This window comes from Paraburkholderia sp. C35 (assembly GCF_003121405.1).
In the GTDB taxonomy this organism is placed as follows: Bacteria; Pseudomonadota; Gammaproteobacteria; order Burkholderiales; family Burkholderiaceae; genus Paraburkholderia.
In genome coordinates this window covers 57672-101582 of the sequence record NZ_QBUY01000021.1, presented here as the reverse complement: position 1 = coordinate 101582, position 43911 = coordinate 57672, and the positions used below count along the sequence as shown (strand labels likewise).

The 43911-nt window shown below is 64.4% G+C and carries 28 protein-coding genes (1 of these 28 cut by a window edge); 15 read left to right on the top strand and 13 right to left on the bottom strand.

Features of this window, described 5'->3' with window-relative positions; translation table 11 throughout:
* The 3 genes from DK391_RS44875 to DK391_RS15755 all read right to left on the bottom strand — a co-directional run.
* A partial coding sequence (locus tag DK391_RS44875) for a hypothetical protein (RefSeq protein WP_204117371.1) occupies positions 1–192 on the bottom strand: 192 nt, incomplete at its 3' end.
* Entirely contained in the window at positions 167–5467 is a 5301-nt protein-coding gene (locus tag DK391_RS15760) for an AIDA repeat-containing protein (protein ID WP_109478895.1), read from the bottom strand. The genes DK391_RS15760 and DK391_RS44875, both read right to left, overlap by 26 nt.
* 158 nt (positions 5468–5625) lie before the next feature.
* The gene (locus DK391_RS15755; RefSeq protein ID WP_109478894.1) at positions 5626–6918 is read right to left on the bottom strand and encodes an autotransporter strand-loop-strand O-heptosyltransferase; all 1293 of its coding nucleotides are present in this window, start codon (positions 6916–6918) and stop codon (positions 5626–5628) included.
* A 552-nt stretch (positions 6919–7470) separates the two neighbouring features.
* Here DK391_RS15755 and atzF point away from each other — a divergent pair.
* Genes atzF through DK391_RS15710 form a run of 9 tightly spaced genes read left to right on the top strand, consistent with a single transcriptional unit; the run spans position 7471 to position 16801 of the window.
* Positions 7471–9321, top strand: a complete 1851-nt coding sequence (gene atzF / locus DK391_RS15750; RefSeq protein ID WP_239482841.1) for an allophanate hydrolase — start codon at positions 7471–7473, stop codon at positions 9319–9321.
* A 25-nt stretch (positions 9322–9346) separates the two neighbouring features.
* On the top strand, positions 9347–10447 hold the full coding sequence (locus DK391_RS15745; protein WP_109478908.1) for a BMP family ABC transporter substrate-binding protein: 1101 nt from the start codon (positions 9347–9349) through the stop codon (positions 10445–10447).
* A 55-nt stretch (positions 10448–10502) separates the two neighbouring features.
* Complete coding sequence (locus tag DK391_RS15740; RefSeq protein ID WP_109478907.1) at positions 10503–11642, top strand: ABC transporter permease; 1140 nt, start codon at positions 10503–10505, stop codon at positions 11640–11642.
* Positions 11635–12561, top strand: coding sequence for an ABC transporter permease (locus DK391_RS15735; RefSeq protein WP_109478892.1), 927 nt, complete (start codon positions 11635–11637; stop codon positions 12559–12561). Before DK391_RS15740 ends, DK391_RS15735 begins: the two co-directional genes overlap by 8 nt.
* 43 nt (positions 12562–12604) lie before the next feature.
* On the top strand, positions 12605–13297 hold the full coding sequence (locus tag DK391_RS15730; protein ID WP_109478891.1) for an isochorismatase family cysteine hydrolase: 693 nt from the start codon (positions 12605–12607) through the stop codon (positions 13295–13297).
* A 2-nt stretch (positions 13298–13299) separates the two neighbouring features.
* The gene (locus DK391_RS15725; protein ID WP_109478890.1) at positions 13300–14916 is read left to right on the top strand and encodes an ABC transporter ATP-binding protein; all 1617 of its coding nucleotides are present in this window, start codon (positions 13300–13302) and stop codon (positions 14914–14916) included.
* 3 nt (positions 14917–14919) lie between these two features.
* The gene (locus tag DK391_RS15720; protein ID WP_109478889.1) at positions 14920–15603 is read left to right on the top strand and encodes a cysteine hydrolase; all 684 of its coding nucleotides are present in this window, start codon (positions 14920–14922) and stop codon (positions 15601–15603) included.
* Complete coding sequence (gene hpxZ / locus DK391_RS15715; RefSeq protein WP_109478888.1) at positions 15600–16004, top strand: oxalurate catabolism protein HpxZ; 405 nt, start codon at positions 15600–15602, stop codon at positions 16002–16004. The genes DK391_RS15720 and hpxZ overlap by 4 nt, the downstream gene beginning before the upstream one ends.
* A 56-nt stretch (positions 16005–16060) precedes the next feature.
* Complete coding sequence (locus DK391_RS15710) at positions 16061–16801, top strand: GntR family transcriptional regulator (protein WP_239482840.1); 741 nt, start codon at positions 16061–16063, stop codon at positions 16799–16801.
* 33 nt (positions 16802–16834) lie between these two features.
* On the opposite strand, the gene DK391_RS15705 is transcribed toward DK391_RS15710, so the two are convergent.
* Together DK391_RS15705 and DK391_RS15700 are read right to left on the bottom strand one after the other, a co-directional pair.
* The gene (locus tag DK391_RS15705) at positions 16835–17296 is read right to left on the bottom strand and encodes a RidA family protein (RefSeq protein ID WP_109478887.1); all 462 of its coding nucleotides are present in this window, start codon (positions 17294–17296) and stop codon (positions 16835–16837) included.
* A 64-nt stretch (positions 17297–17360) separates the two neighbouring features.
* Positions 17361–18203 (bottom strand): IclR family transcriptional regulator, encoded by an 843-nt coding sequence (locus DK391_RS15700; protein WP_109478886.1) that lies wholly within the window; start codon positions 18201–18203, stop codon positions 17361–17363.
* 119 nt (positions 18204–18322) lie between these two features.
* Here DK391_RS15700 and DK391_RS15695 point away from each other — a divergent pair, with 119 nt between their 5' ends.
* From DK391_RS15695 to DK391_RS15680, 4 genes are all read left to right on the top strand, one after another.
* Positions 18323–19522, top strand: a complete 1200-nt coding sequence (locus DK391_RS15695) for an aminotransferase class V-fold PLP-dependent enzyme (RefSeq protein WP_109478885.1) — start codon at positions 18323–18325, stop codon at positions 19520–19522.
* A gap of 181 nt (positions 19523–19703) precedes the next feature.
* Positions 19704–20819 (top strand): porin, encoded by a 1116-nt coding sequence (locus tag DK391_RS15690; RefSeq protein WP_109478884.1) that lies wholly within the window; start codon positions 19704–19706, stop codon positions 20817–20819.
* 91 nt (positions 20820–20910) lie between these two features.
* Positions 20911–22281 (top strand): gluconate:H+ symporter, encoded by a 1371-nt coding sequence (locus DK391_RS15685; protein WP_109478883.1) that lies wholly within the window; start codon positions 20911–20913, stop codon positions 22279–22281.
* A 614-nt stretch (positions 22282–22895) separates the two neighbouring features.
* A complete protein-coding gene (locus DK391_RS15680; protein WP_239482839.1) occupies positions 22896–32921 on the top strand; it encodes an autotransporter-associated beta strand repeat-containing protein in 10026 nt (3341 codons plus the stop codon).
* Between the two features lie 16 nt (positions 32922–32937).
* Here DK391_RS15680 and DK391_RS15675 read toward each other — a convergent pair whose 3' ends face one another.
* The 5 genes from DK391_RS15675 to DK391_RS15655 form a co-directional block, all read right to left on the bottom strand.
* A complete protein-coding gene (locus DK391_RS15675) occupies positions 32938–33756 on the bottom strand; it encodes an ATP-binding cassette domain-containing protein (protein WP_109478882.1) in 819 nt (272 codons plus the stop codon).
* 19 nt (positions 33757–33775) lie between these two features.
* Positions 33776–35794 (bottom strand): Fe(3+)-hydroxamate ABC transporter permease FhuB, encoded by a 2019-nt coding sequence (gene fhuB / locus DK391_RS15670; RefSeq protein WP_239482838.1) that lies wholly within the window; start codon positions 35792–35794, stop codon positions 33776–33778.
* Complete coding sequence (locus DK391_RS15665) at positions 35787–36716, bottom strand: ABC transporter substrate-binding protein (RefSeq protein ID WP_162600813.1); 930 nt, start codon at positions 36714–36716, stop codon at positions 35787–35789. Before DK391_RS15665 ends, fhuB begins: the two co-directional genes overlap by 8 nt.
* Positions 36709–38343 carry a cyclic peptide export ABC transporter gene (locus DK391_RS15660; protein WP_109478880.1) on the bottom strand — a complete coding sequence of 545 codons (1635 nt, stop codon included), beginning with the start codon at positions 38341–38343 and terminating at the stop codon, positions 36709–36711. Before DK391_RS15660 ends, DK391_RS15665 begins: the two co-directional genes overlap by 8 nt.
* 87 nt (positions 38344–38430) lie before the next feature.
* Positions 38431–40671: a TonB-dependent siderophore receptor gene (locus DK391_RS15655; protein ID WP_109478879.1), complete on the bottom strand. Its 2241-nt coding sequence runs from the start codon at positions 40669–40671 to the stop codon at positions 38431–38433.
* Positions 40672–40894: 223 nt separating this feature from the next.
* Between DK391_RS15655 and DK391_RS15650 the strand changes: the two genes are divergently transcribed.
* The gene (locus DK391_RS15650; RefSeq protein ID WP_109478878.1) at positions 40895–41713 is read left to right on the top strand and encodes a helix-turn-helix transcriptional regulator; all 819 of its coding nucleotides are present in this window, start codon (positions 40895–40897) and stop codon (positions 41711–41713) included.
* A gap of 16 nt (positions 41714–41729) precedes the next feature.
* Here the strand turns inward: DK391_RS15650 and DK391_RS15645 are convergent, their stop codons facing one another.
* From DK391_RS15645 to DK391_RS15635, 3 genes are all read right to left on the bottom strand, one after another.
* Entirely contained in the window at positions 41730–42419 is a 690-nt protein-coding gene (locus DK391_RS15645) for a MotA/TolQ/ExbB proton channel family protein (RefSeq protein WP_109478877.1), read from the bottom strand.
* A 119-nt stretch (positions 42420–42538) separates the two neighbouring features.
* Positions 42539–43021, bottom strand: coding sequence for a hypothetical protein (locus DK391_RS15640; RefSeq protein ID WP_109478876.1), 483 nt, complete (start codon positions 43019–43021; stop codon positions 42539–42541).
* A gap of 31 nt (positions 43022–43052) precedes the next feature.
* Positions 43053–43697, bottom strand: coding sequence for a nitroreductase (locus DK391_RS15635; RefSeq protein ID WP_109478875.1), 645 nt, complete (start codon positions 43695–43697; stop codon positions 43053–43055).
* A 196-nt stretch (positions 43698–43893) separates the two neighbouring features.
* On the opposite strand from DK391_RS15635, the gene DK391_RS15630 reads away from it, so the two are divergent.
* Positions 43894–43911: the 5' end (the start) of a hypothetical protein gene (locus tag DK391_RS15630; protein WP_109478874.1), read on the top strand. 414 nt of this gene lie beyond the right edge of the window; the window shows 18 of its 432 coding nt (coding positions 1–18); the start codon lies at positions 43894–43896; the stop codon falls past the right edge of the window.

Sequence of the window (43911 nt, the reverse complement as noted above, 5' to 3'; positions counted from 1 at the left end):
GTTCAGCGGCTTTCTTTTGCCTACTTTTCTTTGCCGCGGCAAAGAAAAGTAGGTGCTGCCCCGCACAGGGGCGACGCATGAAGCACCACTAACAAACCGCGGATGCCAGCAAAAGTACAAAAACCAAAAACCAAAAAGCAAAAACCAAAAAACCAAAACAAAAAAATCAAAACCGATACCGAATCTCCACATGCCCCGCCTGCGCCGAAGCATGCCCAGTCGCCAACACGGCATCATACTCAACCGCCACACTCAGCGATTTCACTGGCTGCACACCAACACTCACCCCCGCGGTCAACTGATCCCGCGGCAGCGTCACACCCGACGCCGCAAACACGGTGCCATCCTGCGCACCGACCGTCACAGTTCGCCCGCTACCGAGCAACTCACGCGCATACCCCACCCGCACCTCGACATTCATCGGCCGGAGCGCATTACCAAAATCCTTCCCAAACGACACCTGCGCATAGGGCTGCAGACTGCGCACATTATCGGCATCGACGGTCAGATCCTGCCCATTCGCGCCGCTTTCGCCAAACCCGTTCGCATGCAGATACGAAAAGCGCAAGCCGATGCGCGGCGTCACCTTGACGCCGCCGAGCGCGAGCGGCAGCGCTGCCTGCGCGGCAGCCGACATCTCCTGTCCAACGTGATCGCCCTGGGCCGTCCCGACGGCGCCAAAAGGCCGCTTCTGCGACAGAAAATCGACGCCTGCACCGAGCGCCGCCGATACGTCGACGGGTCCGTATGTTCTCGCGCCATATACTGCGGCGCGCAGGGCGTCCGTCGTGCCCGAATCGCCCGTGCCGTCTTCGCTGATGTCATTATGGTTGTAGCTGCCCGCAACACCCACCGTGTACGCGCCGAGCCGGCTGTCCAGACCCGCGATGAAGCCATAGTTGCGCGCTTCGAAACCCGGTGCGCTGCCGGTGCCATGCAGCTTCGTCTGCGATCCCGTCGCGTTCGCCCACACCGACTTGCCCGTCCACGTGTAGTCCGATAGCGCAATGCGTTCGAGCAGCGCTGCGTTCGTCGTCTGCGCGGAAAGGGCCAGCGTCGTGCCGAGCGCGGTGTAGATACTGGTATCGGCAGGCGCGACGATCATCACGCCGACGGGCGTACCGGCAGGGCCGCCGACGGGCGTGCTGTCGCCGGTCGGCTGCTGGCCGAGCCCGCTCAACACCAGATCGACTTCGTTCGCAGCGTACTCGACCGATTGCTGCAACGCGCCGAGATTCGCACCGCTCGCGAGTGTCCCCGATACATTCGTAAAGCGTCCGCTCACGCCCGTGCCCGCCGTCACGATCGCATAGCGCGTGGCCTGATACGTGCCGGGGTCATACACGATCCGCAATCCGCCGTTCAGCGTCGCCGCGCCGCCTACCCGCAACTGCGAACCGGACGTCGGGTTGACTTCGATCGCGAGCGTCGCCGTGCCCGCCTGCGCATAGTTGCCGGCGACGGTCAGCGAGCCGATCGAACCGCCCGGCCTCACCACGCCGTTGTTGGTCACGCTGCCCACGATCGAGCCATGTCCGCGCAACGTGCCCGGCGCATCGACGATCACATCGCCGCCAAGCTGCGCGCCCGGATTGTCGATATCGCCGACGGCGAGCGTGCCTTTCATCACCTCGGTGGCGCCTGTGAACAGGTGGCTGTCGCCGTTCAGTGCAACGGTGCCGGTGCCTTGCTGCTCGATGCGGCCCGCACCCGTGACGTTGCCCGCGTAAGTGATTGCATCGGGGCGGTTGAACACCAGCAGGCCATCGTTGGCCGTGTTGCCGACGAGATCGCCCGCCGCCGTGCCCGGGCCGATAGTCAGCGTGCCGCCCGACGAGACCACGGGATTGGTTAGCGACCCGAACAGATGTGGTGTGCCGCCGCTCAACACCTGCGTGCCGCTCACGCTTGCCCCGCTCGATACCGTCTGCACGCCGCCGCTCGCGACGATAGAGCCGTTCGCCGTGCCGCCCGACAGGACATCCTGCGTGCCACCCGACGACACCATCGTGCCCGACGTCACGCCGCCCGCACCGACGGTCTGCAAGCCGCCCGACGCGACGGTCGTGCCCGACGTCACGCCGCCCGCACCGACGGTCTGCAAGCCGCCCGACGCGACCGCCGGGCCCGACGGGACGCCGCCGGACCCAACCGACTGCGAGCCCCCGGAAGCCACCGACGTCCCGTTCGTGACGCCGCCCGCGCCAACCGGCTGCGAGCCACCCGACGCCACCGCGGTGCCCGACGTGACGCCACCGGAGCCGACATTTTGCGAGCCGCCCGAAGCGACGGTCGTGCCGCTGGTCTTGCCGCCGTCCGTCACCGTCTGCTGCCCGCCGCTGCCGACGGACGTGCCGACCGTGGTGCCGCCCGACACGACTTCGCTGCCGCCGTTGTTCACCACCGTTCCGCTCGCCGTACCGCCGGAATTCACAAGCGATGCACCGCCGCTGTTCACCACGGTCGCGCTTGCCGTGCCACCCGACATCACGATGCTCGATCCGCCGCTGCCAACCGACGTTGCCGCTGCCGTGCCACCTGAAGAAACGAATTGAGTGCCGCCGCTGCGCAGCGTGCCGCTCGTCGCACCTCCCGACAGCACGGTCTGGGTTCCGCCGCTGCTGACCTGCGTGCCGCGCGTGATGCCGCCCGACGACACGAGCTGCTGGCCGCCGCTGCTCACCTGCGTGTTGCTGGTGGTGCCGCCCGCGACCTGCTGCGTGCCGCCCGACACGACCTGCGTGCCTTGCGCCGTCGCACCCGACGACACGATTTCCTGCCCGCCGCTGCTGACGACGGTACGGCTCGGCGTGCCGCCCGCGCTGACGATCACGCTGCCGCCCGCCATCGCCGTCGTGCCCGATGCCGTGCCGAACACGGTCTGCGAACCGTTGGATGTCACGGTCGTGCCGAGCGCGGTGCCACCCGCCGACACGACTTCGGAGCCGCCCGAGGTCACGAACGAACCGCTCGCCGTGCCGCCCGCCAGCACGGATTCGAGGCCGCCGCTGCCCACCGAGGTGTTGTAGGCGGTATCGCCCGCGAGCACGGTTAGCGCGCCGCCATTCTCGACGATCACATCCTGTGCAATGCCGGAGACGATCGAAAACGAGCCGTTCGCGTTGACGCCGGACACGGTCGCGGACGTGTTGGTGACGAGTGCCGCCCCTGCCTGTTGCGAGACGGCCGTCGCCGTGCCGCCCGACGACACCGTGAGCTTGCCGCCGCTCGACACGGTGGTCGAGGTGGCCGATCCGTTCGTCAGCACGGTGTGCGCGCCGCCGCTGCCGACGGAGGTATCGAGCGTCGTGCCGCCCGCCGATACCGTCACGAGACCGCCGCTGCCCGCCGTGGTGTGCGTGGCGGTGTCGCCGGCCAGCACGGATAGCTGGCCGCCGTTCTCGACGATCACGTTCTGCGCGTTGCCCGAAACGATCGAAAACGATCCGCTGACGTTATTCCCGCTTACCGTCGCCGACGTGTTGGTGATCAGCGCAGCGCCTGCGCTTTGCGTCACATTGAGCGCCTTGCCGCCGCCGGACACGATAAGCTGGCCGCCGCTGTTGACGGTCGCGCCGCTCGCCGTGCCGCCCGAGGAAACCAGCAGTTGACCGCCGTTGCTGACCGTCGTGGTGCTGGCGGTGCCGCCGTTCTGCACGATCGCGCTGCCGCGATTGCCGACTTGTGTGCCCGTTGCCGTCGTGCCGCTCAGCACGGTGAGCGAGCCGCCCGCTTCGACGAACACGCCCTGCGCAACGCCATTCGAAATCGAGAATGCGTTGGTGGCGCCGTTTGCCGAGTTGGTGCCGGCGACGGTCGCCGATGTATTCGTGATCAGCGCAGCGCCGGCCTGTTGCGTGACGTTGGTCGCCGTGCCGCCCGACGAGACGGTCAGCGTGCCGCCGTTGCCGACGGTGGTCGAATTCGCGGACGCGCCTGCGAGCACGACTGCCGAGCCCTGATTGACGATGTGTGTACTGGTCGCCGAGTTGCCCGCCAGCACCGTCAGCGTGCCGCCGTTTTCGAGCAGGACGTTGTTCGCCGTGCCACCCGACACCGAGAAGGCGCCGCCGCTATTGGTGCCGCTCACGGTCGCGGACGTGTTCGTGATCAGCGCCGCGCCGCTCGACTGCACGATGCCCGTTGCGCTCGCGCCGCTCGACACGGCGATCGTGCCGCCGGAGAGCACCTTCGTACCGCTTGCCGTGCCACCCGACGAAACCGTCTGCCGTCCGCCGTTGCTGACGGTCGCGCTCGTTGCAGCGCCGCCGCTCAGCACGTTCTGCATGCCGCCGCTGCGCACGCTCGCGGAGGTGTCGGTGCCCTGGACGTTCTCGGTGCCGCCAGCGGACAGGATGGTGGAGGTGGCTGAACCGCCTGCGGAGACCGTCAGCGTGCCACCGCTCACGACGGCGCCGATGATCGAGCCGCCACTGCCGACGCTCGCCTGGCCGTTGCTGTTGACGGCCGTTGCGCTCGCCACGCCACCCGACGATACGATCAGGCGGCCGCTTGCAGCGACTGTCGCCGATGTGTCGATGCCCGCGACATTGTCGATACCGCCTGCGTTGATGGTCGTGCGCGTGGCATGGCCGCCTGCCGATACCGTCAGCGTGCCGCTATTGAGAATCGTGCCGGACGTCGAGCCGCCGCTGCTGACGATGCTCTGGCCGCCGCTGGCTACTGTCGTCGCGCTTGCCGTTGCGCCCGCGTAGACGTTCTGCGTGCCGCCGTTGCTGATGGTGGCTGACGTATCGGTGCCATAGACCGAATCGACGCCACCTGACGACACGATGGTGCGCGAGCCGCTTCCACCTGCAGAGATGACGATGCTGGCACCGGAACTGACCGTCGTGCCGCGCGCCAGTCCACCCGACGATACGACCACCGATCCCGCGTTGCGCACCACCGTGCCGCTCGCGACGCCGCCACCCATCACCGTCTGCATCGATCCGCTGCTGACCGTCGTGCCGCTTGCGAGACCGCCCGATGAAACGACTTCGGATGCACTCGCCAGCAGGGTCGTGGCGCTCACCGTGCCGCCTGCTTCGACGACATCCATGCCGCCGTTGACAGTCGTGCTGCGCGCCACGCCGCCCGACGATACCTGCAGCACACCGCCTGAGCCGACACTCGTGGTCTGTGCGAGGCCACCTGAAGAGACCGCCTGCGTGCCACCAGCACTGACGCGCGTGCCGCTGGTGACACCGCCCGACAGCACGGTCTGTACGCCGCCCGACGTCACGATATTGTTGACCGTCTTGCCGAGCACGTCTTCCGTGCCACCGATCGTCGCGCCCGTTTCGGTATCGCCGGCGGCGACGGTGGTCTGCGCGAGCGCGCCCTGTGCGAACCACGGCTGCAGGGTCAGCGCCGCGAGCAGCATGCCGAGCAGCCGCGAACACCGGCGATAGCGACGGCCGAACGCACGCACGGCATCCACGCGACGCCACGTCATTCTTTTCATTGTGTTCCCCGAATTTCCCTGTATCTACTGCTGCACTTCTTTTGTTGTTTGTCGTGCTACGGGTACTGCCTTGCTATTCCAGTTCTGAGTGTTCGACGGTTCGACTGGTTGTTCTGGTTCTTCTGGTTCTTCATCTCAACGCGATAGCGCGGCGCGTTTCAGGCAACTGCCATTGCCTGTGTGCTGAACGCCGGTATGCGGCTGATCGTGTGCCTGACCTGTTCGGCCGTGATGAGCCGCGTGCATTCGAATTGCCGTGGCGTGCCCGCATGACGTGGACACCACATGAAATCCTGATGGTCGAACTGCACGCGCACGTCGTTCCAGCAACTGTTGCAGGTGTGATAGTTGATGACGCGGTAGGGCGTGTCGAATTCGTTGGTCGGATGCGTGAAGCCACTGATCAACACCACGGGCGTATTCATCGCCCACGCGAGCCACGACAGGCCGCTGCTCAGGCCCACGAAAAATTCCGCATGCCTGAGCCAGCGCGCGCGTTCGGCGAGTGGCTGATCGCCGGTGAAATCCTCGCAACCATGCGGCAGGTGATTCCACACGATGCCATTGCCATGCGTCGCTTTCTGATCGATACAGATCACGCGATAGCCGTGCTGCTTGAGGAACTGCACGATCTCGCGCCAGCCGGTCGGGTTGTTCCAGTACTTGCACTGCGTCGTGCTTTGCGTCGCGATGCAGACGTATTTCTCCGCGATGGGACGGCTATCGTCGGGCAGGGCGATGTTGGGGCGCGCTTCCTGCGGATCGACGCCGAGTATGTAGGCGGCTGTGCGATGCAGGCCGACCAGCCTGAAATCGCAGGGTTGATGCACGTTGGCATCGTCGGTGAAGAACAGGCCGATGTTGTAGGTCGCGTAGTAGTCGGCGGGATTGACAGCGTCGGGGGTGACGAAACGGATCGACGGATAGGTGTCCCTGAACAACGCGATGAGCGCTTCGCCCATCACACAGGTCAGGCGGCAACCATGCTGCCGCTCGAACTTCGCGACATACGGAAACCAGCCCAGCGTGTCGCCCAATGTGCCCACGGGCAGATGCACGAGCACGTCGCGGCCGGCGAGTTCGAGCCGATGCCGGAAGACTTCCTTGCCTTGCGACCACACTTCGATTTCGAATGGCACGAAGTACTTCTTGCTGCTGGCGACGGAACCCGCTGCGAGCTGCGTTTCGAACAAAGGGTTCGCCGTCGCTGTATCGCGCAACAGCACGCGCCATTCACCGTCGCCTGCGGGCAGCGTGACGCGGCAGCCGTCGTTGAAGTCGAAGCGGATACCGTGCGGCCCCTGCTGCGTCGGTTTGTCCGCTGGCCGTTGAACGGGTTGGCCGCTCTTTGGCGTGGCGTGAAGGTCGCGCGTGCCGTTGTGCGTCTCGGGCTGCGTCGGGATGTTGTGTGCGCTATCGGTGTTCTGCGTCACCGTGTCTGTTTGCGTCACTGCTGTCGACCTGTTCGAATTGAAAGTTAAACAACGCGGATTCGCCGGCCAGTATTTTTCATGGGCTTAAACGAAGTCGGCCCGCTAACGTTTGCCCAGATACTGGAAAAGCGTCGTTTCATGTCCGATGCGGGGCGTGAAGCATGCGCGACTTCACGATCCTTTTATTGATCGCGGTGATAACGGCAGATGCGTTTCGAAACTTTAATTGCGGTTTGTCATCGCGCAGTGGATGCAAGTCGCGTAGGTGGAGTTGTCGTTTTGTGCAAGCGTGTATCGCATGAGACACATTAAGTGCCCGTTGCTCGATAGCGTGTCCTATACGGAACATTAAAGTCCGTCGCTGAACATTCGCTCCCTGCGATGCACGCCAACTGGGAAAACTGCACCGCTACGACACGGCGCTGAACCGGCGTGGGGCATCGCGACCACGTGGTCAGATCCTTCCCGGTCTGCCAAAAATCCTTTCCCGACAAGGGTTTAAGCGACCAAAGATGCGCCTGGCATAGTCCCTGCAATGCGTTCTCTCAACTTGTATTCAAGATTGAACGCATGAAAACACAACCCCACATGACGGGGCGCGGACTGCTTGGCCAATACGCGCGTGGTGAACTGACGCCCGCCCAGACCGTCGAGCAAGTCGTACGCAGCCTCGCCGGGACGCATCGCCCGGAAGCATGGCTGCTGCGCGTCCCCGAAGACAAACTCCGCGCGCGTGCTGCTGAACTGCAGCGCCGCAAGGACGCACGCGGCGAAGCGTGGCTGCAAGACATGCCGCTCTATGGTGTGCCGTTCGCCGTCAAGGACAACATCGACATTGCTGGCCTCGCGACCACCGCGGCCTGCGCGCCTTTCGCCTACACGCCCGACGAAAGCGCGTTCGCCGTCCAGCGTCTGCTCGATGCAGGCGCGATCCTGATCGGCAAGACCAATCTCGATCAGTTCGCGACGGGTCTGGTCGGCACGCGTTCGCCGTTCGGGGCGGTCCGGCAGGTCGAGTTCGATGCGTATGTGTCGGGCGGCTCGTCGTCGGGATCGGCAGTTGCGGTGGCCTCGGGCGTCGTCGCGTTTTCGCTCGGCACGGATACGGCAGGCTCGGGACGCGTGCCGGCCGGATTCAACGCACTGGTCGGCCTCAAGCCATCGCTTGGACTGGTCAGCAAACGCGGTGTGGTGCCTGCGTGCCGCAGCCTGGATTGCCTGTCGATCTTCGCGCACGACGTCGCGGACGCGTGGCGTGTGCTCGAGCAGATGGCCGCATTCGATACGCTCGACGGTTACTCGAAGCACATCGCATCGCTGGGCTTGCCGCGTGGTTCACTGCGCGTCGCGATTCCCGACACGCTCGAATTCTTCGGCGACGCTCACGCGAAAGCCGCCTTCGCCGCCTCGCTCGATACGATCACGTCGCGCCTCGGCTTGAGCGCAGACATGGTTGCCTTCGCGCCGTTGCAGCAGGTCGCAGCGCTGCTCTACGACGGCCCGTGGGTAGCGGAGCGCCGTGCCGCGCTCGGCGCATTCTTCGAAACGCAGCACGCAGCGATCGATCCCGTCGTCGCCGAAGTGATCGGCAAGGCCGACCGATTCAGCGCCGCCGATGCGTTCGACGGCCAGTACGAGTTGATGCGCCTGAAGCGCGAGGCGGAAAAGATGTTCGAGTCCGTCGATGTGCTGATTGTCCCGACGACGCCCACGCATCCCACCATCGCCGAGGTCCGCGCCGATCCGATTGCGCGCAACAGCCAGCTTGGCCTGTACACGAACTTCGTCAATCTGCTCGATCTGTGCGCGCTGGCCGTACCTGCCGCGCGCAGAGCGGACGGCCTGCCCGCAGGCGTCACGCTGATCGCGCCAGCCGGTGCGGATCAACGGCTCGCCGTGCTCGGCGCACAAATCCAGGCGCTGTTCTTCGCCGACATCGACGCAGGCGGCGTGCAAGAAATCAGCACACGTCCACTGGCATTCGATGAACCGACCGTCACGCTCGCCGTCGTCGGTGCGCATCTGCGCGGCGAACCGTTGAACTGGCAACTGATGGAAGCGGGCGCGCGTTTCGTCGAAGCCACTACGACAGCGCCCGGCTATCAACTGTTCGCGCTCGCGAACACCACGCCGCTCAAACCGGGCCTCGTGCGCACTGCCGACACGCACAACGCGCACAACGCACAAGCCGGCGAAATCGCCATCGAACTGTGGGACGTGCCGCTGCGCACCTTCGGCGCATTCGTTGCTGCCGTGCCTGCGCCGCTCGGCATCGGCAACGTAACGACAAGCGATGGCCGCAGCGTCAAAGGCTTCATCTGCGAACCCGCCGCCATCGCACCCGACAGCGGCGCGCGCGACATCACCTCGTTCGGCGGCTGGCGTGCATTTCTGACCAGTCAATCTCAATCCGCATCGTGACTTCTCTGACAAAGGTGTGCTCATCATGACCAACCGCCGCGACTTCATCAAAAGCGCTGGAGCGCTCGCGCTCGCCAACATCGTGCCGATCCACAAGGCGCTCGCCGCTACCGACAAACTCACCGTCGGCGTGATCTACGTCGGCGCGCGCGGCGATTACGGCTACAACCAGGCGCAGGCGCAAGCCGCTGCTGCTCTGAAGAAAATGCCAAACGTGAAGGTGGTCGAAGAAGAGAACGTGCCCGAAACCGTGGCCGTGCAGAAGACCATGGAAGCGATGATCGAACAGGACGGCGCCACGCTGATCTTCGCGACGTCGTTTGGTTACTTCGACCCGCATGTGCTGAAGATGGCCGCCAGGTATCCGAAGGTGCGTTTCGCGCATTGCGGCGGCCTGTGGAAAAGCGGCAATCCGTCGAACATTTCCAGCTATTTCGGCTATATCGACGAATGCCAGTACCTGAATGGCGTCGTCGCCGGTCACGCGAGCAAGACGAAAAAGCTCGGCTTCGTCGCTGCCAAACCGATTCCGCAGGTGCTGCGCAATATCAACGCGTTCACGCTCGGCGCGCAATCGGTCGATCCGTCCATCACCACGCATGTGATTTTCACGGGCGACTGGTCGATGCCCGTGAAGGAAGCAGAAGCGGCCAACAGTCTCGTCGATCAGGGCTGCGACGTGCTCACGTGTCACGTCGATGGCCCCAAGGTGGTGATCGAGACAGCCGAGAAACGTGGAGCCATGAGCTGCGGCTATCACGCGAGCCAGGCAGCGCTTGCGCCGAAGGGTTATCTGACGGGCGCGGAATGGGACTGGTCGACGCCGTATCGCGCGCTCGTCGCCGATGCACAGGCGGGCAAGACACCGCCGAACATCCTGCGCGGCGGCCTCAAGGAAGGCTACGTGAAGATGTCGCCGTACGGCGCGAAGGTGGCGCCCGATGCAAAGACTAACGCCGATGCCATCAAGGCAAAGATGGTCGCGGGCCAGTACGTGATCTTCAAGGGGCCGATGAAGGACAACAAGGGCGGCAACGCGATTGCGGCCGGCGCGAGCTATGCACAGACCGACATCACGCTTGAAAGCATGAATTATCTGGTCGCGGGCGTCGTGGGTCAGATCTGAGGTCCGATGGTTTGACCTGTAGTTTGACCTGACTCTGTTCAGGCGAGGAATGGCGATGAGCACTCAAGCATCACTTTCTGGCAGCCCGATGGCAGGCATCGCGCGGCTCACGCTCGGCGTGTTGCCGGCGCTGCCGACGCTGTGCGCGTTGATCGGCACGCTGCTGCTGTTTTCATTGTTCCTGCTCGTGCAGGGACAACCGGCCTTCGATGCCGTCGTGCTGATCGGGCAAGGCGCGTTCGGCTCGGCATTCGCGTGGCAAAGCACGCTGTTGCGCGCCGCACCGTTGATGCTCACGGCGCTGTGCGTCGCGTTGCCCGCGCAGGTGGGGCTGATCGTGATCGGCGGCGAAGGCGCACTGGCGCTCGGCGGGCTGGCCGCTGCCATGGTGCCGCAACTCGTGCCTGCCGCCATGCCGTGGTGGATCGTCACGCCGTTGATGGCGCTCGCGGGCATGGTGATCGGTGGCGCGTGGATCGGCGCGGTCGGCGCGATGCGTCAATACCGCGGCGTCAACGAGACGATCAGCAGCCTGCTGATGTCGTACATCGGGATTGCCGTGTTCAAGCAACTCGTCGAAGGTCCGCTGCGCGATCCCGCAAGTCTCAACAAACCCTCGACGCGACCCATTCCCGACGCGTTCTCGATCGGCTCATTGCCCGGCATCGACGTGCACTGGGGACTGTTCTGGGGTGTGCTCGCGTGCATCGCGGCGTGGGTGTTCGTCAAGCACAGCACGAAGGGTTTCGCGATGCGCGTGGCGGGCGGCAACAACCGCGCAGCGCGTCTGGTCGGCTTGCCGGTGAACTCGCTCGCGCTCACGGCGTGCGTGCTGGGCGGCGCGGCAGCGGGCCTTGCGGGCATGTTCGAGGTAACGGCAGTGCAGGGCAGCGCGAACGCATCGCTGCTCGCGGGCTATGGCTACGCGGGCATTCTCGTCGCGTTTGCCGCGCGTCAGAACCCGCTGGCGATCGTCGTATGCGCGTTGCTGATCGGCGGTATCGAGGCGAGCGGCTCGCTGCTGCAACGCCGTCTCGATCTGCCCGATGCCGCCACGCTGGTCCTGCAAGGTCTGCTGTTCGCAAACCTGCTCGCGTGGGAAGCACTCGGCGGGCGAATGGCTGCGTGGCGCGTGAAGCTGCAAGCCGTCGCGCAATCCGGCTCGTCCGTTCAACTGGAGAAAACCCATGCCTGATCTCCATTCGCCCATTGCGGTGCTGGTGTTGTCGCTGTTCGCGGGCGCGATCCGCGTGAGCACGCCGTATCTGTTCGTGAGCCTTGGCGAGTGTCTGACCGAGAAGGGCGGACGGGTGAACCTCGGACTCGAAGGCATTCTCGTGTCGGGCGCAATGAGCGGCTATGCGGGTGCCTATCTGATGGGCTCCGCGTGGCAAGGCGTGATCGCGGCGGCACTTGTCGGGCTGCTGCTCGGTTGTCTGCATGGTCTGGTGTGCTCGCTGCCGCGCGTGTCCGATATCGCGTTCGGTATCGCCTTGATGTTGTTCGGCACGGGCATCGCGTTCTATCTCGGCAAACCGTTTATCGAACCGCAAGCGCCGATGCTCGCTTCCATCGATCTGGGCAACTGGACGTCGTCGGCGCAATTGCACATCGCGCTGAAGATCAATCCGGTGTTCGTGATCGGCGTCGTGCTTGCATTCGCGCTGCAATGGGGACTGCGTTCGACGCGCTGGGGCATGACTTTGCGCCTCGTTGGCGAGAACGCCGAGAGCGCGCGTGCGATGGGTTATCCCATCACGCGTGTACGCATCGTTGCAACGGCCGTGGGCGGCATGTTCGCGGGCGTGGGCGGCGCGTATCTGTCGCTGGTTTATCCGGGCAGCTGGAACGAAGGGCTGTCGAGCGGGCAAGGGTTGATGGCTGTCGCACTGGGGATCTTCGCGCGCTGGCATCCCGTGCGATGCCTGTGGGCGGCGCTGCTGTTCGGTGCAGCGGGCGCGCTTGGCCCCGCATTGCAGGCCATTGGCGTGACGAGTGGCTACTACCTGTTCAATGCCGCGCCTTATGTGCTGACGCTCGCCATCATGATTTTCAACTGCCGTCCGGACCGCACGCTCGCAGGCGCGCCAGGCGAACTGAGCCTGACGCGTTGAACCAGCACGTCCTTACTTGCCATCCGATTCGAGAGAGACACACATGACCCGCTATATCGAAGCCCGGCCCTATCCGTGGCCTTATGACGGCTCGCTGCGCCCCGACAATACAGCCCTCATCATCATCGACATGCAGACGGATTTCTGCGGCATCGGCGGCTATGTCGACAAGATGGGCTATGACCTGTCGATGACGCGCGCGCCCATCGAGCCGATCCAGCGCGTGCTGGCTGCGATGCGCGAACAGGGCTTCACGATCATCCATACACGCGAAGGTCATCGCCCCGACCTGTCGGATCTGCCCGCCAACAAGCGCTGGCGCAGCCGTCAGGCCGGCACCGACGGCATCGGCATCGGCGACGACGGCCCGTGCGGAAAAATCCTCGTGCGCGGCGAGCCGGGCTGGGAAATCATCGACGACCTCGCGCCGCTGCCGGGCGAAATCATCATCGATAAACCAGGCAAAGGCTCGTTCTGTGCGACGGATCTCGAGATGGTCCTGCGCACGCGCGGCATCACGAACATCGTGCTGACGGGCATCACCACCGATGTCTGCGTCCACACGACGATGCGCGAAGCCAACGACCGCGGCTTCGAGTGCACGGTGTTGTCCGACTGCTGCGGCGCGACCGACAAAGGCAATCACGACGCCGCGCTCAATATGATCCTGATGCAAGGCGGCGTGTTCGGCACGGTGTCGGATTCGGCTGCACTGCTCGCGACGCTGGAGCGTTGATCATGTCGACCGCACCCGATGGGACGCGCCGGGCGCTGGGCCTCGAAGTGCTCGGCGCAAGCAAATCGTTTGGCGCATTTCGCGCGCTGCAGGATGTCTCGCTGAAGGTTGCGCCGGGCACGATCCACGCGTTGCTCGGCGAAAACGGCGCAGGCAAGAGCACGCTCGTGAAAGGGCTGGTCGGCTACGGCGTGCTCGATCACGGCGAGATCATCGCGGATATGCGCCAGGTGCGCATCGCTTCGCCGCGCGATGCGCAGGCGCTCGGCATCGGCATGGTGTATCAGCATTTCACGCTCGCGCCGGGCTTGTCGGTCGAAGAGAATCTGTTGCTCGCGCGTGGCCGCTTGCCGTGGAAGATCGACTGGCGTGCCGAGCGCGCAGCGCTTGCCGAATTCATGCAGCGCATGCCGTTTCGCTTGCCGCTGGATGCGCCCATTACGGGACTCGCAGCGGGCGAGAAGCAGAAGCTCGAGATTCTCAAGCAGTTGTATCTGCGTCAGCGTTTCCTGATTCTCGACGAACCGACTTCCGTGCTCACGCCGCAGGAAGCGGACGAAGTGCTCGGGCTGATGCGCTCGCTCACGTCGAACGGTGAATTGACCGTGCTGATGATCACGCACAAGTTCCGCGAGGTGATGGCCTATGCCGACGATGTGACCGTGCTGCGCAAAGGCCGCCGTGTCGGTTCGTGCGCTGTCGCGGACACGGATCGCGACAGTCTCGCCGCGTGGATGATGGGCGCGGAAGTCACGCCCGATGCGCGCGCAGTAGCAGGCATCGAAGCAACCCGTCCCGCACGCAAGCCGGTTGCAGCGGACGCAGCCGCGCGGCTGTCGCTATCGAAGTTGAACGTGGTCGATGACCGTGGCCATCCTGCCGTGCGCGACGTGTCGTTGACCGTGCGCGCGGGCGAGATACTCGGTCTCGCGGGCGTGTCGGGCAATGGTCAGAAGGAACTGATCGAAGCGCTGGTCGGGCAGCGCCGTGCACAGTCGGGCGAAATGCAGGTGAAGGGTCAACCGTACGGCGCGACGCGCGAAGAGATGCGCCGCCTGCGTCTGTTTGCGTTGCCGGAAGAACCGCTGCGCAATGCGTGCGTGGCGGGCATGAGCATTGCGGAGAATCTCGCGCTGCGCAACTTCGACCGTGCGCCGATGCGGCGCAGTGGCTGGCGGCTCGATCGCCGCGCGTTGCGCGAGCGGGCTAAGCAGCTGATCGGTGAGTTCAATGTGCGGCCGCCCGCGCCGGATCGTGCAATCGGCACCTTGTCCGGTGGTAATGTGCAGCGTGCGGTGCTGGCGCGTGAACTGGGTCAGGACGTGGATGTACTGATCGTCGCGAATCCTGTGTTTGGGCTGGATTTTGCATCGGTCGCGGACATTCATGCGCGGATCGTCGCCGCGCGCGATGCGGGCGCGGCCGTGCTGCTGGTCAGCGAAGATCTCGACGAACTGCTCGAACTCGCGGACCGCATCGCCGTAATCGCCGAAGGGCGGCTGGTATTCGAAACGCCGGCGCACAGCGCGGACCGCGTGGTGCTGGGCCGGCATATGGCGGGACACAGCGAAGCGGACGATAAACATGCCGATGCGTCCGCCGTTCTGGCAGGAGCCTGATGCATGAATGCGATACCCAACCAGACACACACCGTTCGCGCGCAACCGTCGCCGTTCACGTTCGAGCCTGCACATACCGCGCTCGTCGTGATCGACATGCAGCGCGACTTTATCGAACCGGGAGGATTCGGCGAGGCACTCGGCAACGACGTGTCGCTGCTGGCGGGCATCGTGCCCGATGTGGCGAAGCTGCTGTCGTTTGCACGTGAGCAGGGGTGGCACGTGGTGCATACGCGCGAGTCGCATGCGCCCGATCTGTCCGATTGTCCGCCTGCGAAGCGACTGCGCGGCAAGCCGAATGCGCGCATCGGCGACGTCGGACCGATGGGCCGCATCCTCGTGCGCGGCGAGCCTGGCAATGCAATCGTCGATGAACTCGCGCCCATCGCGGGCGAGATCGTCATCGACAAGCCGGGTAAAGGCGCGTTCTATGCGACACGCCTCGGCGAAGAACTGGCGATGCGTTCGGTCACGCATCTCGTGTTTGCAGGCGTGACAACGGAAGTCTGCGTGCAGACGACCATGCGCGAAGCCAACGACCGTGGCTATGAATGTCTGCTGATCGAAGACGCGACGGCGAGCTATATCCCCGCGTTCAAGACCGCGACGATCGAGATGATCCGTTCGCAAGGTGGCATCGTCGGTTGGACTGCGATGCTCGCCGATCTGCTGGAGGTCACTGCATGACGTGTGAAGTCAATCGCGCAGAAATCGTCGCGGAAGTAGCGAACGCGTTCGAGATTTATGAGCGCGCTTTGGTAGGCAACGACATCGACACGATGAACGCGTTGTTCTGGGACACCGCGCAGACCGTGCGCTACGGCATCGCGGAGATACAGCATGGCAATGCGTCGATCTGCGCATGGCGCGCGACCTGTGCGCCTGTGCCGAAGAGCCGCCGTCTGCATCGCACGGTGATCACTACATTCGGCGACGACTTCGCTACCGTGAGCACCGAGTTCACCAGCGACGCAACGCCGCTTATCGGACGCCAGATGCAGACGTGGGCGCGCATGGGCACGAAAGACGCGTTATGCGGCGGCTGGGTTGTCGTGGCCGCGCATGTGAGTCTGATCGAGGCGCCCTGAAGGGCGGATAATGGCATGACGCTTCGCTTTGTTTTCGCCCAATGGCTCAGGCCAATATGACACTCATCACGCCAATGGAAGACACGTCCGAGGAAGTTGCCACGAAGACGGTGTACAGCGCGAATCCGCTCGCTGAGCAGGTTTATCAGCTATTGAAGCAGGACATCTTCAACTTCCGGCTGTTTCCCGGCGATCGCTTTTCGGAAACGGATATTGCGCAGCACTACGGCGTGTCGCGCACGCCAATGCGCGATGCGCTGTTCCGTCTGTTACGCGAAGGCTATCTGGAAGTGGGATTCCGGCGCGGCTGGAAAGTCTCCGAAATCAATTTCGAACAACTCGATCAACTCTACGATCTGCGCATCGTGCTCGAACTCGCGTCCATCGAACGGATCGCGGTTTCGCCGCCGCCGCATGCCGGGATCGACGAGATGAAGGCCGTGTGGTGTGTAGCGACGGAAACGCGTGAGAGCGAGCCGATCGTCATGTTCGGCATGGACGAGAACTTCCATCGCGGGCTGGTTGCCGCGACGGGCAACGCGGAAATGTTGCGCGTGCATAACGACGTGACCGAACGTATCCGCATTGTGCGGCGTCTGGACTTTCTCAAGCCGCATCGCACCAGTGCAACCTACGATGAGCATTCGACCATGCTCAACCTGATCGATCGCGGCAAGCTCGCCGAAGCGACCATCCTGCTGCGCGCGCATATCACGCAAAGCAAGCTGGAAGTGCGCAAGATCACGTTGTCGATGCTCGCCGCAGCACGCGATAGCAAGCTGCCTTTTGTCACCTGACGTGACCTGAGCGCACGTTTGTGTCACTACGCGTCAGTCTTGCACGGCGACGATCGCCTCGATCTCCACCGTGATGTTGTTCGGCAGCGACCCCACGCCGACGGCTGAACGCGAGTGCCGCCCAGCGTCGCCGAATACGTCGATGAACAGATCCGAGCAGCCGTTGATCACCCGCGGATGCTCGGCAAACTCGGACGTCGCATTGACCATGCCCAGCAGCTTCACGACGCGCCGCACGCGCTGCAGATCGCCGAGTTCGCCATGCAGCACCGCGAGCAGGTTCAGGCCGACCAGTTGCGCATGGCGATAGGCTTCATCGGTCGTGACTGTTGCACCGACCTTGCCCGTCATCAGCTTGCCCGATTCGTCGAGCGGACCCTGGCCGGACAGAAAGAGAAGATTACCTTCGCGCGTGCAGTGCATGAAGTTGCCGATGGGCGTCGGCACGGTGGGAAGCGTCAGGCCGCGTGCACGCAGCCGGTCATAACAGTTCATCGGCAAGTCGGATAGCGAAAGGGTTCTTGAATGAGGTTCAACGCGGTGTGTGGCGTGATGGACGCTAGCGCCAGCCAAGGCGTGTTTCGATGCGTGCCGCGACGCTCTGCACCGCGTCCGCGTAACGCCCGGTGCCGTGTGCCGCTTTCGCCTCCGGCATCACGATCGAAATGGTGAACACGCAGGCGCCTGCACGGTTCATCACGGGCGCGGCGAGGCACGCCACGGACGCATCCGATTCGCCGATCTGGATCGACAGGCGTTCACTGAGCGCCTGCCGCGCGTTGTTCGCCAGCACGTCGGGCCGCGTTTCGGCGCGACCAGTGGGCGAGGGCTGCGCGTATTGCCTGAAAAACGCAGTGCATTCCGAGGCAGACAGATGTCCTGCCAGCAGCCGTCCCGACGCCGTCCAGTTGACGGGCACGCGGCTGCCCACGCGCGACGTCACGCGGAAATGGCCCGGGCCTTCCGCCATTTGCAGCACGACCATCATGCCTTCTTCGAGTCCACACACCTGCACCGTTTCTTCGACATCCTCGGAGAGGCGTTGCATCTCTTCGTTCGCCACCGCGAGATAGTCGAGCGAACTCGCGTACGTCAGCCCGTAACCATAGAGCCGCGAGCCGAGCCAGATCGCGCCGTCCGCCGCGCGTGAGAGGAGGTTCTTCTCGACCATGTCGTTGATGATCGAATAGACCGTCGACAGCGGCGCGTTCACGCGATGCGCGATCTCATAGGCGGTAGCGGGCGTGCCCGCTTCCTGCAGCGCGTCGAGAATCTGCACCGCGCGATCGAGCGCGCTGGTGCGCGTGCGCGGCGCAGCGGCCTGGGGCGCTTCTGCGACCGGGCTTTCGTCGGCGGTGTCGGGCGTCGGATTTGCCGCGGTGGAACGGGACGGTCGTGCCATGTAGTCCTCGGAAGTCGGATGTTTTTGTCCAGTTGACGCAAGGACATTGTATGTTAGACTGATCCACAATTACAACATATATTCCTTAATTAAGGAATAACGGATCCGGAGATGCTGACATGGACATCCGCTCTCGATTAGGCTTGCGCCCCGTCATCAATGTCTCGGGCACGATGACGAGTCTCGGCGCGTCCAGCGTCGGCGCAGCCATAATCGACACCGTTGCGGACATCCTGCCGCAGTTCGTCGAAATCGACGATCTGCAGCGCAAGGCGTCGGCCGTGATCGCGCAAACGTGCGGCAGCGAAAGCGGCTATGTGACGGCGTCGTGCTCGGCGGCGATCACGTTGAGCATCGCGGCCACCATGACGGGCGACGACCTCGGTCTGATCGAACGTCTGCCGGATACCACGGGTCTGCGCAACGAAGTGGTCGTGCAGACTGGTCACCTCGTCAATTATGGCGCACCCGTCGATCAGGCGATTCGCCTCGCGGGCGCGCGCGTCGTGCCGGTCGGCGCGGCGACGGAGGCACATGGCTATCAGCTGGCGGCGGCGCTCAACGAGCGCACCGCGGCCGCATTGTATGTCGTCTCGCATCACACCGTGCAGTACGGCATGATTTCCCTCGAAGAATTTATCGAAGTCGCGCACGCGAAGGGCGTGCCCGTGATCGTCGATGCGGCGTCCGAGTATGACCTCACGCGCTTCATCGCGGCGGGCGCCGATCTCGCGCTGTATTCCGCGCACAAGTTTCTGGGCGGCCTGACGGCGGGCATCGTCGCGGGAAAAAAGGCGCTGGTGCGTGCCGCGTATTTCCAGAACGGTGGCATCGGACGCGGGATGAAGGTCGGCAAGGAAGTCATCGTCGGCGCGATGGCCGCGCTCGAAAACTGGCGTACGCGCGATCACGCTGCCGTGCGCGCGACGGAGCGCGGCTACCTGACGCTGTGGCGCGAAACGTTGAATCGCCAGCCGGGTGTCTGGGCCGAGATCGAAGCCGATCCGACGGGCAATCCGCTCGACCGTCTGAAACTGCGGATCGATCCGAAAGCCGCGCGCATCAGCGCATGGGATCTCGCCGATGCGCTCGCGCATCCCCGCGGCGATGACGCGCCCGTGATCGTGCGCGACCACGAAGCCGAACTCCACTTTTTTTACCTCGATCCGTGCAACCTGCACGCCGGCGAAGAGCACATCGTGCTGGCGCGGATCGTGGCAGAACTCGAGCGCGCGCAAGCGTCAGCCGAACCGCTCGTCACGCCTTTTCACACCCGCGATGCCCGCAAGACTGCGGCGCGCCGCAACTGGCCGGATTGAACGATACGAACTGATCCGGCTGCACTGACCTGATTCACTACCCGTTTTAACGGTCTCGACGATCGATCGCGGCCGATGCACCTTGTTCAAGGTGCTGCCTTGTCACGTCTGTTTAGGATACCTGAAGTCATTGGAGCAGCCATTCATCCAGTGGCTTTTACTTCAACCAGAGGAAACCACGATGTATAAGAATATTGCCCGCACAGCCATCGCAGTCGCTGTTGCCGGACTCGGAGTGCAAGCGGCTCACGCGCAGAGCAGCGTCACGTTGTACGGCATCGTCGATGCGGGCTTCACGTACACGAACAACCAGAAGGGCGATCACAACATTCAGGCGACGCAGGGCAATGTGCAAGGCTCGCGCTGGGGCCTGCTCGGCACGGAAGACCTGGGCGGCGGCAACAAGGTGCTGTTCCGCCTCGAAAACGGCTTCAGCCTCGAAACGGGCGCGGCAGGTCAGGGCGGCCGCATCTTCGGCCGCAGCGCATGGGTCGCGCTGCAAAACGCCAAGGCCGGCACGATCACGCTGGGCCGTCAGTACAACAGCGTGCAGGATTATCTGTCGAACCTGCAGGCCAACGGTGTCGGTGCGCTGAGCCAGTACGGCAATGCTATCTACGACAACGACGATCTGAACAACACGTACCGCACCAGCAACGCGGTGAAGTACACGACGCCGACTATCGCCGGCTTCACGGCGAACGCGATGTACGCGTTCTCGAACACAGCAGGCGACTTCGCGAACAACCGCGCATGGAGCGTCGGTGCCGACTACGTGAACGGTCCGCTGCGCCTCGACGCCGCCTACTCGCTCGTCAACCAGCCGGCGACCAACACGACGGGCGCAGCGCCTTCGGACAACTACTACAGCACGAGCTCGTCGATCATCAGCAACGTGAAGCGCAACCAGGTATGGGGCGCGGGCGGTGCTTACACGATCGGCCCGGCGACGCTGGCACTGCTGTACACGAACTCGCACTTCGACATTATCGCGGGCGGCAGCATGCACTTCCAGAACTACGAAGCGATGGTGAAGTACCAGGCAACGCCTGCGACGCTGCTTACGCTCGGCTACATCTACACGCTGCAGAACAGCACGGCGGCGTCGGCGACCAATGCGCACTACAACCAGGTCGCGCTGGGTGGCGAGTACTTCCTGTCGAAGACGACCGACCTGTACCTGAACGGCATCTATCAGCGCGCATCGGGTGCGAAGGCGTGGGTGGAAGGCATCACGAATCCGTCGAGCAATCAAGGCCAGTTCGTGACCGTGGCAGGCATTCGCCACAAGTTCTAAAGACACCGCAGCAACAGGCACGGATCAACGATGCAGCGCGCGCTGACGGCGCGCTGCATCCCGTTGCCGACCCTTCATATCAGGAGCAATCATGGCGACCGTGACAGGTAGTCTGCTACTTCTCTATGCATTGATCGCGATCGTCGCACTCGTCGTGCTGATCGCGCGCTTCAAGCTGAATCCGTTCATCACGCTGATGGTCGTGTCGGTCGCGCTGGCGCTGGCCGTCGGCATGCCGATGACGTCGATTCTCAAGTCGTTCGAAACGGGCGTGGGCGGCACGCTCGGACACATCGCCATCGTCGTCGGCCTCGGCACGATGCTCGGCAAGATGATGGCGGAATCGGGCGGCGCAGAACGTATCGCGCGCACGCTGATCGACCTGTTCGGACCGAAGAACGTGCACTGGGCGATGATGTGCATCGCGTTCCTCGTCGGTCTGCCCGTGTTCTTCGAAGTCGGCTTCGTGCTGCTGATCCCGATTGCGTTCAACGTCGCGCAGCGCACGGGCACGTCGATGATTCGCGTCGGCATTCCGATGGTGGCGGGTCTGTCCGTCGTGCACGGTCTGATTCCTCCGCACCCGGCCGCGCTGCTCGCCGTGACGGCATATGGCGCGGACATCGGCCATACGATTTTCTACGCGCTGATCGTCGGCATTCCGACTGCTGCCCTTGCAGGTCCGCTGTTTTCGAAGCTGATCGCGCGCGTGGTCGTGCTGGAAGGCGTGAACCCGATGGCGCAGCAGTTCATCGAACAGGATGCGAAACGTGCGAACCAGGCGCTGCCCGGCTTCGGCATCACGTTGCTGACGGTGCTGCTGCCCGTGCTGCTGATGCTGGTCGGCAGCTGGGCCGATCTGATCGTCACGCCGAAGCCCACGGCCAACGACGTGCTGCATCTGATCGGCCATCCCGACATGGCGCTGCTGCTTGCCGTGCTGCTGAGCTTCTACACGTTCGGCACGACGCGCGGCTTCGGGCGTGAGCAGATCCTGAAGTTCACCAACGAGTGTCTCGCACCGACGGCCAGCATCACGCTGGTGGTGGGCGCGGGTGCGGGCTTCGGGCGGATTCTGATCGACAGCGGCGCATCGAAGGCGATCGTCGATGTCGCGACGGGCGCGCATGTGCCGCTGCTGATTCTCGCCTGGCTGGTCGCGGCATTGATTCGCGTCGCCACGGGTTCGGCGACCGTCGCGATGGCGACGGCAGCGGGCATCATCGCGCCGATCGCCGCTGCGGCGGCATCGACGGCGACGGGCGTGCGTCCCGAACTGCTGGTGCTGGCGACGGGCGCAGGCTCGCTGATCCTCTCGCATGTCAACGACGGCGGCTTCTGGCTCGTGAAGGAATACTTCGGCATGACCGTGCCGCAGACCTTCAAGACGTGGACGGTGTGCGAGACGATCATCTCCATCACGGCGTTGTTGCTGACTCTGGGCGTAGCGTCCGTCGTATGAGTTTCAACGGGCGCCGCGTGCGCCTGTATGCGTGATCAATAGAAGCACGGCTGGCAGGCGCCCGCTTGCCAGCTTCGGGACGGCGCTTGAAGTTCAAACGTCCGTCTGATTCATTCCCTCCTTGCTGTTTTCAGGTTTTTATCCGGTTCGCACCGGATAATGCGACTGTTAAATCGCCTTTAATTTATTTCATCTCTGTTAAATCGATGCCTGTTGAATGGTTAATATCGACAGCGCATAAGCAGACATCGTCGATTAATTGCGGATTGAATCGAATGCGGGAAAATAAAAGAAATACTTTGTAAGCCAGATTGTCTGCGTATATCCTTCGGGTATCAAAGAGGTGAATAACCATAACTGAGAGACAATACTGCCGAGGGGTTTCCGCATGCGCTATTCCTGACCAGCCGGTTTTTCTCCATTCAATATCCGTTCCGTGCAGGTGACGTTTCGGGCGCGTGTTTCTTACACGCCCGTGTTTTGTCACGCCCCTGCCGGGCATAATCGCCGCAAATTTTTCCTGTCGATAAAAGACCGGGAAGGGTTATTTTTGCCTGTTTAAAGCGAACGGATTATTCCTGATTGCAGCCGATTCACGTCCTGAGGGGGACTCCGTGAAACGCGAGACTGGTCGGAATCAATTCAATCTGCAAAAAACGATAATTGCCGCGTGCGTATTTCTTGCCTTCGATCTGGCAGGCATCCGTTACGCGGAGGCGGTGTGCACCGCCGCCGGCGCGACAGTCACCTGCTCGGGTTCCGCGAATCCGCTATCGCCCAGCTATACGAATGCCGCCGGCAACGTGACTGTCACCGCCGACTCGACCTCCACGCTCGGCGTGTTGCTGGGCATCGGCGGCACGGCGCTTTCGCTGACGGGCAGCAATGTCACGCTGAACAACGCGGGCATCATCGATCCGACGCTGCTCGGCGCGATCAGCATCCTGTCGTCGGGCACCTTCGTCGGCAACAGCCAGGCGAGCACCGTCAACATCACTAACACCGGCACGATGAAAGGCACGACGGGCGTGCTGGGCGTCAACATCACGGGGCTCACGGGCCTCGCGCTCGCGGTGCAGAACGGCACGGGCGGCACCACGAACATCACGAACGGCGGCACGATGGGTTCGACCACGATCCTCGGCGCGTCGCTCGGCACGGGAGATCTGGTGACGGCCGCCGTCTATGGCGGCGGCCAGGTCGTGTTCACCAATACGAGCACGGGCACCATCAACGGGCGCGTTGCGTTCGAGGCGCCCGGCACGGCGGGACTCGGCAACACGTTTACCAATGCGGGCACGATAGTCGGCAGCGTGTCGATGGGCGCGAACAGCACCAATACGTTCAACGCGCGCACGGGTTCGTCGGTGTCGGCGGGCACGGGTGCCGTTGGTAACGTGCTCGGCGTCATCGGCTTGAATATCGGTTTTGCGGGCGCGGGCATCGTCGCTGGCGGCGCGGGCGGCAACAACACGCTGCATCTGCAGCAGGCGGGTGGCGGCCCCGCCACCGGGCAGATGAACATTGCCAACTACATCAACTTCAACCATCTCGCCGTCGATAGCGGCAGCTGGACCCTGAACGGCGCATCGACAGCCAGCGATGCCACGCTCGCATCAGGTGCCGCCGTGAACATCGATAACAGCGCAAGTCTCGGCACGGGCGCCATCACCTCGACGGGCGGCACGCTGCAAACGGCAACGGCCGGGCTGAATCTCGGCAACGCGTTGCTGTTCGGCACAGGCGGACTGACCGTGACGGGCAGCAATTCGATGACGTTATCGGGCGTAGCGAATGGCGCAGGCGGCCTGACCAAAACAGGCACAGGCACGCTGACGCTGACGGGCGTCAACGCATACTCGGGCGGCACCAGTCTCGGCGCGGGCGGACTCGTGCTGTCGAATGCGAGTGCGCTCGGCAGCGGCGCGCTCAATGTGAGCGGAACCGGCTCGCTCGATACCAGCACAGCGGGACTGACACTCGGCAATGCGGTGAATCTCGGCAGCGGCGCGCTGTTGCCCTTCTCCGGCAGCAATGCGCTCACCGTCTCGGGACCGATCACGGGCAGCGGTGGATTCGCCAAGAACGGCGCCACCACGCTGACGCTGACGGGCGCCAACACCTTCTCAGGCACGGGCACGGTCAACGGCGGCACACTCGCGGTGAGCGGGTCGGGCACGCTCGCGCCGTCGGGTTCGGTGGTGCTGAACGGAGCAGGCACGTCTCTCGACATCAGCGCAGCAGCAGCGAATCAGACCCTCGCGGAAGTGTCCGGCAGCGGTAACGTGCTGCTCGGCGCGCGCACACTGACTTTCGGCGATGCGAACAATGTCGCGCTGAGCGGCGTGATCAGCGGCACGGGCAGCATCGTCAAGCAGGGCGGCGGCACCCAGACGCTGAGCGGCGCGAACACCTTTACGGGCGGCACGACTATCAACGGCGGCACGCTGGCGTTGTCGGGCAGCGGCAGCCTGGTCGCGAGCGGTGTCGTGAACCTGGCTGGCGCCGGCGCGCAATTCGACATCAGCGCAGCGAGCGGCGCGCGTACGACCGGCGCGTTGTCGGGCGTCGCGGGAACGGGCATCGTGCTCGGCGCGAACACGCTGACATTCGGCGACGCGACATCGCAAACGCTCGGCAGCGTGATCCGCGGCACGGGCGGCATCGTGAAGCAGGGCAGCGGCACGCAGACACTCACCGGCGCCAGCACATACACGGGCGGCACGACGGTGAACGCCGGCACGCTCGCGCTCGGCGCAGGCGGCAGTCTGGCAGCGGGTGGCGCACTTAACCTCGCCAGCGCGGGAACGCTGTTCGACATCAGCGCCGCTTCGGGCGCGCAGACCATCGGCGCGTTGCAAGGCGTAGCGGGCAGCGCGGTGTCGCTCGGCGCAAACTCGCTGACTTTCGGAGATGCGTCCAACCGCACGTTTGGCGGCGCGATCGGCGGCACGGGCGGTATCGTCAAGCAAGGCAGCGGCACCGAGACGCTAACGGGCACAAACAACTTCACAGGCGGCACGACGATCACGGCAGGCACGCTCGCGCTAGGCGCTGGCGCGAGCCTTGCCGCAGCCGGTGGCGTGACGCTTGGCGGCGCGAGCGCGAGCTTCGACATCAGCGCGTCGGGTGCGAACCAGACAATCGGCACGCTCGCGGGTACGGCAGGCAACGTGCTGCTCGGCGCGAATACGCTGACTTTCGGCAACGGGTCGAGCCAGACCTTCGGCGGCGCGATCAGCGGCACGGGCGGCATCGTCAAGCAGGGCAGCGGCACGCAGACGTTGACGGGCGCCAATACCTTCACGGGCAACGCGACCGTCAACGCAGGCACGCTCGCGCTGTCGGGTGCCGGTTCGCTGTCGTCCACGACCAATGTGAATCTCGCCAATGCAGGCGCGGGCTTCGACATCAGCGGCGCAAGCGGTAATCGCACGCTTGGCGCACTGAGCGGCGTGGCGGGCAGTGCCGTCTCGCTAGGCGGCCGCACGTTGACGTTCGGTGGTGCGGGCAATGCGAGTTACGCGGGAACCATCGGCGGCACGGGTGGCATCGTCAAACAGGGCGTGGGCACGCAAACGCTGACGGGCGTCAACACTTATACGGGCGGCACGACGATCAACGCCGGCACGCTCGCGCTCGGCGCAGGCGGCAGTCTCGCGACAAACGGCGGCGTGACGCTTGCGGGTGTCGGCGCAGTATTCGACATCAGCGCTTCGGGTGCGAACCAGACGATCGGCGCGCTCTCTGGCATAGCGGGCAGCACGTTTGCACTCGGTGCGAATAGCCTGACATTCGGCGACACGACCAACCAGACCTTTGCCGGCGCGATCACCGGCACGGGCGGCATCGTCAAGCAGGGCAGCGGCGTCGAGACGCTCGCGGGTGCGAACACGTACAGCGGTGGCACCTCGCTCAACGCGGGCGGCCTGATAGTCGGCAATGCCGCGTCGCTCGGCACGGGTGCGCTGTCGGTGAATGGCGCGGCCACGCTCGACAGCAGCACGGCAGTCGCGCTCGCCAACAACGTGGCGCTGAACGCCGGGCTGACCGTGCTCGGCTCCAACAACCTGACGCTGAGCGGCGCGCTGTCTGGCACGGGCAGTCTCACCAAGAACGGCGCGGCGACGCTGACACTCGCTGGCGCGAACAGCTTCACGGGACCGGCGACCGTCAACGCCGGCACGCTCGCGCTGTCGGGTGCGGGCAACCTGTCGGCATCGACGGATGTGAATCTTGCGAATGCCGGCGCCACGCTCGACGTAAGCGCGGCAACGGCTGCGCCTGTTATTGGCGTGCTCAATGGCGTGGCCGGGACGAGTGTCGTGCTCGGCGCGAATGCGCTGACACTTGGCAATGCGAACAATGGCACGTTTGGCGGCACGATCGGCGGGACGGGTGGCATCGTCAAGCAGGGCAGCGGCACGGAAACGTTGACGGGCGCCAACACCTACACAGGCGGCACGACGGTCAATGCCGGCACGCTTGCGCTCGGCGCGGGCGGCAGTGTCGCCGCGGGCGGCGGCGTGACGCTCGCGGGCACCAGCGCTGCATTCGATATCAGCGCAGCGGGTGCGAACCAGACGATCGGCGCGTTATCAGGTATCGCAGGCAGCACGTTGTCGCTCGGCGCGAACACGTTGAGCTTCGGCGACGCAACTAGCCAGACTTTCGATGGCACGATCACCGGCACAGGCGGCATCGTCAAACAGGGCGCCGGCGTCGAAACGCTCACGGGCGCCAATACGTACAGCGGCGGCACGACGCTCAACGCGGGCGGTCTCGTGCTCGGCAACGGCGCGGCGCTCGGCACGGGTTTGCTGACGGTCGGCGGCGCCAGCACGCTCGACACGAGCGGCGGGACGACGCTTGCCAACAATGTCGCGCTGAACGCCGGGCTGACCGTGCTCGGCTCGAACGATCTCACGCTGAATGGCGCGATCTCCGGCACGGGCAGCCTGACCAAAGACGGTCTCGCCACGCTCACGCTGAACGGCGCGAACACCTACACGGGCGGCACGCTGGTCAATGCCGGCACGCTCGCGCTCGGCGCGAACGCGAGCCTCGCGGCGAGCGGTATCGTCGATGTCGTGACGGGCGCGACCTTCGATCTGTCGGCGGGCAACGGCCTGCAGGTTTTCGGCACGCTGACGGGCGGCGGTAACGTGATTCTCGGTGCAAACGCGTTGACTATCGGCGGACCTACGGATGGCACTTTCAGCGGCTCGATAGGCGGCAGCGGCAGTCTCGTGAAAGTGGGTACCGGCCCGGAGACCTTGACGGGCACGAACCCCTTCACGGGCGGCACGGCTATCGAAAACGGCACGCTCGCCATCGGCGCGGGCGGCAGCCTTGCGTCGACGGGCGGTGTCGCGCTGAACGGTATCGGCTCGAGCTTCGACATCAGCGGTGCGGGCGGCGATCAGACAGTCGGCGCGATATCGGGCGTGAACGGCAGCACGATCACGCTCGGCGCGAACACGCTGACATTCGGCGATGGAACCTCGCCAACGCTGGGCAGCGCGATCAGCGGGACGGGTGGCATCGTCAAGCAGGGCAGCGGCACGGAAACGCTGACGGGCGCGAACACCTTCACGGGCGGCACGACGATCGACGACGGCACACTCGCCATCGGCGCGGGCGGCAGCCTTGCATCGACGGGCGCGGTGAATCTTGCGAACGGCACGGCGTCGTTCGACATCAGCGGCGCAGGTGCGAATCAGACAGTCGGCGCGCTGTCCGGCGTCATGGGCAGCACGATCACGCTCGGCACGAACACGTTGACGTTCGGCGACGCAACCTCTCAAACGCTCGGCAGCACGATCAGCGGCACGGGTGGCATCGTCAAGCAGGGCAGCGGCACGGAAACGCTGACGGGCGCGAATACCTACACCGGCAGCACGACGATCAACGGCGGCACGCTGGCGCTGGCGGGTGTGGGCAGCCTGTCGTCATCGACGGATGTGAATCTGGCGACGGCAGGCACGGCCTTCGATATTGCCGCAGCGGACGGCGCGCGCACGATTGGATCGCTGGCGGGTGTGGCAGGCACGAACGTTGCGCTCGGCGCCAATACGCTGAGTTTCGGCAACGCGTCGAGCCAGACCTTCGGTGGCTCGATCGGTGGCACGGGCGGCATCGTCAAGGAAGGCAGCGGCACGGAAACACTGACGGGCGCCAACACCTACACGGGCGGCACGACGATCCACGCAGGCACGCGCGCCATTTCGGGCGCGGGCAGCCTCGCCGCGACGGGCGCGGTGAACGTGGCCGGCGCAGGCGCGACGTTCGATATCAGCGGCGCGCGCGGCAGCCAGACCGTCGGCGCGCGTGCAGGTGCGGCGGGCAGGACGATTGCGCTCGGCGGCAACTCGCTGGCTTTCGGCGATGCAACGAACCAGACACTCGCCAGCACGGTCACCGGCACGGGTGGGCTCGTGAAAAACGGTTCGGGTACCGAAACGTTGACGGGTGCCAATACGTACTCGGGCGGCACGACGCTCAATGCCGGCGGTCTGGTGGTGGGGAACAACGCGGCGCTCGGCACGGGAGCATTGACGGTAGCGGGCGCAGGCACGCTCGACAGCAGCACCGCGACGACACTCGCCAACGATGTCGTGCTGAATGCCGGGCTGACCGTGCTCGGCACGAACGATCTGACACTCGACGGCAATATTTCCGGCACGGGCGGCCTGACCAAAGACGGCGCGGCCACGCTGACGCTGAACGGCACCAACACCTACACAGGCGGCACGCAGGTCAACGCCGGCACGCTCGCGCTCGGTGCGAACGCGAGCCTCGCAGCGAGCGGCATCGTCGATGTTGCGAACGGCGCGACCTTCGATCTGTCGGCGGGCAACGGCATGCAGACCTTCGGCACGCTGACGGGCGGCGGCACGGTCAATCTCGGCGCGAACACGCTGACCCTCGGCGATGCAAGCGACGGCACATTCAGCGGCGCGATCGGCGGCACGGGCGGTCTGATCAAGGTAGGGTCGGGCACGGAGACACTGACAGGCGCGAACACGTTCACGGGCGGCACGACCATCGATGCCGGCACGCTCGCGCTTGGCGCAGGCGGCAGCCTCGCGCCGACGGGCAGCGTGACGCTCAATGGTGCAGGCACGGGCTTCGACATCAGCGGGTCGGGTGCGAACCAGACCATCGGCGCACTGGCAGGCAGTGGCGGCGACGTGACACTCGGCGCGAACACGCTGACCTTCGGCGGTGCATCGAACCAGACCTTCGGCGGAACGATCAGCGGGACGGGCGGCATCGTCAAGGCAGGCAACGGCACCGAGACACTCACGAACGCCAACACCTACACGGGCGGCACGACGATCAACGCGGGTACGCTCGCGTTGTCCGGCGCGGGCAGTCTTGCCACGTCCGGGTCGGTGAACATCGCAGGCGCAGGCGCGGGCTTCGATATCAGCGCCGCAGCGGGCAGCCAGACGATCGGCGCGCTCGCAGGCGCGGCGGGCAGCACGCTCGCGCTCGGCGGCAATTCGCTGAGCTTCGGCGATGCGACGAACCAGACGCTTGCCAGTACGGTAAGCGGCACGGGTGGACTCGTGAAAAACGGCGCGGGCGTCGAAACGCTCACGGGCGCGAACACCTATTCTGGCGGCACGACGCTCAATGCGGGCGGTCTGGTTGTCGGCAACAACGCGGCGCTCGGCACGGGTGCATTGACGGTGGCAGGTGCAGGCACGCTCGACAGCAGCACGGCAACGACACTTGCCAACAACGTTGTGCTGAATGCCGGCCTCACGGTGCTCGGCTCGAACGACCTCACGCTGAACGGCGCAATCTCCGGGACAGGCGGCCTGACGAAAGACGGCGCGGCCACGCTGACGCTGAACGGTGCCAACACTTACACAGGTGGCACGCAGGTCAATGCAGGCACGCTCGCACTTGGCGCCAATGCGAGCCTCGCGGCGAGCGGGATCGTCAATGTCGCGAATGGCGCGACCTTCGATCTGTCGGCGGGCAACGGCATGCAGACCTTCGGCACGCTGACGGGCGGCGGCACGAGCAACCTCGGCGCGAACACGCTGACACTCGGCGATGCAAGCAACGGCACGTTTTCAGGCGGCATTGCAGGCACGGGTGGCCTGATCAAGGGCGGCACGGGTACGGAAACGCTCACGGGCAACAACACCTACACCGGGCCCACTACCGTCAGCGCGGGCACGCTGGCGCTGTCAGGGTCGGGGACATTGTCGGCTTCGACCAGCGTCAATCTGCAGAATGCAGGCAGCGCGGTCGACATCAGCGGTGCAACCGGCACGCCGACCATCGGCGCGCTATCCGGCGTGACCGGGACCAGCGTCACGCTCGGCGCAACCACGCTCACGCTCGGCGGCGGCACGGACGGCGTGTACAGCGGCACGATCGGCGGCACAGGTGGACTCGTCAAGTCGGGCAATGGCACACAGAGCCTGCTGGGCGCCAACACCTATACAGGCGGCACGACGCTGACAGGCGGCAAGCTCATTGTCGGCAACGACGCAGCACTCGGCAGTGGCGCATTGACCGTCTCTGCGCCCGCGACGCTCGATGCGAGCACAGCAGTCAATCTGGCCAACGCGGTTGTACTGAACGCCACGGCTACGATAGGCGGCAGTGCCGACACGACGCTGGCAGGCGCCATCTCCGGCACAGGTGGCTTCGTCAAGAACGGCGCGGCGAATCTCACGCTGTCCAACGACAACACCTACTCGGGCGGCACCGTCGTCAACAGCGGCACGCTGACGCTCGCATCGAGCGGCGCGCTCGGCACAGGCGGGCTGTCGATGAACGGCGGCACGCTCAACCTCAGTGGTTCATCGACGCCGCTGCGGCTGTTCCTCGCGTCGCTGAACGGCGTGTCGGGCGCTTCGATCAATCTCGGCAACGCGGAGCTGACCGTGACGGGCGGCGGCACGTTCGCGGGCACGCTGTCGGGCACAGGGTCCGTGGTGAAGGCAGGCGGCGATACGCTGACGCTGAGCGGCTCGAATACCTATAGCGGGCCGACCACGGTGTCGTCGGGCACGTTGTCGGTGACGGGTTCTGCTGCAAACTCTACCGTGACGGTGCAGCCCGGTGCGACGCTGACGGGCACGGGGACCATCGGCGGCTTGATCGTGCGTAACGGCGCGATGGCGGTGGCAGGCCAGCCCGGCCATAGTCTGAATGTAACGGGCAACGTGCTGTTCGAGCAGGGTTCGAACCTGAACGTCGCGGCGACGCCCGCGCAAAGCGGCGTGGTCGCCTCGACGGGCGGCGCGACGCTCGCGGGCGGCAATGTGCAGGTGCTGGCCGGGCAAGGTATCTATACGCCGTCCACGAACTACGCGATCGTCAGCGCAAGCGAAGGCGTGAACGGCACGTTCCAGGGTGTCACGTCGAATCTCGCCTTCCTCACGCCCGTACTCAGCTATGACACTAACCACGTCTATATCAGCATGACGCCGAATGGCTCGGCGTTCTCGTCGGTGGCGACGACGAAGAACGAAACGGCGGTGGCGAATGCGCTGGCGACGCTGCCCGACACGGGCACACTGATCCCGGCATTGCTTTCCACCGATGCACCCACCGCGCGCGTCGCCTTCAACCAGCTCGACGGCGAACTGCACGCGAGCACGAAAAGCATGCTGCTGATCGACAGCCGGTATTTGCGCGATGCCGTCACGGATCGTCTGCGGCAAGGTCTTGCACCGTCGAGCGGGCCGCTGGCGGCGATGTCGTCGGGTCCTGCACAGTGCGATGGCCGCGCGATGCAAGGCGCGCTGCCCGCCGCCGATGCATGCTCCGACGCGCGTCCGTATCGCCCGGTGGTGTGGGCGCAGGCCTATGGCGCGGACAGCAGGCTGGCGGGCGACAGCAACGCCTCGGGTATCGATCGCACCACGACGGGTTTCATCGGCGGCGCGGACATGGCGCTGAACGACAAGTGGCGCATCGGTCTCGCGGGCGGTTTCGGACATAGTTCGCTCGACAACGATCTGAGTTCGTCGGCGGGTGTGGACAGCTATCACGTCGCGATGTACGGCGGCGCGCAATACGGACCCATCGGCGTGCGCCTCGGCGCGGCGTATTCGTGGAACGACGTGAGCATGGACCGCTATCCGAACTTCACCGGCTTCAGTGGTCACGATAGCGCCGACTACACGGCGAAGACCGCGCAGGTGTTCGGCGAAGTCGGCTATGCGGTGCCGTTGAACCGCTTCGCGATCGAGCCGTTCGCGGGCCTTGCCTACGTGAACCTGCACACCGACGGCTTCACCGAAAGCGGCGGCGACAGCGCGCTGCGCAGTAGCGGCGAAAGCGACAATATCGGCTTTTCGACCTTGGGCCTGCGCGTGGCGACGCGTCTCGGCGAGTTGCCGGGCGCGGCGTTCAGCGCACACGCGATGGCAGGCTGGCGGCACGCGTTCGGCAACGCACAGCCGACCTCGACGCTCGCGTTCGTCGGCGGCAGTTCATCGTTCGATGTGGCGGGCGTGCCGATTGCGCGCGACAGCGCAGTCGTCGAACTGGGCGTCGATGCGAATCTCGCGAAGAACATGACCTTCGGTGTCGCGTATAGCGGCCAGTACGGCGGCGGCTCGCACGACAACGCAATCTCCGGCCGCTTCGCATGGAAGTTCTGACGACGCGCGGCACGCCTCAGCGCGCAAAGCTGATCGGCGTGCCGCCGCCGGGAGGATCGACGACACCCATCGGAATGCCGTAGATCGCTTCGAGCGCATCCGGGCGGATCACGTCGGCGGCCGGGCCGTTCATCAGCAGACGGCCGCCTTTGAGCGCGATCAGATCGTCGCAGAAACGGCCGGCCATATTGATGTCGTGCAGCACGACCACGACGCTCAGTCCGCGTTGCTCGCTCAGTGAGCGAACAAGGCTCAGCACCTCGATCTGATGCGCGATGTCGAGCGCGGAGATCGGCTCGTCGAGCAGCAGGCAGTCGCTATCCTGTGCGACCAGCATGGCCAGCCAGACGCGCTGACGCTCGCCGCCTGAGAGCGCATCGACGGGGCGGTTCGCGAAGCGCGCGACATCCGTCAATTCCATCGCCTCGCTGACCTTCGCGCTGTCGCGCACGCCGAAACGCCCGAGCGCGCCGTGCCACGGATAGCGCCCGAGCGACACCAGTTCGCGCACCGTCATGCCGTCGGCGGCGGGCGTCTGTTGCGGCAGATACGCGACCTTGCGCGCGAAAGTGCGGTTGTCCCATTCGGGCAGCGGCGTGCCTTCGTAGCGCACGTGGCCTGAAGTGGGACGCAACTGGCGTGCTAGCAGCTTCAGCAGCGTGCTTTTGCCCGAGCCGTTGTGTCCGATGAGACCGACCACGCTGCGCGACGGCAGCGTGAGACTTAGTGGATGCAGCAAGGTGCGTCCATCGACGGCGAAGGATGCCGCGTCGATCTCATACACGGCGTTGCTGTTATCGAGGCTCACTTTGGTTGTGAGGTTCAAGTTCAACAAGATCGACTCCTGAAAGTGGTCAGGCAGCGGCTTTGCCGCGCACCATCAGCCACATGAAATACAGCCCGCCGAGCAGCGTCGCGACGAGGCCGACGGGAATCTGGAAAGGGAACATCGCGTTGCGGCCGAGCCAGTCGGCGAGCACCATGATCCATGCGCCGAGCAACGCAGACACGACGAGTTGCGCTGCCGCGCGGCGGAAACCCAGCATGCGCGCGAGATGCGGCGCCATCAGGCCGATGAAGCTAAAGGGGCCGACCAGCAGGGTCGCGACGCCTGTCATCAGCGCGGCGAGCAAAAGCAGCGCGAACCGGCTGACGCGTGCGTTCACGCCGAGACTCGTCGCGATGCTTTCGCCAAGCGGCAAAATCTCCAGCCATCGCATGAAAATCGCCGCCACCGCGCCGAGCACGATCAGGGCGACACAGGACATCGCGGCATCGTGCGCTGTCACGTTGTAGGTCGAACCCGCCATCCACGCGAGCAGGCTGTCCATGCGAGGATCGCCGCTTGCCAGCAGCACGGTGACGAGCGCGCTCAACGCGGTGCCCAACGTCACGCCGACCAGCAGCATGCGGTCGGGCGCAAAGGCATGTTTGCGGCCAAGTGCGAGCATCGCGAGCAAGGTGGCGAACCCGCCAGCACCCGCTGCGACGGATTGCAGAAAATGCCCCGCCGATGACGTCACGAACAGCAGCGCGATCAGTCCAAGCGATGCACCCGCGGAAACGCCGAGCACTTCAGGGCTGGCCATCGCGTTGCCCGTGACGCGCTGCATGATCACGCCCGCCAGGCTCAGCAGCGCGCCTGCCGCCAACGCGGCGAACACGCGCGGGCCGCGCCACGGCAACAGCGCGTCGAACGTGGCGCCGTGCGCCCATTGCCAGCCGTTCGCCGATGCACCCAGCAGCAGCCCGAGCGCAACGGCGGCTGTCAGCGCGAGCATGCCCAGCGCGATCCACGCGGGCAAGCGCAGGCGCGTCCGGTGCATAGCATGCGACGACATATCGACGGTATCGGGCAGCGCGGGCAAACGCGGCAGCAGCCAGAACAGCAGCGGTGCGCCGAGCACCGACATGGCCGCGCCCGTCGGCACGCTTGTCCATACCGCTGATAACCATCGCACGGCTTCGTCGGTGAGCCAGAGCAGCACGCCGCCGAACAGCGGCGCCCAGATCAGGCGGTCGCGAAAGCGGCGCGCGCCCGTCAGGCGCACGATGGTCGGCGCGAGCACGCCAAGAAAACCGATCACCCCAACCGACGCCACCACCGACGCCGCCAGGAACACCGCCAGCGCCAGCGCGCCAATGCGCACGAAACGCAGCGACACGCCGAGGCCACGCGCGTTGTCGTCGGCGAGCGACATCATCGTCAGTGGGCGCACCAACAGCGCGGCCAGCGCGCCACCGACGGCAAGCCGTGGCAGCAGCGCTTGCGGCGCATCCCAGTTGTTCTGGTTCAACGCGCCCGCGCCCCAGATGAAGAGCGATTGCAGATCGTCGTGATGGAACAGCGCGAGCACGGCGTTGATCGACCCGCAGTAAAAATTCAGGATCAGGCCGCCGAGAATCAGCGCGACGGGCGCGAGCCGCCTGCGCCACGCGAGCGCCACGACGATCAGCATGCCGAGCGTCGCGCCCGTCAGCGCGATCCATTCCTGACCGCCGAACAGCAGGCGAGGCGCAAACAGCGTGGCGAGCGAGAGACTCAGCGATGCACCCGCCGATACGCCGAGCGTGGTCGGCTCAGCGAGCGGATTGCGCAATACCTGCTGAAAGATCGCGCCCGCCAGCGACAACTGCGCGCCCGCGAGCAGGCAAACGGCGAGACGCGGCAGATCGCTGGCACAAAAGACGATCTCGCGGATATCGCTCGCATTGGGCGATACGATGGCCTGCCACCAGAGCCTCGCGGGCAGCAGCACGTCGAGGCGGTGTATCGATAGCGCCAGCGCGACGCAAGCCAGTACGCCGGTGAGCCAGGCGGGATGCATCGACAGCCGGTGCTTTGCGCTGCGCATCGCGATTCGTTCATCCATGTGTGCGCTCCGCCTGTGTATCCAGCGCGACGAGGCCAGCCGTCAGTTCTCTTGCGAACTGCACGGCGCTGGCCGTCGAGCCGTAGGCGAAGAAGCCCGGCAATGGACGCACGCGTTGCGCCTGAACGAAGGGCAGATGCTGCCACAACACGCTGCGGTCAAGATTGTGCAGAGCCACCCGGTCGCGTGCACCGTGGCTGATGTAGAGCATCTGCGCATCGCCATAGGCGGCGAGCGCTTCGATGCCTTCCAGCAGGTAACCGGAATCGGTCGAGCCTGGCCATGCGTTGCGCACGCCGAGGCGGTCCATCACGTCCTGCATCATGCTGTTCGGGCCATACAGATAGAGATGCCGCCCGTCGTCGTAGAGATCGACGAGCAGCACGGGTGGCATGTGTTTGAGCGTCGAGAGGGTTCGCGCGCGATCGGCAAGCGTTCGATCGACTTCGCGGAGATAGCGCTGCGCTGCCTCTGCGTGTCCGAGCAGCGCACCGAGGCGAAGCGTTTCATCGACAGCGCGCGCGTAGGGCTTGCCGCGCTGCGGGTTGTAGATGTCGATCGTGAAGGTGGGCGCGATGGTTCGCAGGCGTGCATCGAGATGCTGCTGGTTGGTGTCGATGACGATCAGATCGGGCTTGAGCTGCTGCAACAGTTCGAGATTCGGCTCGCTGTGAGCACCGAGTTCGATCGTGCCCGCCGGCATCGGCGGCAAGGCGCCAATGCGCGGATAGTCGGCGAGTTCGGTTAGCGCGAGTGGCGCGATGCCGAGCGAAACCAGCATCTGCGCGCCGGCCCAACTCAACGATACGACGCGAACCGGCACGCCCGCCGCTGAGGCGTCCGATGCATAGTGCAGCAGCGGCAACGCGCACAACGCTTTCAGGCACGCGCGGCGTGTGTAGCCTGTATCGGATCTAGACATGCTGATGTCGCAAAGCCGCGCCGATACCTTGCTCGACGAGCCGACCATAGTCGAGCTTCACGTAGCGGTCGGCCAGATGAAAATAGCGGTCGTCGTGTGTGATCACGAGCACCGCTTTGCCCTTCGCGCGCAGGTCGGGCAGCATGCGCCGGTAGAACACTTCCTTGAACACGGGGTCCTGGTCCGCCGCCCATTCGTCGAAGATATAGAACGGCCGGTCTTCCAGATACGCGACCAGCAACGCGAGCCGTTTGCGTTGTCCCTGCGACAGTTCCGTCGTCGAAAACACGCCATGCTCGATCGTCACCTTGTGATCGAGATGCAATGCTTCGAGCAGTGCTTTCGCGTCGCGGTCCAGGCCTTCGAGCTTCATGCCGAGCAGCGAATCGAACAGAAAGAAGTCGCTGAAGACCACGGCGAAGTGCTGGCGATAGATGTCGCGCGCGGCTTCGTCGACGGGTGCGCCGTTCAGCAGAATGCGGCCACCTTCCGGCGCGTACAAACCAGCGATCATCTTCGCGAGCGTCGTCTTGCCGCTGCCGTTGCCGCCGATCAGATAGACCAGTTCGCCGGGTTTGAATGCGAGGTCGATTGGACCCAGCGTAAAGATTTCGTCTTCGCGCTCGCGATAGTAGCGGTGCGTGACATGTTCGAGCACGATGCTGTCGAAGGAAGCCGACGGCTTCGCCGGCAGTGTGTTTTCAGGCGGCAGATCCGCATGCATCGCATTGATCCGCTCGATCGCGACCTTCGCCGAACTGATGGTGGGCAGCGCGGACAACAGGCCTTCGATGGGCATGATCATGTACAGAAAGATCACCGCATAACCGGACATCACGTGATTCGAAACGGGATAGAAGCGCGTCAGCACGAACAGCACGCAACCGATGAACGCGAAGAAAATAAAGCTGCCCCAGCTCGCGGCGGCCGCGTACAGCACATAGCCGCGTGTGCGCTGCACGCGCACGGCTTCGACGTTGGTGGCGAGCGTATCGTCGATGAAAGCCGCCTTGCGCGCGCGATGCAGTTTCAGTTCTTTCGCACCGTCGAACAGCGCACGGAAATGCCGGACGAGATCGTCTTCGCGTCTGCGCGACGTGCGCAAATGAAACTCCGCGCGGCTGTGCGCAAGATGAAAACCGAGCGAGCCGATCAGCACGGTCACCAGCGCAAACAGCAGGATCTGCCACGACAGATAGCCGAGATACGCGAAGCATCCGGCGATCACGGCGCCTTGCATCGCGAGTTGCGGAAGACTCACAAAGAACACGACGATGGTGTCGAGGTCATCGGTGAGAACGGATAACGCACGCGACGCGCCTTGCTTTTCGAGGTTCTGATACGACGCGTCGCCGATGCGGCGGATCGTGTCCATGCGCAGCGTCGCTTTGGCGGATTGTCCGAGACGCATGAAGAGCGTGGAAGAGAGTGCGCGCGTCACCAGCACCAGCACACTCAGCGCGAGAAATTTCAGGCCGAGCTCACCGAGCGTTTGCCGAGAGGCGCCGAGCGCCTGGTTGATCAGCGCGACCAGCCCCGCGCTGCTCAAACCGCTGATGATGCTCGTCACGATCGCGATCAGCAGCGTGTGACGTGAATGGCGGATCAGATAGAGAATCAGGGACATAAAATGTTTGTGGATCGAGGCAGAGGCGACGCTTCACGCGCGCATCCGCATCGATCCGTTTTTGTTGTTTAGAGTAGTACTACTGCGTCACCACTGGTAAGTCGCGCGGCCCAGCACGCTGCGCCGCAAGCCATACGCGCAGTAGTTCGTGCTCTGGCAATTCACGTACACACGGTCGAACAGATTCTGCGCGTTGATCGAGAACTTCCAGTGATCGATGTCGTAGTGCACGGCTGCATCGACCAGCGTGACGGACGGCATCTTCACGTCGTTCGCCTGATCGCCGTATTGCGGGCCGATGTAGCGCACACCCGCGCCGATGCCGAAGCCCTTGTACCAGCCCTGCTGGAAGGTCTTGTCGAGCCACAGGCTTGCCATGTTGTGCGGCACGTTCGCGGCCTGGTTGCCCGTGTAGCCCTGATCGCTCTGCGTGATCGTGCCGTCCATGTACGTATAGGCGGCCGTCATGCTCAGACCCGCTCCGAGATCGGCGACACCGGAAAGCTCGATGCCTTTTACGCGCTGTGCGCCCGTCTGCACGACGAAGTTGCCGTCCGGGTGATCGAAGTCCGGTTCGGTGACGTTCTTTTGCAGCGTGTTGTAGAGCGACAGCATCGCGAAGCTCTTCTGGCCGGGCGGCTGATACTTCACACCCACTTCGACGCTCTGGCCCGTGGTCGGCTTGAGCGCCGAGCCGTCGAAGGTGGTGCCGAGACCGGGCTGGAACGAGGTCGCGTAGCTGACATACGGCGCGATACCGCTGTCGAACAGATAGACGAGACCCGCGCGATACGTGAAGCGCTTCTCGCTATTGCTCTGGTCGGTGACGCCGGCGATGCGGTCGAACTCGTCAGTGCTGGCCCAGTCCTGACGCACGCCGAGTGTGGCCACCAGCTTGCCGAAGCGGATCTGGTCCTGCGCATACACGCCGACCTGATCGAGATGATGCTCGACGCTGTAGTCCACGCCGCCGAGCGTGATCGGTCCGCCGTAGACCGGGTTGTAGAGGTTCAGCGAAGGGACATCGGTGGCATCGTTCTCGGCCCAGCGGTCGATCGAATGCACGTAATCCACGCCGACCAGCGCCGTGTGTTGCAGCGGCCCGGTCGCAAACTTGAACTGCGCCTGGTTGTCGACGGTGAAGACATCGGAACTGGCTTTCGCGTCGAACGCGTAGCGGTCCATTGTCATCAGGTCGTCTTCGAGACCGGCGTTGCCTACGACATCCTTGTCGAGATTGACGTGCGTGTAGCGCAGGTTCTGCCGCACGGTCACGATCTCGTTGAAACGATGCTCGAACTCGTAACCGATCGCGGCTTCCGTGCGCCGGACCTCGTTGAAATTGGGCTCGCCATCGAACAGGCTGGTGCTGATCTTCGCGCCGTTCGGGCCGGGATACAGCGTGCCTGTCGCGGGCAGATCCACGGTTGGATTGCTGCTGTTGCGATAGCTGAAATGCGAGAGCAGCGTGAAGGTCGTATCGGCGGACGGCTTCCATGTGATCGCCGGTGCGATGAAAAAACGCTTGTCGGTCTGATAGTCGACCTGCGAGCCGCCCGTGCTCGCGTCGCCCGTCAGCCGATACAGCACGGTGCCGTCTTTCGACAGTGGGCCGCCCATGTCGAAGCGGCCATCCACGGTGCCGTAATTGCCGACGCCGAACGACACTTCATGGAAAGGCACATCCGTCGGACGCTTGGTCACGAGATTGATCATGCCGCCCGGAATGTTCTGGCCGTACAGCACGGAAGACGGGCCGCGCAGCACGTCGATGCGTTCGAGTCCGTATGGGTCCACGGCGGGCGCGAGCAGCGTGAAGAAGGGCTCGGTCGAGAGTCCGTCGATAAACGGAAACTGGTTCGGAAAGCCACGCACCACGTAGTAATCGACGGTGGTATCGAGCCCGCCGAATTGCTCGCCGATCACGCCGGGCGAGTAACGCAACGCCTGGCCGACGGTTTGCGCGGCTTGCGCCTGGATCTGGTCGGCGGTGATCACGGAGATCGACTGCGGTGTTTCGATGATCGGCGTGTCGGTCTTGGTGCCTGTCGCGCTGCGTTTCGCGACGTAGCCCTGCACGGGGCTGGTCGCCGTTTCGGCCTCGCGCTCGCCGGCTACCTGCACGGCGGGCAGCGTCTGCTGCGCGTTGGGATCCGTGGACGTGCTGCCCGACATGTTTCCCGATGTGCTGCCTGCCGTCTGCGCATGCGCCGCGCTGACCAGCAGACATGCCGTGGCGATGATCGAAAGCCTGAATGCGCGGCGGTTGCGCGAAGTCCTGCCAAGGCGTGTGCCCGTTTTTTGCGGGCAAGGTCGTGTGGTTTGCATCCCCGTTTAACTCGCTGTCATATCAAAAGTGGCCTGGCCCGCGCGCATCTCATCCCGCCGGAACGATGGTCGCGTCGGCAGAACGTGAGAGAATGAGAATCATTACTACCTGAAAACGGTATCACCTCAAGCGCGCGGTGATATGCAGCAAGGATACGATCGACCGGTTTGCCCTGTATTGCCAACCTATATCGCAAACCGGTCAACCTTTTGCCCAAATTCGATGAAACCAGCCGAAATCGAGAATGTGAATCCTGTCTGGCGGCGACGCTACACCGTCAATCAGGCTGCGCAAGGCTCGCCCGTGATCGCCAGCGCGTGGGAATACGAGAATGGTTTCCGCGAGGTCTGGCACGCGCACGAAGAGGCGCAGATGGTCTACGTGACGCGTGGCGTGCTGCGTGTGCTGACGCCCGCGGGCATGTGGACCTTGCCGCCGTATCACGGCATCTGGCTGCCGCCGGCCGTGCCGCACGAACTGCACGCGATTGGCGCGGTCGTCGTGCGGAGCGCGTGGGTCGCGCCGGGCGCGAACGCAACCGTCGCGCAATGGACGCAGTGCCGGGTGTTGAAGATCGGCCAGTTGCTCGATGCGCTGGTCACGGCGCTGGCCGGGCATATCGAAGCAGACGATCAGCGCTCGACGCTGGCGATGTCGCTGCTGCTGCTCGACCTGTCCCAAGCACCGACGCTGACGAGCGGCACGTTGCCGTTGCCGCAGGACCGGCGGCTGCGCGCGATTTGCGAAGAGTTGCTGTCGTATCCGCAGAACAACGACACCATCGAAGTCTGGAGCGAGCGCGTCGGTGCGAGCGTGCGCACGCTCGCGCGGCTTTTCAGGGAAGAGACGGGGCTGAGCTTTGGGCAATGGCGTCAGCAGCTTCGACTGGTCGAAGCGATGGCCAAGCTCGCGCTCGACGTGCCCGTTTCGACGATCGCCAGCGAACTCGGCTATCAGAGCGCGAGCGCGTTCATCTCGATGTTCAGGAAGACGCTGGGCGATACGCCGCAGCGTTATTTGCGGCGGCTGGAAGCTTCGTAGCAGCCGCGCCCGTGGTTCATGCCGCCGGCCGCGCGCCCGTCACGAAGTACGCATGGATGCCGTGCGCGAAGCGGTTGAGTTGCGTGGACAATGCCTTGTTGGCGCGCGTCAGCGCGTTGTAGCCGAGCACGGCAGGGATCGCGACGAACAGCCCGAAGGCCGTCATGATCAGCGATTCGCCGACAGGACCCGCCACCTGATCGATGCTCGCCTGACCCGTATAGCCGATCGCGATCAGCGCGTGATAAATGCCCCACACCGTGCCGAACAGCCCGACGAACGGCGCCGTGCTGCCGATCGAAGCGAGCACCGTCAGGCCCGTTTGCAAACGCGTGACGATATCGTCCATGGTGTCTTTCAGGCAGCGCGTGACCCACTCGGAGATATCCATCGAATGTTGCAGGTTCGGCTGCGTGTTCTGGTGATGCTCGACGGCTTCCTTGCCGGACAGTGCGAGCGCGAGCAGCACGTTGCCGGAATATTCCGAGTCGTCGCGGCCTAACTGATGCAGACCGGCGTCGAGATTGCCCGCGTGCCAGAACGAACGCTCCGTCGCGCGCGCGATACGCCGCAGCCGCATCACGTTCCATAGTTTCAGAACGATGACTGCCCACGAAAGCAGCGACATTAGCGTGAGCGCAATCAGAATGGCGCGAGTCACGAAATCGCCTTGCTGCCAGACGTTTGCGAAGCCATAGTGCTGCATGCCCGTTCTCCTCTTGCGCATCCGTCGCACGCGCTACTGTCGCATCGTAGCGCGAACCACGTGATGATTCAGCGCAAGGCGCGGTGCGTCTCCACAAGCGAAGGCATCGAGGGCGAACGTCAATGCATATAGGCGACCCGCCGCACGCGTGAACGCACCACGATGCCGGCATTCAGCAGATTCAGCGCAAACCAGCGCATCACCTTGAGCGTGTGGCCGACCGACGCGGAAGGAAGCCACTGATTTAGAAGATCGGTCGCGGCAGAAGAATCCGTCGATTGCAGATAGGCCAGCGTCTGCAGCAACGACGCCTCGTCGCTGGCGATATCGGATGCGCAACGGCAGCGCGTGTCCAGCGGACGATGCGATGCATGCAGCAGCGCGTGCATCATCATGTCGAAGCAGTCGAGGCCGGCGATGGCCAGACCCGCATCGGCGAGCACATCGCGCCAGTGCTGCCCCTGGCGCACGGAATCGCAGCGTGGCCGGAACCAGATGCGCACGGCGTTCAATACCAGTTGCTCGCTCGCATCCGGATAGTGGGCGAAGGCGTCTTCGCTGAGCGAAGCTTCACGCAGGGCAAAGGCCGGATAGTTGTTCATCGTGTCCTCGACGGAATCAGGGCCGCGCGGGTCAGGCCGGCGCGGCGGCGTGCTCGAAGGGTTGCCATTCACGCACGTAAGCATCGCTGGATGGACGTTGCGACGGCTGGTTTTCCTTGTCGTTCGCCGGCGTGCCGACGAACAGGAAACCGAGCAGGCGCTCGTTCGCATCCAGACCGAGCGCGCGATGCATGGCTGGCTCGTAGGTGTCGATACCCGTCGCCCAGAAGCCGCCGTAGCCGTACAGATGGATCACGTTGAGCATGTTCATGGCGGCAGCGCCCGCGCACAGCAACTGCTCCAGTTCCGGCACCGACGAGTTCCCATCGATGACAGCGGCAAGCGCGACGATCAGCGGCGCCGCCATGGCACGCTGGCGGCGATGCGCATGGGCACTGCGCGGATCGCCGGGATTGCGCGCCGCGGCCAGATCGACGAGCAGCTCGCCGAATGCGTGGCGCGCCTCGCCGCGAATCACGACAAAGCGCTGCGGACGCAGACGGCCATGATCTGGCGCGCGCATGGCTGCGTCGAAGATGCGTTCGAGGTGTTGCTGATCCGGTGCCGGTTCGGACAAGGGCCAGTGCGAGCGCCGCGACAGCAGAAGGTCGACGGCATGCTGCGCGTTGTCGGGCGTCGTGTGTTTGGCGTTGGCTGCAAGCGAAGCTGAGTTCATGGAGCGGGCTGGGTAGAGCATGGCTGCGGTGAAGCTATGATGCTACGAATTCCATCTAAATGCAAATGATTCGCATTTAGATGGAATGGGCATAGCGATCTTCACGCCCTCGACGCATCGCAGGAAATTGCCGACAATGCCGTCATCCAATGACGGCACCACGTCATAGAAGCGACGCTTGAATCAGGATCAGAACATGAGAGGACACTGGCTG

Excerpts from the sequence above, each read along its gene's own strand:
- DK391_RS15690 (WP_109478884.1), top strand. The coding sequence starts at position 19,704 with ATGTATAAGAATATTGCCCGCACAGCCATCGCAGTCGCTGTTGCCGGA.
- DK391_RS15650 (WP_109478878.1), top strand. The coding sequence starts at position 40,895 with ATGAAACCAGCCGAAATCGAGAATGTGAATCCTGTCTGGCGGCGACGC.
- DK391_RS15760 (WP_109478895.1), bottom strand. The coding sequence starts at position 5,467 with ATGAAAAGAATGACGTGGCGTCGCGTGGATGCCGTGCGTGCGTTCGGC.
- fhuB (WP_239482838.1), bottom strand. The coding sequence starts at position 35,794 with ATGGATGAACGAATCGCGATGCGCAGCGCAAAGCACCGGCTGTCGATG.
- DK391_RS15725 (WP_109478890.1), top strand. The coding sequence starts at position 13,300 with ATGTCGACCGCACCCGATGGGACGCGCCGGGCGCTGGGCCTCGAAGTG.
- DK391_RS15645 (WP_109478877.1), bottom strand. The coding sequence starts at position 42,419 with ATGCAGCACTATGGCTTCGCAAACGTCTGGCAGCAAGGCGATTTCGTG.
- DK391_RS15660 (WP_109478880.1), bottom strand. The coding sequence starts at position 38,343 with ATGTCCCTGATTCTCTATCTGATCCGCCATTCACGTCACACGCTGCTG.
- DK391_RS15635 (WP_109478875.1), bottom strand. The coding sequence starts at position 43,697 with ATGAACTCAGCTTCGCTTGCAGCCAACGCCAAACACACGACGCCCGAC.
- DK391_RS15745 (WP_109478908.1), top strand. The coding sequence starts at position 9,347 with ATGACCAACCGCCGCGACTTCATCAAAAGCGCTGGAGCGCTCGCGCTC.
- DK391_RS15695 (WP_109478885.1), top strand. The coding sequence starts at position 18,323 with ATGGACATCCGCTCTCGATTAGGCTTGCGCCCCGTCATCAATGTCTCG.
- DK391_RS15685 (WP_109478883.1), top strand. The coding sequence starts at position 20,911 with ATGGCGACCGTGACAGGTAGTCTGCTACTTCTCTATGCATTGATCGCG.
- atzF (WP_239482841.1), top strand. The coding sequence starts at position 7,471 with ATGAAAACACAACCCCACATGACGGGGCGCGGACTGCTTGGCCAATAC.
- DK391_RS15655 (WP_109478879.1), bottom strand. The coding sequence starts at position 40,671 with ATGCAAACCACACGACCTTGCCCGCAAAAAACGGGCACACGCCTTGGC.
- DK391_RS15700 (WP_109478886.1), bottom strand. The coding sequence starts at position 18,203 with ATGGCACGACCGTCCCGTTCCACCGCGGCAAATCCGACGCCCGACACC.
- DK391_RS15710 (WP_239482840.1), top strand. The coding sequence starts at position 16,061 with ATGACACTCATCACGCCAATGGAAGACACGTCCGAGGAAGTTGCCACG.
- DK391_RS15665 (WP_162600813.1), bottom strand. The coding sequence starts at position 36,716 with ATGTCTAGATCCGATACAGGCTACACACGCCGCGCGTGCCTGAAAGCG.
- DK391_RS15640 (WP_109478876.1), bottom strand. The coding sequence starts at position 43,021 with ATGAACAACTATCCGGCCTTTGCCCTGCGTGAAGCTTCGCTCAGCGAA.
- hpxZ (WP_109478888.1), top strand. The coding sequence starts at position 15,600 with ATGACGTGTGAAGTCAATCGCGCAGAAATCGTCGCGGAAGTAGCGAAC.
- DK391_RS15705 (WP_109478887.1), bottom strand. The coding sequence starts at position 17,296 with ATGAACTGTTATGACCGGCTGCGTGCACGCGGCCTGACGCTTCCCACC.
- DK391_RS15735 (WP_109478892.1), top strand. The coding sequence starts at position 11,635 with ATGCCTGATCTCCATTCGCCCATTGCGGTGCTGGTGTTGTCGCTGTTC.
- DK391_RS15730 (WP_109478891.1), top strand. The coding sequence starts at position 12,605 with ATGACCCGCTATATCGAAGCCCGGCCCTATCCGTGGCCTTATGACGGC.
- DK391_RS15720 (WP_109478889.1), top strand. The coding sequence starts at position 14,920 with ATGAATGCGATACCCAACCAGACACACACCGTTCGCGCGCAACCGTCG.
- DK391_RS15740 (WP_109478907.1), top strand. The coding sequence starts at position 10,503 with ATGAGCACTCAAGCATCACTTTCTGGCAGCCCGATGGCAGGCATCGCG.